The organism is Pseudanabaena sp. FACHB-1998 (assembly GCF_014696355.1).
Classification (GTDB): Bacteria; Cyanobacteriota; Cyanobacteriia; order Pseudanabaenales; family Pseudanabaenaceae; genus Pseudanabaena.
The window spans coordinates 1-57671 of record NZ_JACJQA010000016.1 but is presented as its reverse complement, the minus strand read 5'-3'; the positions used below and the strand labels follow the sequence as shown (position 1 = coordinate 57671).

General features: G+C 42.0%; 57 protein-coding genes, 1 tRNA gene, 1 pseudogene and 1 riboswitch (1 of these 60 running past the window's edge). Of the genes and pseudogenes, 36 read left to right on the top strand and 23 right to left on the bottom strand.

Annotated features, from left to right (window positions below; all coding sequences use genetic code 11):
• From H6F42_RS06755 to H6F42_RS06730, 6 genes are all read left to right on the top strand, one after another.
• On the top strand, positions 1 to 426 hold the final stretch of the coding sequence (locus H6F42_RS06755) for a glycosyltransferase (RefSeq protein WP_277873819.1). The gene continues 603 nt to the left of window position 1, outside the view; the window shows 426 of its 1029 coding nt (coding positions 604–1029); its start codon lies off the left edge, out of view; its stop codon occupies positions 424 to 426.
• A complete protein-coding gene (locus H6F42_RS06750; RefSeq protein ID WP_190398595.1) occupies positions 414 to 1637 on the top strand; it encodes a glycosyltransferase in 1224 nt (407 codons plus the stop codon). The genes H6F42_RS06755 and H6F42_RS06750 overlap by 13 nt, the downstream gene beginning before the upstream one ends.
• A 26-nt stretch (positions 1638 to 1663) precedes the next feature.
• Complete coding sequence (locus tag H6F42_RS06745) at positions 1664 to 2650, top strand: hypothetical protein (RefSeq protein WP_190398594.1); 987 nt, start codon at positions 1664 to 1666, stop codon at positions 2648 to 2650.
• Positions 2651 to 2758: 108 nt separating this feature from the next.
• Positions 2759 to 3493 (top strand): FkbM family methyltransferase, encoded by a 735-nt coding sequence (locus H6F42_RS06740; protein ID WP_190398593.1) that lies wholly within the window; start codon positions 2759 to 2761, stop codon positions 3491 to 3493.
• A gap of 118 nt (positions 3494 to 3611) precedes the next feature.
• On the top strand, positions 3612 to 4250 hold the full coding sequence (locus H6F42_RS06735; protein WP_190398592.1) for a GIY-YIG nuclease family protein: 639 nt from the start codon (positions 3612 to 3614) through the stop codon (positions 4248 to 4250).
• A 108-nt stretch (positions 4251 to 4358) separates the two neighbouring features.
• Entirely contained in the window at positions 4359 to 4568 is a 210-nt protein-coding gene (locus tag H6F42_RS06730; protein WP_190398591.1) for a hypothetical protein, read from the top strand.
• Between the two features lie 6 nt (positions 4569 to 4574).
• Here the strand turns inward: H6F42_RS06730 and H6F42_RS06725 are convergent, their stop codons facing one another.
• A complete protein-coding gene (locus tag H6F42_RS06725; RefSeq protein ID WP_190398590.1) occupies positions 4575 to 5762 on the bottom strand; it encodes a glycosyltransferase family 4 protein in 1188 nt (395 codons plus the stop codon).
• Positions 5763 to 6026: 264 nt separating this feature from the next.
• Between H6F42_RS06725 and H6F42_RS06720 the strand changes: the two genes are divergently transcribed.
• From H6F42_RS06720 to H6F42_RS06710, 3 genes are all read left to right on the top strand, one after another.
• A complete protein-coding gene (locus tag H6F42_RS06720; RefSeq protein ID WP_190398589.1) occupies positions 6027 to 7187 on the top strand; it encodes a hypothetical protein in 1161 nt (386 codons plus the stop codon).
• A gap of 63 nt (positions 7188 to 7250) precedes the next feature.
• A complete protein-coding gene (locus H6F42_RS06715) occupies positions 7251 to 7538 on the top strand; it encodes a DUF3288 family protein (protein ID WP_190398588.1) in 288 nt (95 codons plus the stop codon).
• Positions 7539 to 8010: 472 nt separating this feature from the next.
• A complete protein-coding gene (locus H6F42_RS06710; RefSeq protein ID WP_190398587.1) occupies positions 8011 to 10926 on the top strand; it encodes a response regulator in 2916 nt (971 codons plus the stop codon).
• Between the two features lie 33 nt (positions 10927 to 10959).
• On the opposite strand, the gene H6F42_RS06705 is transcribed toward H6F42_RS06710, so the two are convergent.
• Both H6F42_RS06705 and H6F42_RS06700 read right to left on the bottom strand, forming a co-directional pair.
• On the bottom strand, positions 10960 to 12282 hold the full coding sequence (locus H6F42_RS06705) for a folylpolyglutamate synthase/dihydrofolate synthase family protein (protein ID WP_190398586.1): 1323 nt from the start codon (positions 12280 to 12282) through the stop codon (positions 10960 to 10962).
• Complete coding sequence (locus H6F42_RS06700) at positions 12263 to 12619, bottom strand: ethyl tert-butyl ether degradation protein EthD (protein ID WP_190398585.1); 357 nt, start codon at positions 12617 to 12619, stop codon at positions 12263 to 12265. The genes H6F42_RS06705 and H6F42_RS06700 overlap by 20 nt, the downstream gene beginning before the upstream one ends.
• Positions 12620 to 12828: 209 nt before the next feature.
• On the opposite strand from H6F42_RS06700, the gene H6F42_RS06695 reads away from it, so the two are divergent.
• Positions 12829 to 13596: a cobalt-precorrin-6A reductase gene (locus H6F42_RS06695; protein ID WP_190398584.1), complete on the top strand. Its 768-nt coding sequence runs from the start codon at positions 12829 to 12831 to the stop codon at positions 13594 to 13596.
• A 74-nt stretch (positions 13597 to 13670) separates the two neighbouring features.
• On the opposite strand, the gene cbiE is transcribed toward H6F42_RS06695, so the two are convergent.
• Positions 13671 to 14891: a precorrin-6y C5,15-methyltransferase (decarboxylating) subunit CbiE gene (cbiE, locus tag H6F42_RS06690; protein WP_190398583.1), complete on the bottom strand. Its 1221-nt coding sequence runs from the start codon at positions 14889 to 14891 to the stop codon at positions 13671 to 13673.
• Positions 14892 to 15010: 119 nt separating this feature from the next.
• Positions 15011 to 15176, top strand: a riboswitch (cobalamin riboswitch).
• Between the two features lie 22 nt (positions 15177 to 15198).
• Here cbiE and H6F42_RS06685 point away from each other — a divergent pair.
• The 5 genes from H6F42_RS06685 to cobI all read left to right on the top strand — a co-directional run bounded on the left by H6F42_RS06685 (position 15199) and on the right by cobI (position 19949).
• Entirely contained in the window at positions 15199 to 15873 is a 675-nt protein-coding gene (locus H6F42_RS06685) for a HupE/UreJ family protein (protein WP_190398582.1), read from the top strand.
• 88 nt (positions 15874 to 15961) lie between these two features.
• A complete protein-coding gene (cobW, locus tag H6F42_RS06680; protein ID WP_190398581.1) occupies positions 15962 to 17002 on the top strand; it encodes a cobalamin biosynthesis protein CobW in 1041 nt (346 codons plus the stop codon).
• A 57-nt stretch (positions 17003 to 17059) separates the two neighbouring features.
• Positions 17060 to 18529 (top strand): precorrin-3B synthase, encoded by a 1470-nt coding sequence (gene cobG, locus H6F42_RS06675; protein ID WP_190398580.1) that lies wholly within the window; start codon positions 17060 to 17062, stop codon positions 18527 to 18529.
• Positions 18522 to 19151, top strand: a complete 630-nt coding sequence (locus tag H6F42_RS06670) for a precorrin-8X methylmutase (protein WP_190398579.1) — start codon at positions 18522 to 18524, stop codon at positions 19149 to 19151. The genes cobG and H6F42_RS06670 overlap by 8 nt, the downstream gene beginning before the upstream one ends.
• 69 nt (positions 19152 to 19220) lie before the next feature.
• Positions 19221 to 19949, top strand: a complete 729-nt coding sequence (cobI, locus tag H6F42_RS06665) for a precorrin-2 C(20)-methyltransferase (protein WP_190398578.1) — start codon at positions 19221 to 19223, stop codon at positions 19947 to 19949.
• Between the two features lie 27 nt (positions 19950 to 19976).
• Here cobI and H6F42_RS06660 read toward each other — a convergent pair whose 3' ends face one another.
• A complete protein-coding gene (locus H6F42_RS06660) occupies positions 19977 to 20525 on the bottom strand; it encodes a PadR family transcriptional regulator (protein WP_190398577.1) in 549 nt (182 codons plus the stop codon).
• 100 nt (positions 20526 to 20625) lie between these two features.
• Between H6F42_RS06660 and H6F42_RS06655 the strand changes: the two genes are divergently transcribed.
• Together H6F42_RS06655 and H6F42_RS06650 are read left to right on the top strand one after the other, a co-directional pair.
• The gene (locus H6F42_RS06655; RefSeq protein WP_190398576.1) at positions 20626 to 20766 is read left to right on the top strand and encodes a hypothetical protein; all 141 of its coding nucleotides are present in this window, start codon (positions 20626 to 20628) and stop codon (positions 20764 to 20766) included.
• 13 nt (positions 20767 to 20779) lie between these two features.
• Positions 20780 to 22213, top strand: a complete 1434-nt coding sequence (locus tag H6F42_RS06650) for a carotenoid oxygenase family protein (RefSeq protein WP_190398575.1) — start codon at positions 20780 to 20782, stop codon at positions 22211 to 22213.
• A gap of 33 nt (positions 22214 to 22246) precedes the next feature.
• Here the strand turns inward: H6F42_RS06650 and H6F42_RS06645 are convergent, their stop codons facing one another.
• The 3 genes from H6F42_RS06645 to H6F42_RS06635 form a co-directional block, all read right to left on the bottom strand.
• Entirely contained in the window at positions 22247 to 23530 is a 1284-nt protein-coding gene (locus H6F42_RS06645; RefSeq protein ID WP_190398574.1) for a sugar ABC transporter substrate-binding protein, read from the bottom strand.
• Between the two features lie 235 nt (positions 23531 to 23765).
• Positions 23766 to 24239 carry a hypothetical protein gene (locus tag H6F42_RS06640; protein WP_190398573.1) on the bottom strand — a complete coding sequence of 158 codons (474 nt, stop codon included), beginning with the start codon at positions 24237 to 24239 and terminating at the stop codon, positions 23766 to 23768.
• Positions 24240 to 24625: 386 nt separating this feature from the next.
• Positions 24626 to 25717 (bottom strand): metallophosphoesterase, encoded by a 1092-nt coding sequence (locus H6F42_RS06635; protein ID WP_190398572.1) that lies wholly within the window; start codon positions 25715 to 25717, stop codon positions 24626 to 24628.
• Positions 25718 to 26045: 328 nt separating this feature from the next.
• On the opposite strand from H6F42_RS06635, the gene H6F42_RS06630 reads away from it, so the two are divergent.
• Positions 26046 to 26825, top strand: coding sequence for a formylglycine-generating enzyme family protein (locus H6F42_RS06630; RefSeq protein WP_190398571.1), 780 nt, complete (start codon positions 26046 to 26048; stop codon positions 26823 to 26825).
• A gap of 39 nt (positions 26826 to 26864) precedes the next feature.
• On the opposite strand, the gene H6F42_RS06625 is transcribed toward H6F42_RS06630, so the two are convergent.
• Complete coding sequence (locus tag H6F42_RS06625; RefSeq protein ID WP_190398570.1) at positions 26865 to 27422, bottom strand: dCMP deaminase family protein; 558 nt, start codon at positions 27420 to 27422, stop codon at positions 26865 to 26867.
• A gap of 110 nt (positions 27423 to 27532) precedes the next feature.
• Positions 27533 to 27614, bottom strand: a tRNA-Leu gene (locus tag H6F42_RS06620).
• A gap of 205 nt (positions 27615 to 27819) precedes the next feature.
• On the opposite strand from H6F42_RS06620, the gene H6F42_RS06615 reads away from it, so the two are divergent.
• Positions 27820 to 28461, top strand: coding sequence for a peroxiredoxin (locus H6F42_RS06615; protein ID WP_190398569.1), 642 nt, complete (start codon positions 27820 to 27822; stop codon positions 28459 to 28461).
• A 119-nt stretch (positions 28462 to 28580) separates the two neighbouring features.
• Here H6F42_RS06615 and H6F42_RS06610 read toward each other — a convergent pair whose 3' ends face one another.
• Entirely contained in the window at positions 28581 to 28892 is a 312-nt protein-coding gene (locus H6F42_RS06610; RefSeq protein WP_190398568.1) for an NIL domain-containing protein, read from the bottom strand.
• A gap of 128 nt (positions 28893 to 29020) precedes the next feature.
• Between H6F42_RS06610 and H6F42_RS06605 the strand changes: the two genes are divergently transcribed.
• From H6F42_RS06605 to H6F42_RS06590, 4 genes are all read left to right on the top strand, one after another.
• The gene (locus tag H6F42_RS06605; RefSeq protein WP_190398567.1) at positions 29021 to 29356 is read left to right on the top strand and encodes an MGMT family protein; all 336 of its coding nucleotides are present in this window, start codon (positions 29021 to 29023) and stop codon (positions 29354 to 29356) included.
• 200 nt (positions 29357 to 29556) lie between these two features.
• Positions 29557 to 30429: a formyltetrahydrofolate deformylase gene (purU, locus tag H6F42_RS06600; protein WP_190398566.1), complete on the top strand. Its 873-nt coding sequence runs from the start codon at positions 29557 to 29559 to the stop codon at positions 30427 to 30429.
• Positions 30430 to 30580: 151 nt separating this feature from the next.
• Positions 30581 to 30928 (top strand): photosystem II reaction center protein Psb28, encoded by a 348-nt coding sequence (psb28, locus tag H6F42_RS06595; RefSeq protein WP_190398565.1) that lies wholly within the window; start codon positions 30581 to 30583, stop codon positions 30926 to 30928.
• Between the two features lie 92 nt (positions 30929 to 31020).
• A complete protein-coding gene (locus H6F42_RS06590) occupies positions 31021 to 31536 on the top strand; it encodes a MogA/MoaB family molybdenum cofactor biosynthesis protein (RefSeq protein WP_190398564.1) in 516 nt (171 codons plus the stop codon).
• A 229-nt stretch (positions 31537 to 31765) separates the two neighbouring features.
• Here the strand turns inward: H6F42_RS06590 and H6F42_RS06585 are convergent, their stop codons facing one another.
• A complete protein-coding gene (locus H6F42_RS06585; RefSeq protein WP_190398563.1) occupies positions 31766 to 32563 on the bottom strand; it encodes an MOSC N-terminal beta barrel domain-containing protein in 798 nt (265 codons plus the stop codon).
• 247 nt (positions 32564 to 32810) lie between these two features.
• On the opposite strand from H6F42_RS06585, the gene H6F42_RS06580 reads away from it, so the two are divergent.
• Complete coding sequence (locus tag H6F42_RS06580) at positions 32811 to 33911, top strand: hypothetical protein (RefSeq protein ID WP_190398562.1); 1101 nt, start codon at positions 32811 to 32813, stop codon at positions 33909 to 33911.
• A gap of 86 nt (positions 33912 to 33997) precedes the next feature.
• Entirely contained in the window at positions 33998 to 35395 is a 1398-nt protein-coding gene (gene murF, locus H6F42_RS06575; RefSeq protein ID WP_190398561.1) for a UDP-N-acetylmuramoyl-tripeptide--D-alanyl-D-alanine ligase, read from the top strand.
• An 83-nt stretch (positions 35396 to 35478) separates the two neighbouring features.
• Here the strand turns inward: murF and H6F42_RS06570 are convergent, their stop codons facing one another.
• Entirely contained in the window at positions 35479 to 36561 is a 1083-nt protein-coding gene (locus H6F42_RS06570; RefSeq protein ID WP_190398560.1) for a hybrid sensor histidine kinase/response regulator, read from the bottom strand.
• Between the two features lie 467 nt (positions 36562 to 37028).
• Between H6F42_RS06570 and H6F42_RS06565 the strand changes: the two genes are divergently transcribed.
• Positions 37029 to 38207, top strand: coding sequence for an alpha/beta hydrolase (locus H6F42_RS06565; protein WP_190398559.1), 1179 nt, complete (start codon positions 37029 to 37031; stop codon positions 38205 to 38207).
• A gap of 4 nt (positions 38208 to 38211) precedes the next feature.
• Here the strand turns inward: H6F42_RS06565 and trxB are convergent.
• Positions 38212 to 39144, bottom strand: a pseudogene (gene trxB / locus H6F42_RS06560) (thioredoxin-disulfide reductase); the annotation flags it as partial.
• Between the two features lie 820 nt (positions 39145 to 39964).
• Here trxB and H6F42_RS06555 point away from each other — a divergent pair.
• The 3 genes from H6F42_RS06555 (at position 39965) to H6F42_RS06545 (ending at position 42328) form a co-directional block, all read left to right on the top strand.
• Positions 39965 to 40225, top strand: coding sequence for a DUF370 domain-containing protein (locus tag H6F42_RS06555; RefSeq protein ID WP_009629073.1), 261 nt, complete (start codon positions 39965 to 39967; stop codon positions 40223 to 40225).
• Between the two features lie 137 nt (positions 40226 to 40362).
• A complete protein-coding gene (gene gmk / locus H6F42_RS06550; RefSeq protein ID WP_190398557.1) occupies positions 40363 to 40917 on the top strand; it encodes a guanylate kinase in 555 nt (184 codons plus the stop codon).
• Between the two features lie 97 nt (positions 40918 to 41014).
• Positions 41015 to 42328 carry a D-alanyl-D-alanine carboxypeptidase gene (locus tag H6F42_RS06545; protein WP_190398556.1) on the top strand — a complete coding sequence of 438 codons (1314 nt, stop codon included), beginning with the start codon at positions 41015 to 41017 and terminating at the stop codon, positions 42326 to 42328.
• A 21-nt stretch (positions 42329 to 42349) separates the two neighbouring features.
• Here H6F42_RS06545 and H6F42_RS06540 read toward each other — a convergent pair whose 3' ends face one another.
• The gene (locus H6F42_RS06540) at positions 42350 to 43432 is read right to left on the bottom strand and encodes a ring-opening amidohydrolase (protein WP_190398555.1); all 1083 of its coding nucleotides are present in this window, start codon (positions 43430 to 43432) and stop codon (positions 42350 to 42352) included.
• A gap of 111 nt (positions 43433 to 43543) precedes the next feature.
• Between H6F42_RS06540 and H6F42_RS06535 the strand changes: the two genes are divergently transcribed.
• From H6F42_RS06535 to H6F42_RS06525, 3 genes are read left to right on the top strand one after another with little or no spacing between them, the layout of a single operon-like run.
• Positions 43544 to 44164: a sigma-70 family RNA polymerase sigma factor gene (locus tag H6F42_RS06535; RefSeq protein ID WP_190398658.1), complete on the top strand. Its 621-nt coding sequence runs from the start codon at positions 43544 to 43546 to the stop codon at positions 44162 to 44164.
• Positions 44165 to 44174: 10 nt separating this feature from the next.
• The gene (locus tag H6F42_RS06530) at positions 44175 to 45785 is read left to right on the top strand and encodes a hypothetical protein (protein WP_190398554.1); all 1611 of its coding nucleotides are present in this window, start codon (positions 44175 to 44177) and stop codon (positions 45783 to 45785) included.
• 11 nt (positions 45786 to 45796) lie between these two features.
• Positions 45797 to 46147, top strand: coding sequence for a hypothetical protein (locus tag H6F42_RS06525; RefSeq protein ID WP_190398553.1), 351 nt, complete (start codon positions 45797 to 45799; stop codon positions 46145 to 46147).
• A 119-nt stretch (positions 46148 to 46266) separates the two neighbouring features.
• Here the strand turns inward: H6F42_RS06525 and H6F42_RS06520 are convergent, their stop codons facing one another.
• From H6F42_RS06520 to H6F42_RS06485, 8 genes are all read right to left on the bottom strand, one after another.
• Positions 46267 to 46494 carry a hypothetical protein gene (locus H6F42_RS06520; RefSeq protein WP_190398552.1) on the bottom strand — a complete coding sequence of 76 codons (228 nt, stop codon included), beginning with the start codon at positions 46492 to 46494 and terminating at the stop codon, positions 46267 to 46269.
• Positions 46495 to 46774: 280 nt separating this feature from the next.
• The gene (locus tag H6F42_RS06515; protein ID WP_190398551.1) at positions 46775 to 46993 is read right to left on the bottom strand and encodes a photosystem I reaction center subunit IV; all 219 of its coding nucleotides are present in this window, start codon (positions 46991 to 46993) and stop codon (positions 46775 to 46777) included.
• Positions 46994 to 47139: 146 nt separating this feature from the next.
• Positions 47140 to 48096: a 50S ribosomal protein L11 methyltransferase gene (locus tag H6F42_RS06510; RefSeq protein ID WP_190398550.1), complete on the bottom strand. Its 957-nt coding sequence runs from the start codon at positions 48094 to 48096 to the stop codon at positions 47140 to 47142.
• Positions 48097 to 48301: 205 nt separating this feature from the next.
• Entirely contained in the window at positions 48302 to 49315 is a 1014-nt protein-coding gene (locus H6F42_RS06505) for an agmatine deiminase family protein (protein WP_190398549.1), read from the bottom strand.
• 46 nt (positions 49316 to 49361) lie between these two features.
• Complete coding sequence (locus H6F42_RS06500) at positions 49362 to 50144, bottom strand: hypothetical protein (protein WP_190398548.1); 783 nt, start codon at positions 50142 to 50144, stop codon at positions 49362 to 49364.
• Positions 50131 to 51828, bottom strand: a complete 1698-nt coding sequence (locus tag H6F42_RS06495; protein ID WP_190398547.1) for an HD domain-containing phosphohydrolase — start codon at positions 51826 to 51828, stop codon at positions 50131 to 50133. The genes H6F42_RS06500 and H6F42_RS06495 overlap by 14 nt, the downstream gene beginning before the upstream one ends.
• A 61-nt stretch (positions 51829 to 51889) precedes the next feature.
• Positions 51890 to 52699: a PIN domain-containing protein gene (locus tag H6F42_RS06490; RefSeq protein WP_190398546.1), complete on the bottom strand. Its 810-nt coding sequence runs from the start codon at positions 52697 to 52699 to the stop codon at positions 51890 to 51892.
• Between the two features lie 72 nt (positions 52700 to 52771).
• Positions 52772 to 53416, bottom strand: coding sequence for a hypothetical protein (locus H6F42_RS06485; RefSeq protein WP_190398545.1), 645 nt, complete (start codon positions 53414 to 53416; stop codon positions 52772 to 52774).
• A 480-nt stretch (positions 53417 to 53896) separates the two neighbouring features.
• On the opposite strand from H6F42_RS06485, the gene ubiE reads away from it, so the two are divergent.
• From ubiE to mdh, 4 genes are all read left to right on the top strand, one after another.
• A complete protein-coding gene (ubiE, locus tag H6F42_RS06480; RefSeq protein WP_190398544.1) occupies positions 53897 to 54604 on the top strand; it encodes a bifunctional demethylmenaquinone methyltransferase/2-methoxy-6-polyprenyl-1,4-benzoquinol methylase UbiE in 708 nt (235 codons plus the stop codon).
• Between the two features lie 2 nt (positions 54605 to 54606).
• Positions 54607 to 55179 (top strand): Uma2 family endonuclease, encoded by a 573-nt coding sequence (locus H6F42_RS06475; RefSeq protein WP_190398543.1) that lies wholly within the window; start codon positions 54607 to 54609, stop codon positions 55177 to 55179.
• A gap of 108 nt (positions 55180 to 55287) precedes the next feature.
• The gene (gene rodA / locus H6F42_RS06470; RefSeq protein WP_190398542.1) at positions 55288 to 56544 is read left to right on the top strand and encodes a rod shape-determining protein RodA; all 1257 of its coding nucleotides are present in this window, start codon (positions 55288 to 55290) and stop codon (positions 56542 to 56544) included.
• A gap of 19 nt (positions 56545 to 56563) precedes the next feature.
• A complete protein-coding gene (mdh, locus tag H6F42_RS06465) occupies positions 56564 to 57514 on the top strand; it encodes a malate dehydrogenase (RefSeq protein ID WP_190398541.1) in 951 nt (316 codons plus the stop codon).
• The last annotated feature ends 157 nt before the right edge of the window (positions 57515 to 57671 follow it).

The window sequence follows — 57671 nt, the reverse complement described above, 5'->3', positions numbered from 1 at the left end:
TTAGTAACAAAAGTTTGTGCTAACTTTGCTGTAACATTACAAACATCCCGTCAAGAGAATCGTATTGCTTGGTCTCAAATGCAAGTTTTATTAGCAGCAAGTTATTTTAAAAATTTTACCTTTGAAGCTGAAAAAGCTAAAAAAGCTTGGTTAGAAGCTCGTTCCAAAAAAGCTAAATCAACATCTGTCTTATTCTTTGTAGTTTTAAATTGCCCTGATTGCTTATGGATATTAAAATATGCGACTTTGCCAGATTGGTTATTTTTTATTGCCCATAGTATAAAAAGACCATTCTTAGCTATTGAGAGTGCTAAAGCGATTAAATCTTATCCTTTGCTTTGGAGTTTCTTAGATAGACAAACAGCTCTTAGATTAAAAGAAACACAGATGAAAATAGTAATAGATACTGATGAATGTCTAGAATAGTTATTTTAATTGGAGGTCATCTTTGTAACGCTCCTCGTCCTTATAAAGAAGCTGAAGCTTTAGCTAAGAGTGGACATGATGTAACTATTGCTGGAATTTGGTTTGATCCGAATTTTATCGAACGCGATCGCCTACTCATTCTAAACAAAAAATGGAAATTTGAACCAATTGTTGATTTTCAACCAAATAATATAGTTAACAACTGGATGTTTCGTTTCCGATCGCGATTTGCTCGAGAAATATTCCGAAGATTTGGGATTTTTTCTCCTGATTTATTGGGCTATGGGGCTAAAGAAATGCTCAAGTATGCCAAGAAAGCTAAAGCAGATTTAACGATTGTTCACTCTGAAGGAGGACTTTGGGCTGGCAGCCATTTACTTGATAAAGGTTTTCGAGTAGGTGTAGATTTTGAAGATTGGTTCTCTGAAGATCTTTTAACTGATGCTAGAGCTGATCGTCCTATTAAACAATTAAAAATCTTAGAAAATAAGTTAATCAACGGATGTAGCTACTGCTTAACTACTTCTTCCGCTATGGCTAATAATTTAGCAAAAGCTTATCAATCAAACTTACCCACAGTAATTTACAATACTTTTCCTTGGGAAGAAAGAACACGAATAGATGGCAAGGTAGGCGATCGCAGAGATCCAAATTTACCTTCAATTCATTGGTTTTCTCAAACTATAGGAGCAGGTAGGGGTTTAGAGACATTATTTCAAGCCTTACCTTATGTTTGTTATCCAATAGAAATACATTTGCGTGGTAACTGTCCTAAAGATTATCGTCAAAAATTAAATCAACAAATTCCTAGTGAATGGATTGATCGCATATTTATTCACCCTACGGTTGCCAATAATGAATTACTATCTCGAATATCTGAACATGATATTGGATTAGCATTAGAAGTAAGTAATATATCAAGTAGAAATCTTACAATTACTAATAAGTTCTTTCAATATTTACAGGCTGGTCTAGCAATAATCGCTACTGATACAGATGGTCAAAGTGAGATAATTTCTGATAACTCTCAAATAGGAAAACTAGTTTTAAGTAATGACCCGATCGCTTTAGCCCAAGCTATCAATGATATGATTAGCGACCCAAATGAATTGCGTACTTATAAGCTATCATCGCTTCAGGCTGCTAGAGAAATTTTTTGCTGGGAAATTGAAGGTGAGAAGATTAGGCAACTTGTTAAGGAAATTTTATAATTAAAATAAAAGCAAACTAAAAATACATGAAATCCAGCCAAAAAGTTACCCTACAAATTAACTTAGCTCCAAGTGATTGGCTTCATGCTAAACACATATTACCGCATCAGCTAAAGCAACTAAGTAATCAAGTAGACGAAATACTTTTAACGCTGGACTTACATCGTAGTGCGGGAAGATTCGCTGTTGGCTGGGAAGATAATCTTCCGAGAATTAAGAATTTGATTGATGATATTTGTTTGAAATATTCTCACGCACATTTCAAAGAGGTTGATTACTCCGCTAACGCCAAAATTAATGTAAGTAATATGTTTTTTAAGGGACAAGATATTCCCCCTAAAGATTTTCGAGGAGGACCTTTTTATTCGTATTTCTTTGGATTGTATAGTGCTAGGTATGACTATGTATTCCATTTAGACTCAGATTTAATGTTTGGTGGGGGCAGTCAGACTTGGGTGCAAGAGGCGATCAAATTATTAAATGAAAGGCAAGATGTTTTAATATGTTCTCCTCTCCCCGGTCCCCCTACTCGTGATGGAACTTTGCGATCGCAAATAGCCTATCCTGAACCATATTATTCACCTGCTTTTAAGTTTGATACTTTAAGTACTAGACTGTTTCTGCTAGACAGAAATAGATTTATATCTCAAGTGCAGTATTTACCTGTTAAGTATGCCCATATCCAAGGAATATTTAAAGCTCTAGTGGAAGGGAATTATCCTTATAAACTTCCAGAAGAAGTTTTAACTGAGGCAATGCAGGAGAAAAATTTGTCAAGGATCGATTTTCTGGGAGCTTCACCTGGAATGTGGTCTTTACATCCTCCTTATCGCTCAAAAGAATTTTATGAAGCATTACCTCAACTTATTGAAAAAATTGAGACAGGATTGATGCCAGAATCCCAGCTAGGCGACCACGATGTTAATGATAGCTTAGTAGATTGGACTAGTGCTAGATTGAAGTTAAAGCAAAATCGTTGGTGGAAACGCTTAGTCAATCGCTGGAAAAAGTAAAAATATAAATAATGTCATAGCTTGAGTCTTAAAATTAAAGTAGTTAAGTATGATCTGTACATCCTGTAACTCTTACATCAATTTCAAAACAAATATCATAGAGCTAATATGTCTAGATTAACTTATAACCCTTGGTCTATAAGATCCTCAGTTAGATCTTATCTTGCCCATAGACTTGGCGTTCCTGAAATACCTGTTGCTTTAAATCGTCTTTCTAAATTAGGTTTTCAACCGCAACATATTTTTGATGTGGGAGCCTACGAAGGAGAATTTGCTCAATGTTGTTTAAAGATATGGCCGCAGTCTAAAATAAGCTGTTTTGAGGCTCTTGAGCATAAAGTTGCTCATTTACAGAAATTTGCATCGAAAAACCCAGCTATTCAAATTTTTTCTGGATTGTTAGGAGCGGAAATACGGGATAATGTCGCATTTAATGAATCTGAGACAGCTTCTTCTGTATTTGTGGAGAATATACCTCAGAATTTTCCAGTTTCGTTTCATTCAATGCGAACTGTAGATCAGATAGTCAAAGAAAACTTTGCAGGTCTTAGTCCTGATTTACTAAAACTAGATGTTCAAGGGTATGAATTAGAGGTTCTTAAAGGAGCTGAGAATTCTTTGGCTGGAATTAAGGTTATTTTGGCTGAGGTGAGTTTATTAGATATTCATAAAGATACTCCTTTATTAGCTGATATTGTTGCTTGGCTGAGTGACCGAGGTTGGGTAACCTATGACATATGTGGATTTATTAGGCGACCTTTGGATAAGGCTCTGTGGCAAATTGACATGATATTTGTTCCAGTTAATAGTCCTCTAAGAACAGATAAACGTTGGACTCATTAAATGCGTATTGCATTATGTATTTGATTACTACCTAAATAGAGTTGTAAAAAGCCTATCTTGGAAGCTTTTTACAACTCTATTTAGGCTGAGTAAATCCTAAAATTGAAACTTCAAATAAATGACCGATCGCTATACTTCTTACAGCATTAACAAAGCTGGTGAATCAAATTCACTCAATTATGAACAGGTATCGCTTTTTGGGGAAGAAATTGAGCGAAGTAGACGGGTTTATGATAGTGGTGCTAGCTATGAAATGGGAAGTCGGTCATTAGGGGAGTGGAAACAAGCGATCGCCAAATATCAAGAAGCTGTCCTAAAGGCGATCCCTACTACACAGACTACACTTTTTGAAATGCCTACTAGTCACTGCGATCCTCACGTAATTAGTCCTTTCAGTTTACCCATTCAGCCTGCTGAATTCTATCGCTTACCTAGTGTAGATGGGGGAGATGCTTGTATATACTTTGTTATCGATTTAGTTTCGCCCGCACAGTCACCCGTGCTATTGTATATAGGGGAGACCTGTCGTTCCAGCAAAAGATGGAAAGGGATTCATGACTGTAAGCGATATCTTACAAATTATCGAGAGTTACATATAACCCACAATCAACCAATCCAAGTTGTCATGACCTTTTGGTGGGATGCTCCTTCTTCATCTCGCCCTCGACAGCAGCTCGAAAGGAGTTTGATCGAGAAATGGCGATCACCTTTTAACAAAGAGAACTGGAGTTTTTGGGGAACCCCATTTGTTAATTAGTAGTCAGTTTTTTAGTGGTTTGCAGCGCTTTGCGCTCAAGCCAAAACAAGAAATTTTTAAAGTTTCTTTTGGTTCGTTTGATCGAAAAATAATTCAAGTAACATCATTATGTCTTTGCCTAATCCAAAATCCGTGCATGATGTTAACGAAGCATGGTTTGCTCAATTTTTTGTTGGCAGCATGGTAGCAATAGCTTTTTTAACAGTGGTTCTTTCGTGTTTGCCTTCTCAGACAGGTTCTCGTCAGCCTTTACAAAATAAGGTTTCGATGATTCCTGTAGTACTTCAAAAAGCAATGGCAATTCAAGAAAACATTTAATTTCTTCTATTCTTTTAAGACTTTGGTAAATACAGCTTCCGTTTGGGATGCTAATTTGCCCCAAGCAAAGCGCTCTTTCAGTTCTGACTGAGCATTATCGACTAAAGTCTTGGCATATCCATGATTGCTGAGAATCTCAATTATGCCTTCTGCGAGAGAGGTGGAATCATTAACTTTAGTGACAATTCCTGTTACGCCATGTCTTACGACCTCGGGTAAACCGCCAGTGTTAGATACTACCAAGGGCATTTTTGCGGCAAAGCTTTCTAAAGCAACAATGCCAAATGGTTCGTAGAGACTAGGGAATACTGCACAGTTAGCGACTGTCTGAAATTTCCAGAAATCGGCATCAGCCATAAATCCTGTGAATAATACCTTGTGATAAATTCCTAAGTCCCACGCTTGACGTTGCAAAAGTATCGAATAGGCATCACCAGTGCCAATAATCACTAAGCGCACATTGTCTTTCATCGTAGCGATTACCTTAGGCATGGCATTCAGCAAAACATAGATGCCTTTTTCAAAGGTAATTCGTCCTACATAATAAATTATTGCTTCTTCGGGTTTAGCATATTGCGCTCGGAGGGCGTGGCGATCGAACTCTAGTTGATGGGCATCGACAATATTTTGCCAACGCTCAACGCTGATGCCGTTGTAAACGACATCAGTTTTTTCAGCAGGGCAGTACAAAGCGCGTTGTAGCTCATCTTGCATGTATTCTGAGCAAACGATAACGCGCTGAGATGCTTGAGTTAAGCGGATTTCTCGATGATGAATATATCGCTGGGTGTCATTGTGAATACCATTGCAACGACCATATTCGGTGGCATGAATCGTAGAAATGAGGGGAAGTTGAAATTCTGTGCTGATGGCGATCGCAGATTCTTCGACCAGCCAATCATGGGCGTGGATTAAGTCTATGGATTGTTCAGATAACAGCGATCGCGCAAATTTCAACATATTGGCATTCATTTGCACAATCCACTGAAAAAAATCATGGTTTTCGGGAACGGGTATGCGATGGACATGGATGCCATTAACTATGACCTCAAGCGGTTCATTGTCAACGGCAACGGTGATCAGATGAACTTCATGCCCGAGATTAACTACTTCGGGATATAGCTCTGCTACATGACGAGAAATCCCTCCTATGATGCGTGGCGGGAACTCCCAAGCTAGAGCAAGAATACGCATGATATTTCAGTAATATTTATTGAGATTTGGAGAGGTAAGTTATAAGGCTTAGTTAACTATAAAGCCAAAGTAGGTTAAGCAAAATGATGTAGTTGTTACAAAAATTGAGATGATAGACTGCTTTTTTTGGCTATTGCGATAAGATCATATTTCATAAATAGTTGTTATGTATCATAAATGACCGTCAGTAGATATGTTATTCTCCCTGCATAATTTGTGATACCTTACTTGGCAATCGTATGTGAATCGTGACAGGAGGCAGAAGTGACAGATAACAAACCCAAAGAGGTACTTGAAGGCGTTGTTAAGCAAGTTGGGCAAACTTGGACAAAGGTGCAGCCACAGTTGCAAGCGCTACTACTTAAGCTTGTTAAAAGTTTGCTCCCTGCTCTGCGTAACCTGCAAACTAAGCTAGATGTATCAAGTGTCGAGGCTAGTAGTGAACTTTCTAGTAACCCTACCTTAGATAAGGTGCTAAAGACTGGGCGTACTCTTTCTGCTAAGACGATCGCTACTTTGATTTCTGCTTTAACAAAACTTCAACAAAGCTTAGAAAATCAACCTGTAGCTCTAGATGAGTCTGGTGAACCAGTCGCTTTTCTAAATGCTTCTAATGAGCCGTCCTCGGAATTAGCCCAGCAGGTTAAACAAGAATTTGGGATCGCTTGGAAATTTGTTAAAGAGCAAGTTACACCTAAAATCTTGGCATTTTTACAGCTTTCTGTAGATAAACTCGATCCGATCGCCACTAATGTTTGGCAAAAGGCTTCGACTAAAGCGGCTTCTACCCCTTCTTTGGTGGAGTCGTGGGAAAAGCTTCAGGAGAATGATGCATGGAAAAAGACGGTAACGGCAACGGCTCCCATTTGGCGCTCAATTAGTGGGATTGCTTCGCAAGTACCTCTCTCTAGTGATGTACAGCGCATTTTAGAAAAGCGTGCAGGTACAGTTGCTTTAGTAACGTTGTTTTCACTATTTTTAATTCTCAAGCCTTCTCACGCCCATAGCCAAAACATTAAGAAGGTTGCCACCGCTCCAGTCCCCATTAGCAAGGTGGCTCAAAAGCAAGCTCCTAAGGCTCCGTCAGTTAAGGATTTGGTCAAGCCCGAACGCGGCGATGCGCCTTTGACCTCTGAACAAATTGAGATCGCCAAAATTCAGACTCAAGTGTCGGAAGTGGCTAAGCAATATGGCGAGACTTTGCTGGGTTCTGTGCAGACCAATTTTAAGCGCGGACGCTTGATTGTGGCGCTTAATGAGGGCTGGTATGAGCTAGAACCCACTCAACAAGCTCAACTGGTCAACGATCTGCAAAGTAGGTCGCGATCGCTCAATTTCAAGAAATTATTAGTTGCTGATAAGGCAAATCATTTGATTGCTCGTAGCCCTGTTACTGGCGATGAAGTGATTATTTTAAGAAAGTAAATTAGTAAATAATTAAGGGTGCGCGGCTTTGCCGCGCACCCTTAATTGTTTGTATAGAAAGTCATGGCAGAAATAAAAGATCAAAGACATCCGCAATATACGAAGGATCGCCAAATAGTAAATGAACTATTGACTCAAAATAATCCTAGTAACCGTGAATATGCGGAGCTAGGGCGTTTAATTGTGCGTTATAAAGGTTTCCTCGGCGCAAGAGATATTCAGTCTGATTTGCTTAAAATTGTGGCTAATTGGCAGCTTTCTGAAGAAGAATTGTTTGCTAAAACTAGAGCGATTCATGCGATCGGTAGGGTTTATTTAGTTCAAGATGAAGGGCAAGATGATTGGGCTTAAAGTCTTACTTATAGGGCTTTGCATTTAAATCCAAATTAATAACTTTTAAAAAGTGTTGTAAAGCAACACTTTTTAAAAGTTATTAATTTGTTTGATCAAAAATTGCTATAGCAAAGCAAGAGTTAGGTAGTACAAACCAAAACCAAAAAAGCGAGTGGCGGCGCTTCGCGCCGCCACTCGCTTTTTTGGTTTTATGTCCTAAGCAAAACTTGCTTTGCTATATAAATTTAGTTTATAAAGAATGATAATAAGTTCACAACTAATATAAACTTTAGCGGTTTTAGTTATTGTCTCTTATTGGTTAAAAATCAGACAAAATACAAGCTTAATTGACTTTAAAAGGGTAATATTTCATTATTCATATTTTAAGGTATTTAATTAATAAATTAATCCTTAATACTGATTGAATAAAGGCTGAAATTATGCCATTATTATTTTAATAAAGAATTGTTAAGGCGTTGTTAAATAATTAATGTTTAATTATTCAGAACCCGTAATTTCCCCTCATAACTTGTGTGAGGTTAATTTGCCTATCAAAATTCTAATTGTGGAAGAAAGCGCGAGTATTCGCGCTATTCATTGTGGTTATATAGGGGAAGAAAATCGTAATAGATATCAGATTTTAGAGGCTGACAACGGAGAAGAAGCCCTTAATTTATGGCGATCGCAAAGTCCTGATGTCTTAATAATTGATATCAATTTGCCTCATAACTACGGCATAAAAGTTTTAGAAAGTATTCAAAAAGAATCAAATAATCGCAGGTTGCCTGTAATTGTTTTAGCTAGTGATGAAGATGAAATTCTGGCTACAGAGGCGATTAAACTAGGGGTTTCAGACTATTTAAACAAAAATGTTAGTGCTGTTTTTTTACGCCAAAGTATTTATAACCTAGTCGAAAGACTGACTTTGGTGTGTAATTTACAACAGAGTGAAAGCAAATATCAGGCAATTTTTGATAATGCTCCCATTGGTATGGCAACTCTTAGCTTAACGGGACAGTTTTTAACTGTTAATCAATCCCTAAGCAAGATCTATGGCTATTCGGTGGAGGAATTATTACAAATGAATGCTGTTGATATAACTCATCCTGACTATATCGAATTAACCATTGCAAGCTTAAATAAATTAATCTCGGGGGAAATATCCAATACTCTAGTAGAAAAGCAATATCTGCATAAAAATGGTCAGGCGATCGATGCTATAAGTCGAGTAGGTTTAGTCCGAGACATTAATAACAATCCACTCCATTTTGTTGTCAGTGTTGAAAATATTACTGAACATAGACTTAATGAAGCAAAGTTGGCAAATGCCAAAGTTGCAGAAGCCTCTAATAAAGCGAAAAGTGAATTTCTCGCAGCGATGAGTCATGAAATTCGCACTCCCATGAATGCAGTCATTGGAATGACTGAAATCTTAAGTAATACCATTCTCTCAAATCAGCAAAAACAGATTGTTTCCATCATTCGCCAAGGTGGAGAAGTCCTGCTGTCTGTAATCAATAAAATTCTTGATTTTTCGCAAATAGAAGCGGGAAGTGTAGAAATAGAAGAGAAAGCTTTTGATTTATATCATTGCATTGAAGAAATTCTGGACTTGATGTCATCGGGAACGGTAGAGAAAAATCTAGAATTATCCCTCTTAATCGATTTAGATGTACCGCCGCAAATTATTGGGGACTCAACTTGTTTAAGGCAAATTTTAGTAAATCTGATTGGTAATGCGATTAAGTTTACCGAGTATGGACAAATTGATATTACTGTTAGTTCGGCGATCGTTGATCCTGAGCAAAATTTATGCCAATTAACATTTCAAGTAAAGGATACGGGCATTGGAATTGTGCCTGAATCAATTGGTCGATTATTTAAGTCTTTTAGTCAAGCTGATAGCTCGATCACCCGTCAATATGGTGGGACTGGTCTAGGTTTAGCCATCAGCAAGCAGCTTTGCAACCTGATGGGTGGCGATATTGATGTGGTCAGCGAAGCGGGCAAAGGTAGTACTTTTAGTTTTACGATTCAGGCTAAGGCGATCGCTATTCCTCCTATAGCCATCAACCCCGAACTAGCGGATAAAAGCATTCTCGTAATTAATAGCAACTGCCTTGTGCAGAAAATGATTCAAACCTATGGGCAAGCATGGGGAATGCAAGTCCAGTCTGCCTATTCAGAATTAGAAGGGCTGCAATATTTGGAAATCAAGGATTTTGATATAGTGTTAATTGATTATCATTTAAAATCCGTTCAAGAAAAAGATTTAGTCAGAAATATTAAAGAGATATTTCCTGATTTACTAATTGTTTTGTTGATTTCTGTAGCTGATGGTGATATTGCGGATGATCAAAATTTTGTTGGATACTTTAAAGGATATTTTGCAGGCTATTTAACCAAGCCAGTTACCCCATCGAAGCTATATAAAGTACTAACAAGTTTGACAAATAATTCATCTAGTCAAGAGTTAGTGGGAATCGAAAAGCCAGATAAATCTCAATTTGATAATGATTTTGCATTTTCTTATCCATTAAAAATCTTGATAGTTGAAGATAATATCGTCAATCAACAAATTATTTTATTAATGTTAGAAAAGCTAGGTTACAAGGGAGAAGCCGTTAGTAATGGTATAGATGCGGTAGCAGCCGTAACTAGACAATCCTATGATTTGATTTTTATGGATATTCAAATGCCAATGATGGACGGACTCACGGCTTGCCGACGAATTCGTAAGTTTTCGGATCGCAATCCTTGGATTATTGGTTTGTCTGCTAATGCTTTTCGCGAATCTCGTGAGGAGGCTCTAGCCGCAGGGATGAATGACTATCTCACCAAGCCTTTAAAAATTGAAGACTTACTCAATAATTTAAAGAAATTATCCCAAGAAGATCGATTTACTCAACAATTACTTTCAGCGGTATCTGAAAATAATTCATCAAGTAATATATCAACTATAGAAACAACCATAAGTTCTTTAAATCCTCAAATGAGTGATGACTTATCTGAGGATTCTTTTGATTACTCATTACCACCCGAAGTATATTTGTCGGGATTAGAAGTTATTAATATTTCTACTCTAAATGCTATAGAACAATGTATAGGCGAGTCTAATTTATTGGTTATTATTAGATCTTATTTACAGGAATCCAGAAAATCTATCACGCAAATGTTGACATCTTTGTATCAATTAGATATCGCCAAAATTAGATTTGAAAATCATTCATTGAGAGGTGGATGTGGAACCTTAGGTGCGGATAGATTAGTCGCAATTTGCAAGGAAATTCAACATTTCTGTAAATCCGAAAATTATGTTAATCGAATGCAGATTCTGGAAACTATGATTAAGCAATTAGAAATTGAATATGATAAATTAGTCGATTTCTTTAGGGAAAGATATTAAAAGATAAAGCTGTGCAAAGCAGAGATTTATCTTTTAATATTGGAAGCGATCGCGATATTTTTGAAAAAATTCTCCGACTAAATACAAAGAACCACAAAGAATCACCATATTAGGAATTTGATCGGGTAATTGCCTATCTTTAAAGGCAGCTTCTACTCCTTGATCTAAACTTGAATTAACAAAAGCAGAAATAGGAAGAATAGATTTGGCGATCGCGACTAATTCTTGAGGCGCAGTGGTGGCAGGGTTAGGAACTGGGACGGAAAACAATAAATCATCTGGGTGTAAAAGCGCCTTCAGGATTCCCGCTTGATCTTTAGTATTTAAGATACCAACGATCCAATGTTTACGATGATCAGGAAAGTTTTCATCGACAAATTGTCTTAGATATTCCGCCGCAGCGACATTATGCGCTCCATCAATTAGGATTTTATGGAGCTTGCCATCTATCTCAAATTCCAGCCACTGTAATCTTCCTGCCCACTGTGTATTTGCCATCCCTTGACGAATTGCTTTGTTAGTTACTAGCCAACCTTGATTTTGCAAAACTTGGATAGTGGCGATCGCGATCGCGGAATTCATGAGTTGGTGATTGCCGAGTAAGGGTAGAGAATAGTGCAGATCTTGCCAAACTGCGCCATAGCCATCATCTGAGCGCTTCGCAGGCTTTACCCAAGCGATAGGTGCGAGGGTTTCGTGAATTTTGGTTTGTAGGGCGGCGATCGCTTCATCATAGCCCGCGCGATCGTGATGGGCAATTACTACGGGACATTGGGGTTTAATGATGCCCGCTTTTTCTGAGGCGATCGCGCCCAGAGTGTTGCCTAATTGCTGACAATGATCCAACCCAAGGGACGTAATTACGGAAACTAACGGGCGATCGCATACATTCGTAGCATCCAATCGACCACCTAGCCCCGTTTCGATAATGGCAATATCCAAATTTTGTTGAGATTTCTGCTGGGCAAAATGCCACCACATCGCCGCCGTAATCACCTCAAATTGGGTTGGCGGAAATTCTGCATCAATTGCTAATTGAACTTGATGCAAAGCCGTCTGTAAATCTTCCGCACTAATCCATTGACCATTGATGGTAATGCGCTCGCGCCAATCTAGTAAATGAGGAGAGGTGTAGCGCCCAACTCGATAACCTGCTTCCTGCAAAATTGACAGCAAAAAAGCACAAACGGAACCTTTTCCATTTGTGCCAGCAACATGAATCACGGGAATTTTTTGGTGTGGCGATCCAAGAGATTTAAGTAATTGTTGAATTCTCTCTAGACCTAAGTGAATGCCAAATTTATCGAAACTTTCGAGAAATTCTTCAGGATTTAGATTAGTTAGCTTTGGAGACATGAACTTCTAAGGCGTAGATTTTGCCTTGGGCATCAACTTCGGCAATATGTCTGCCTTGCATCGCAAATAGTTCGCCACTATCGCGCTTGCCTGCGATCGCCCAAATAGCTTCTAGTCCATTTTCCGTCTTTCTGGTCGTCCAGACACGTTGCATCCCCGAATAAGATTGAAAGAATTGCCGATATAGCTTAGCGATCGCCTCTCTACCTATGACTTTCCGCGCCCCCGCAGGTTGAACTTCGGCTTGTTCGGCAAATAACTCTACTAATTGGTTAAATGCTTTTTCATCGTCACTGGCGCGATCCGAAAGTTGAAAATATTGGTCTAAAACTGTCATATTTAATTACCTCGATTGCTTTTAATTATGTTTAAAACTAAAAGCTTTGCTTTATATAGCTTTGTGTAGTCGGTAAAGCTTTATTAAGGCTTTACGCTACGCCGTATCAAAATGTGAACATATATTAAGCTTGATAGTTCTCCATAATCTTCACCCTAAAGGGGGGATTGCTATTATTTAGGCGGCGCGAAACGCCACTTAACCCAATCATGAAAAAAATCCTTAAAAAAGTCCTCATTTTAGGAGGTACTGGTGATGCGGTAAAACTTGCTGCTCAACTAGCGAATATCCCTCAAATAGAAGTAATTAGCTCCCTCGCAGGACGCACCAAAAAGCCTTCCGCTCTAGTCGGACAAGTGCGGATTGGCGGATTTGGTGGTGCGGAGGGATTAGCTAATTATTTGAAAGAGAACGCGATTGATTTTTTAATTGATGTCACTCATCCTTGCGCGGGACAGATTACGAATAATGGCGCGATCGCCTCTCAGCTTGCTCAAATCCCTCACCTCATGCTCGTTCGTACGCAATGGGAAAAACAATCTGGCGATAATTGGATCGAAGTGGAAACTGTAGAAGCTGCGGCTCAAGCAATTCCTGAATCGGTAAAGCGGGTATTTATTACGTCAGGAAGACAACAATTAGAGCCATTTTGGCAGCGATCGCAGACCTATCCAGATACTTGGTATTTGATGCGCTCCATCGATCCACCTGACATCGAACTTCCCAATAGCAAGGTATTGCTAGATCGCGGACCTTTTAATTTAGAGCAGGAACGAGAATTATTGGGTGAATATCAAATTGAAGCGATCGTTAGTAAAAATAGCGGTGGTGCTGCTACCTATGCCAAGATTATCGCCGCAAGGGAATTAGGAATTCCCATTGTGATGGTGCAACGTCCTGCGATGCCTGAAGGCGAAAAGGTAACAAGTATTGAAGAGGCGATCGCTTGGTTAAACTCCCGACTAAAAGCATTTTGAGAATGTTGCTTTGCAACATTCTCAAAATGCTTTTATTACCAGAATTTTTTTAAAAGTGTTGCGAATCAACACTTTTAAAATGGTTTTATTACTTGCCATTGCGTGACAGGACGCATCGGTTTCCAGCCGAGAAAAGAACCGATCGCTTCAGCACGACTAATCGAAATTTGCGTAAGCGTACCGCCATATTTTTGCTGCCATTGAAATAATTTCTGCTCGCCCTCAAGGGTGACTACATTGGCAACTAAACGCCCCTGCGATCGCAAATTTTCCCAGCAAGTCTCGAACAAATCTAGGACAGTCGCACCACCACCGATAAAAATCGCGTCAGGTGTGGGTAAACCTTGCAGACCTTCAGGAGCTTTGCCTTCGATAATTCTGAGGTTCGGAGTACCAAGGGCGATCGCATTTTCAGCGATGAAATGGGTGCGGGACTTTTCGATGGCGATCGCTTGGCAACGGGGATGACTTCGCATCCATTCAATGCCAATCGAGCCGCAACCAGCCCCGACATCCCAAAGTAATTCGCCAGCATTGGGGGCAAGGGCTGATAGGGTAATCGCTCTAACCTCGCGCTTAGTTAATTGTCCATCATGGCAAAAAGCATCATCGGGCAGACCTACCATCCGCGATAAAATTTTGGCTTCAGGATTGGGAATACATTCCACAGCGATCGCGTTAAGATCCGCAAATTCAGGAAAGTTTTGATATTGATTGGCAACAGCAGAAATAATGCGTTCTTTAGTTCCATTAAGATGTTCTAAAACAGTAATTTTGCTATTGCTGAAATGGCGATCGCACAAAATCTTTGCCACAATCTGAGGCGTTTCTTCTCCTGCGCTTAGAATCAGAAGTTTAGCGTTTGGATAAATATAAGATTGTAAAATCGAAGCGGGACGACCGCATAAACTCAAGGTTTCCACTTCGTTTAATGACCAACCTAACCGAGCACAAATTAAGCTAAAAGTAGAAGGTGAAGGAATAATTGATATCTCTTCAATGGGAATTCTTTTTAATAAAGTTGTGCCAATCCCAAACCAAAGCGGATCACCACTGGCTAGGACACATACTGGGTTACCGCGCAAATTAATAATTTGTTGAATAGTTGACTCAATGGGCGATGCCCAAACTATGCGCGATCGCTGATCTTCTAGCAATTCGGGCAACATCGCTAAATGGCGATCGCCGCCTACTAATATTTCAGCATGATCAATTAGCGATCGGGCGGCTAAGCTTAGCCCCACTAAACCATCTTCACCAATACCAATAATCTTTAGCCATTTTTCACTGGTCATCGGCACAATTTGTAAATCTATTAAGTATTTTTTCTCAAGGCAGTCAAATTATTGTAAAGTCAAAGACTGTTCTAGTTTTAACGGGGAACAGCCGTTAACAAATGTAAGTGTCTCTATGACTTGATTCTGAGTTTTTTAGCTCAAAATTTTTTTCAAAGATACAAAATTGCAAATGGGGAAAGTTTGGTGAAAGTCCAACGCTGTACCGCAACTGTTAGAGCCTTTAAAAAAAACTAAACTTAAGTGCTTAAAGTCAGGATGCCCGCTAGAACTAGTTTAATTTGTCCATATCTGCGAGTTACAGAGTATGAATTTATCTAAAATTTTTGCCTCAGTTCAATCTAAAGCATTAGCGATCGCCTTTGCTTTTAGTTTTTTGTTATTTGCCAGCCCCGCATCAGCACACCACGCAATGGGTGGCGGAATGCCCAGCAACTTTTTTGAAGGTTTCCTATCAGGTTTGGCGCACCCTGTAATCGGCGTTGATCACCTTGCCTTTATCGTTACTGTTGGTTTATTTGCCGCGATTAAGCCCCAAGGCATTTTCATTCCCCTATCCTTCGTTTTGTCGGCAATGCTCGGTACGGGAATTCACTTGCTAGGTGTATCGCTACCAGTAGTTGAACTGATTGTTTCAGGCTCGATTTTGCTATTTGGGGTTTTGTTGGCAATGAAGAACAGCCCCAACCTATTAGTCATGGTTGCGCTGTCGGCAGTAGCGGGGCTATTTCATGGTTACGCCTACGGCGAAGCAATTTTTGGCGCACAAACTACCGCTTTAGTTGCTTATTTAGTTGGCTTCACCACGATTCAGTTAGTGATTTCGAGTGCTGCATTCTTTATTGGTCAGAAAGTCCTCAAGGGTGATTTTTCGCAAGTATCGCCTAATCTTAAATCAGCTGGTTTAGTAATTTGCGGAATTGGTGCTGCATTTTTGGCTTCAAATATTTCTGCTTTGATTCTCCCTGTGCCTAAGGGTTAAATCATTTTTCAAAGTAGGGGCAATTCATGAATTGCCCCTACTTTGAAATTTTTACAACATGGGCTTTTAAAATTTTTCAGAGAGAATTATGGCAGCGAAAATACCTGTAACTGTGATTACTGGCTTTTTAGGTAGTGGTAAAACTACCCTCATTCGAGAGCAGTTACAAAACAATCAAGGTCGGCGCATTGCTGTACTAGTGAATGAATTTGGCGAGATCGGCATTGATGGCGACTTGCTGCGTTCTTGTCGGGTGTGCGATGAAGATGGCACAGAGGTTACACCCAATATTGTGGAATTAACCAATGGCTGTCTTTGCTGCACGGTGCAAGAGGAATTTTTGCCGACAATGCAAGAACTTCTAAAAAGACGCGATCGCATTGATTGCATTCTCATCGAAACCTCTGGCTTAGCCTTACCCAAACCCTTAATCCAAGCCTTCCGTTGGCAAGAAATTCGCAATGGGGCGACGGTTGACGGTGTGATTGCCGTTGTTGATTGCGAGGCAGTTGCTAGCGGCAAATTGGTAGGTGATCTTGATGCTTTAAATGCTCAGCGTCAACTCGATCCCAATCTCGATCATGAAACTCCCATTGAAGAACTATTCGAAGATCAGTTAGCCTGTGCGGATTTGGTTTTATTAACTAAAACTGATTTGGTGGATGTTGACGCTCAAAACAAAGTCCATTCATGGCTTAAGCAGGAATTGCGCGAGGGCGTTAAGGTGATTGCTTGCGATGAAGGTAAAATTAGCTCTGAGATTTTGTTGGGCTTTAATGCTGCGGTTGAAGATAATTTAGATTCGCGTCCTAGTCATCATGACACTGAAGAAGAACATGAGCATGACGATAATATTAATTCGATTAATATCGTTACCGATCGCGCTTTTGAGCCGACTCAGTTACTCACATCGCTGAAACAAGCGATCTCCGATCAAGAAATCTATCGCATCAAGGGCTTTGTCAATGTCCCGAATAAACCGATGCGAATGGTGTTACAAGGCGTAGGCGATCGCCTTGAGACTTCCTATGATCGCCTATGGGCTAGTGATGAAACGCGCCAAACCCGTTTGGTATTTATCGGTCAAGCTTTAGAGCGATCGCAAATTGAAGCGGCGCTAAGTTTATAGACATTGCGAAGGCGCAACGCGCCTTCGCAATGTGATTATTTTTTGGAATATTCTCAATTGCAATCTACTACAGCTATTTGTCCCAGTCTCTTTAATGCCACCACTGCCCAAGACGGCATTCTTTCGCGTATCCGTTTACCTGCGGGATTGATTACTTCTACTCAGTGCGAAGTTCTCACACAAGTCGTTAATAAATTTGGTAATGGCGAAATTCAAATTACTAACCGAGCGAATCTGCAAATCCGCACTAGTCAAGCTTTACCTGAAGAAGTGCTGCTAGATTTTCAAGACTATGGACTTGCCTCTAGCACCCAAAGCACAGACGGTCTGAGGAATCTGATGGCTAGTCCTAGTGCAGGGATTGATGTCCACGCAAAACTCAATACAATTCCATTGGTTAAAGCATGGAATTTCTATCTGTTGCAGCATCCCGAATTGGCGATTCTCTCAAATAAATTTAGTGTTTGCTTTGATGGTGGTGAAGCAATTAGGGTTAGCGATCGCCCTAATGATATTTGTTTAGTAGCGGTTGAAGTTGATCAAGAGATTTATTTTGATTTGCATTTAGGATTAGGCGATCGCGGTGATTCGCCAGTATCTGTAAATGTGTTAATCTCTCAAAACCAAGTCTTAGAAGTTCTGGCGGCGCTAACAGAAGTTTATCGACAATATACGCAGCAACAGCTAAATCAAAAAATATATTTGCGATCGCGTCCTCCAAGGTTAAGAGACTTAATTCATGATTGGGGCATGGAGAAGTATCTTGCTCTGGTTGTAGAGAAATTAGGTTACACATTAAAACCCTCACCCCTAGCCCCTCTCCCATTAGGGGAGAGGGGAACAAGATCGTTGGAGGCTTGTGAGCATTTAGGGATTCATCCTCAAAAACAATCGGGGCTTTTCTATATTGGTGTGGTTGTTCCTTTAGGAAGATTAACTTCGCAGCAACTCGCAGGATTAGCAAGACTAGCTAAACAATCTGGTGGTGGGGCTTTGCGGTTAACCCCTTGGCAAAATCTGCTGATTACGGATATTGCGGAAGTTGATCTTGAGCAGGTAACGCAGGAGATCTTGAATTTAGGATTGTATATTTCAGCTAATCATCCCTATGCCGCGATCGCAGCTTGTTCAGGATATAAAGGATGTAAGTCAGCCTTTACGGATACTCAAGCCGATGCCAAGGCGATCGCCTCGCACTTAGAGAAATGTATTCAATTGGATTATCCAATTAATTTGCATTTTTCAGGTTGTGATAAATCCTGCGCTCAGCACCATGCCAGCGACATTGCTCTAGTAGGAAAAGATTCCGAAAGTTATCAAATTTATGTTGGTGATTATGTGGGTGATGGTGAAATTAATTTTGGGAGAGAACTCTATGCAGAATATGCGGCTCATGAACTACCCCACTTAATGGAACGCTTGATCAATATCTATCAAACTCAGCGCCAAAATCCTGATCAGAGTTTTCGAGAATTTGTGAATCAATGCGACCTGCAAGAATTAAGGGAAGTGATCAGCCATGCTTGATTACATTCGTGATGGTAATGAAATCTATCACAAATCCTTTGCTACGATTCGCGCTGAGGCGAATTTAGCGATCTTGCCACAGGATTTAGAAGTGGTTGCTGTGCGGCTCATTCATTCCTGTGGGATGACCGATATAGTTAACGATCTCGCCTATTCTGAAGATGTGGTCAAAATTGGGAGAGAAGCGCTTAAAAATGGTGCAAACATTCTCTGTGACGCGCAGATGGTGGCAAATGGTGTGACTCGTAAACGCTTACCAGCAAATAATGCCGTAATTTGCACTCTCAATGAGCCTGAAGTTCCTGACCTTGCCAAACAAATCGGCAATACGAGATCGGCGGCGGCGATGGAATTGTGGCGATCGCATATTGCGGGATCGATTGTGGCGATCGGTAATGCGCCCACAGCACTATTTCGACTCTTAGAATTGCTTGATGATGGTTTTCCGAAGCCAGCCGTTATACTAGGATTCCCTGTTGGTTTTGTCGGTGCGATCGAGTCAAAAGCAGCTTTAGCGGAAAATAGTCGTGGTATCCCCTTTTTGACCATTCACGGTCGGCGCGGGGGAAGTGCGATGTGCGCCGCAGCCTTGAATGCCTTAGCGATGGAGAATGAGCTATAAACCCAGAAATTAATGTAGGCGACGCAAAGCGCCGCCTACATTAATTTCTATATTATTAAGAAAAATTTAATGGAAAACATCATCGAAATAAAAGCAAAAGCAAAAGGAAATTTATATGGGCTAGGGCTTGGACCTGGAGATCCAGAGCTATTGACGATCAAGGCGCATCGTATCTTAACCTCAGTTCCCGTGATCGCCTACCCAACGATGGAAAGCGGCAAAGTCTTTGCTAGGGCGATCGTTGCTGATTATATTCGTCCTGACCAGATCGAAGTGCCAATGCCGCTTCCCTTTAGCGTAGAAAGATCTTCACAGCCCTATTACGATATTGGCGCAGAGAAAATTGCTGAACATTTAGAAGCAGGGCGCGATGTTGCCGTACTTTGCGAAGGCGATCCCATGCTTTACGGTTCCTTCATGTATATTTTTAAGCGTTTATCCGATCGCTTTCATACCGAAGTGATCCCCGGAATATCTTCCACCTTTGCCAGTGCCGCGATGTTGGGTGCGCCGCTCACTTTCCGCAATGATGTGTTGAGCATTATGCCTGCAACTTTGGAAGCGAATATTTTACGCGATCGCCTCGCAGTTGCTGATGCTGCTGTAATTATTAAACTTGGTAGACATTTCGCCAAACTGAAGGCTGTTTTAGAAGAATTAAACCTCTTTGAACGTGCTTTATACATCGAACGAGCAACTTTGCCCAATCAAGTGATTAAGCCGATCACCGAAGTTGATCCCGATCAGGTTCCCTATTGGGCGATCGTGATGATTCCTAGCCAAACTAATCCTCAATAAAGAAGTGGTCGCTGAGCGACCACTTCTTTATTTTTGCTCTTGCCAAGTCTTTAATATCGATAAAGCCTCATCACACCAATCAATCCAGCCCTTTTCAAAATTAATTCCTCGGCGCAAAGTTAAATACGCAAAGCGCGATTCCATACCGCATTTTTCAGGCTGACTAAAAAAGTTTTGCTCGATCGCTTGATAGATCTCCAGTTGTTGCTGATGCAGTTGACGATGATCTTTGATTTTTTGCGCGATCGCATTTTCAGGTATTAAATAACCCGCATAAATTTTAAGTAAAAACTCATCTTTCACAGATGCAACATCACTGGATTGCAGTAGCCATGTTTTTAAATGCGACAAACCTAAATCGGTTACTGAGAAGATTTTTTTGTCTGGTCGTCCCGCTTGGGCGATCGCTTCAGCATTGATCCAATTTTGCTGCTCTAGTTTAGTTAGCTCTCGATAAATCTGCTGGTGTGTAGCTTGCCAGAAAAAACCTACCGAGCCATCAAATTGTTTGGCTAGGTCATAGCCGCTTTTAGGTTCTTGAATCAGTGAAACCAATAGAGCGTAAGCAAGAGACATATTTTGTAATTTTAAGTGTTGACATATGCACTTAGTTGAGTATACATTGTTTAGTATATTCAACTAAGTGCATATGCAAAACACCTAAAATTACAAATCTATGACCATCATCGATCCGAGCCAAGTTCCAAACCGTAAAGGTTCTAACTATCCCGATCGCTTTAAATCAGTAGTGGCAGGACGCGAAAAAAAGCGGCTCGGTGAAGCGGTGGGATTCCCTATTCTTCTTAGAACCTATTAAATCAGAGAAAATCATGACTACAACTATTGACAAACAAGCCACACAACCATCTTGGGGGAAGGCGATCGCAAAACCAGCTAGTGAATTCCCTCTCACTCAACTTTCAACGATTTCTGGTAAGATTCCCGAAAATCTCAAAGGTTCTCTCTATCGCAATGGACCAGCCAGACTAGAACGTGGCGGAATGCAAGTAGGACATTGGTTTGATGGCGATGGTGCAATTTTGGCTGTCCACTTTGCCGAAGGTCAAGCCCGTGCCACCTATCGCTATGTCCAAACTGAAAGATATATAGAAGAAGAGAAAGCCGATAAATTGATCTATGGCAATTATGGCATGACCGCTACAGGATCATGGTGGCAGCGTTTCGGCAAGTCCTCGAAGAATGTCGCCAACACTTCCGTAATTGCTCTGCCCGATAAACTACTGGCTCTTTGGGAAGGTGGCTTGCCCCATGCGCTGAACCTAGAGACTTTAGAAACCTATGGCTTAGAAAATCTGGAAGGCTTGGAAAATCACCTTCCCTATTCTGCTCATCCAAAACGCGATCCTCAGACTGGCGAGATTTTTAATTTTGGTATTTCCTATGGCAAAAATGCGACCTTAAATCTTTATCGCAGCGATCGCTATGGCAATCTGATCAAGAAGAATCAGACAACTTTGGCAGGGCTGCCAATGATCCATGATTTTGTCCTCGCAGGAGATTATTTGATTTTCTGTGTACCACCTCTGCGGATGAATCCACTGCCTGTGCTACTAAATTTAAAGAGCTACAGCGATTCATTAGCTTGGAAGCCTGAAGAGGGAACGGAGATTTTGGTATTTGATCGCCATAGTCTGGAATTAGTCAGTCGCAATGTTGCCGAACCTTGGTTTCAATGGCATTTTGGCAATGGTTATAGCGATCGCGATGGTAACTTGATCTTTGACTTAGTACGCTATCCAGACTTTGCCACCAACCAATATCTCAAAGAAGTCGCTTCAGGTAAAACCCAAACCTATGCAAAGGGAAAGCTTTGGCAAATGTGCCTCAATCCCCAAACAGGTGAATTTCTGGAAGCTTCGCAATTAGTTGATCGGGGTTCTGAATTTCCTATCGTTCCGCCTTCCCAAGTTGGACAAAACTCCCGCTATACCTATCTGGCAATTCATCGCCCTGATGCGGTGATTAATCACGATCTATTTGGGGCGATCGCCCGTTATGACAAGCAAACAGATACATTGACCGAAGCCGATCTGGGTACAAATCGCTATCCAATGGAGCCATTATTTGCGTCTAATCCCGTCAATCCTGATTCTGGCTGGGTGATAACCGTTGTGTTTGATGGCGATCGCGAATCTTCAGAAGTATGGGTATTTGACAGCGATCGCCTAGATTCCGAGCCAGTCTGTCGTCTTGGTTTACCAAGCGTCGTGCCAATGGGCTTTCATGGCACATGGAAAGGCTAAACCCAGAAGAGGTGCTAATCGCCTCTTCTGATCTTATAGCGAATTCCAACGCTCGGCAGCACTGGCGATCGCTTTATCACTAGGCTTCTCTTTGAGCATCGCTAACTGTAATTCTTCGTAAATAATTTTACGCAGTTTTTCAATATCCTTCGCAGGCGGAATTAATACTTCTGATTGAGGTAATTGCGAAGCACTAATTACTCTAGCGCGATCTAGCAAGGGCGCATCTTTAGCGGCTTCAGTGAAATAGCGATCGCTCGAACTTTTAATTGTCGAAGGCAAGAGATTCTCCACCTTTGTAAAAGCCAATTGATTCTCCGCATTAGTCAAATACAGCGCAAACTTGACCGCTAAAGCTTGATTAGTTGAGTTCGTCGGTACAGCTATATTCATTACGGCGGCGCTCTTTTTGCCCGTTGAACCAGTGATTTGTGCGCCAACATCAGTCACTTTGGCAATTTCTGGGGCATTTTGAGCAACGGTTTGCAAAAACTGGGGGCCAGTGAGCAAAATGGCTAATTCTCCTGCTTGATAAAGCTCCACTGCTTTACGATGTCCTTCGGTGAGAATTTCGCGAGGAATTAATTGCTTTTCAAATAAATTTACCCAATAGTCAAAAGCAGCTTTACCATTTGCATCATTAAAAGCAGCTTTGCCATTACTGTCTAGCAACTTCATTCCCATTTGTACCATCGACTCAAGGACTTGCCCCCCATCCATAGTTAATAGAAAAGCATATTTTCCTGTTTTCGCTTTAATCTGTTCTGAAACTTTAGTTAGTTCTTCAAAGGTTTTGGGAGGCTTGGCTGGATCTAATCCCGCTTTCTCAAACAAAGCCCGATTATAAATGGTGATATCAGTAGCCACATACCAAGGCAATCCAAACGTACTGTTATCGAGTTGATTGGCTTTCCAAATATTAGGAAAATAACTAGCTTTGTCTGCTTCGGAAATTGTACCCATATCTAATAAGGCTTTTTTCTCAGCCAATTTAGAAGCAAACTGAGGATTGAGATTAACCACATCAGGGGCAGTTTTAGCAGCAACCGAGCTTAAAATCTTAGTTTCCATTTCTCCCCAAGGAATATCTACCCATTCCACTTCTGCTGTGGGGTTTTCCTTCACAAAAGCGGTGATTAAGTCAGTCATATATTTATCGAACTGCGGCTTTAGTTGCATAGTCCAAAAAACAATTTTGCTTTTGCCTGATGGATTAGCTGTTTGTGTGGTTTGCGCCCCACAGGCTCCCAATAGAAATAATGTGGAAAGTCCAATAAATTTACGACGATTAATAGTTCTTGCAAGGTTAGGTGTCATAGGGAGATATAAGCTTTTACAGGAGCGAGATTCTGGGCGAAAATCAAACAAAATATACTATACCATTAGCTAGTTTTATTCTTGATGATGCACCTGCTAACACCAAAGCACAAAATGGCTACGCCATTTTGTGCTTTTACAACTATTGTATTAGGGCGTACCCCCCCGAAGAGAATGGCGGCGTGGAGCGTCGCTATTCTCTTTTGGCATTGCTACTGGCAAATCCCGTATAGATTTAATTAGTTGGGCTAGGGGTTGGTGTGGGAGTAACTGCCTGTGCAGTTGGCTTCGGAGATGCAGTTGGTGTAACTACCTGTGGTGGTGGCGCGGGAGCAGCGACGGGAGGTTGGGTAATTGTTACAGGAAGGTTAACTTCAACTTTGGGATTAGGTTGAGGCGTAGCGGGGCTAACTTCTCTGATGGTTGTATTATTTCGTTCGATTACCGTTGACTTATTCTCTTTCACCGTATCCTTGACAGGAGGAACTGACACAGGTGTAGGAGTTGAGCGATTATTTGCTAAATAGGCGATCGCCCCCGCTCCAAAAACTGCTAAAGAAAGTAACACAATCACGACCAAACCATTAACATTGTTGTCATTAGTTACTCTGGTTGTGCGTTGTTCAGAAATCCTACTTTCATTTATAGAGTTATTTGGCTGTGATGTTACTTTTTTTGATGTAACTTCTCTATCAATTTCTTCAGACATTAGGTTCAATCCTCTTGGGCTTATTAGTTTTTCAACTCAGGACTGGCGCAGCATTGACATTTGATGCGTTAGTCCCATAAATGCAAAGTAAGAAAATTTGATTTTCTCAACTTGAAATATGATTGATATTTTTTGCATCTTGTCAGATAAGAGATTGATTATTTGAATGAATTGATTGATAACGCTACAAAATGTAATATTTCCTGTCTAATGATTAAGTAGTTAGGCATAATTAAATATAAAACCCAAATAAGCTGATTCGCCCGCTTTGCGGGCGAATCAGCTTATTTGGGTTTTACGCATAGGCAGCTCCCGCCTAATTAAGGGCTGTTTTGGGGATGAGAGGAGGCGCTTTGCACCTCCTCTCATCCTTTTGGGCTTTGGTATTAATGGTTCTGTTTTAGTACAAGTGTGACATTATTGTCGGTAGGCGGAATATCGCTAAAGGATTCAAAATATTTTTTGGCAACTTTGGGGAAATTAGGAAATTCAAATTTAGCATCACCATCAGCTATGTAAGCCCAAAAATAGCGCAGCTCTGGGGTCATATTTTCAGCCACATCTAAAGGCAAATTAAGCGGTGGATGGGTAAGTAATTTAATTACAAAGGGATGCGATCGATCGCCCATCCATTCGCGCGAGAAATGTAACAAATCGGATTGTTCAGGAATTGATTTAACGCGAAAAGATTCTATTTCTAAGCGATCGCCCGATGCGTCGGACATGTAATTAAGGACACGATAGGGATGAGGATAGCTAACCAGAGAGCCTGTAGTGATGTCATAAAAATCGTAGCGATCGCTATAGGCAATATCCTGAACATGGAGATGTCCTGTAAATACAAGTTTGACCTGAGCTTTATGTAATATTTCACATAAACTTTTGGTGTTATCCAGCATATAGCGCTTACCCAAGGCGTTACTTGCCTGATCGTGCATATGCTCCAGCACATTATGATGAATCATGACTAAGTTCAATTCATAATCTTGGCGATCGAGAACCTTTTGCAACCAATCTAATTGCTCATCATCTATCCATCCAATCTGTTGCCCATCCTCATCAAATTGATTAGAATTCAATCCAATTAAGCGGACATTAGGGAGGACTTCATGCTCATAGTAAAGCTTGTGCGGCTCGCTGACACCCTGATTAAAACCAAATTTAGTATAGTGGGGAGTGAATTTATCAAAGGTTTCCACCTTTGGAACATCATGATTTCCTGCAATCACATAGACGGGATAGGGTAATTTTTCTAGCCGACTAGATAGCCATTGATGGTTTTCTGGCTCTCCGTGTTGAGTAAGGTCGCCTGGTAAAAGTAAAAAATCTAAATCTAGGTGAGCTAGTTGGGATAGCACTTCTTCAAAGGCAGGAATGCTATATTCGACTAAATGAAATCGCGATGGATGATGCCAAATCGTATGGGGTAATGCGATATGCAAATCGGAGGCGATCGCAAATTTAAACTTAAGTCCCACCTAGATCTAATCCCTAAATAATTACCACTTGATTATAGTTTGCTGAAGATAAAGCTGCAAATGAGCATAGGCAAAATTACAGCAAGTTCCGATCCATCGAACCGCAAGAGATTTTTGGAAAAGCTTACTTTGCAAGCCTTTCCAAAAATCTCTTGATTTGGGTTTGAGCGCAAAGTGCTTTAAGAAGTCACCAGCTTGGCTGACATATTATTCAAGAGTGGCTCACGCTGCGCGTGAGCCGTAGCTTCGGTTTTTTATAGAGATTTGCGTCCAGCTACTTATATAATTTAGATCAATCTAAAAATTAGATACTTTAGGGGGTTTTATTATGGATCAAACTAATAGACAAATAATCTCCGAGTACTTAGGGGGCGATAACTTTTTGGAGATGGTTTCTATCCCAGAAGGTAAATTTATGATGGGAACTTCCTATAAAGAGGAAGGCTATTCCAACGAAAGACCACCACAGCAAGTTGAGGTATCTTCTTTTTATTTAGGGAAATATCCCGTTACCCAAAGACAATGGCAAGCGATCGCTAAGTTACCCGAAATTGGACACCAACTTAATCCTGATATTTCTCATTTCAAAAATGAAGTTGCTCCTGTAGAGAATGTCTCATGGATTGATGCCGTAGAATTTTGTAAGCGTCTTCGCAAAATAACAGGAAGAAAATATCGCTTACCTAGCGAATCTGAATGGGAATATGCTTGTCTTGGCGGAAAATCTAGTCGCTATGCTTTTGGGGAAGAGATTAGCTCAGATTTTGCCAATTACGATAGTCGATTGCAACATAACTCTGAAGCTTCTGTTAAATATCGTGGACAAACTACCCCTGTAGGAATTTTTCCTGCTAATGATTTTGGTCTATACGATATGCATGGGAATGTTTGGGAATGGTGCGCCGACCCTTGGCATGAGGACTATCGTGGTAGACCAGCCATTTCTTCCATTTGGGAATTTGGAGGCGATATGCAATATCGCGTTTTGAGGGGCGGATCGTGGAAACATGATGCTTGGGAATGTCGAGCCGCCAATCGCCGCAAAGATCCCTTTGTCAATTGGTACAACTATTATGGCTTTCGCGTAGCTTTAAGCGACCTCGCTTAAAACAAATAAAGGTGGCGCTTTGCGCCACCTTTATTTGTTTTAAGAAAACAGACGTAATTCAGAGGTAGGAGAGCTTAGAAATAAATTGGCTTTTTGAAGAACTGAAGGGGAGATCTGAATCTGTTTAAGCATAACTAAACCCTCAGCGACAAAGGATTGACATAGAGCCGCATTATTTCCCTTATTAAAACTAGTTTCATAATAGACTTCGCGAATACCTGCGGAGACAACTAGTTTCAAGCAGGAAATACATGGCTCTAAGGTGACATAAATACTCGCGCCATCAGTTGAAATACCATGCTTAGCGGCCTGCGCGATCGCATTGGCTTCCGCATGAACCGCCCGCGATGGAAAATCCTTACTAGCGTCGCAACTACTTAAATTTGGATAGCAATAACCTTGAGTGGTGCAATGGACTGAGCCTGATGGCGAGCCATTGTAGCCAGTAGCTAACACTTGCTTGTCTTTGACGATTACGGCTCCCACGGGAAAGGCAAGGCAAGTCGATCGCAGAGCCGCTAGTTTAGTGAGGAGCATAAAATACTCGTCCCATGTGGGACGTTGTTGATATACCGCATTGTCAATTAGTTCAGACAAGAGTTACTCAGAAACGATAGATAACAATAAATTATCACCTTACGGTAGGTCTAAATAGGTAAGGATGGGTGGCGCAAAGCGCCACCCATCCTTACCTATTTAGAATTTAATGCGGAACGGGGGACTTGAACCCCCAAGTCTTTCAACACATGTACCTGAAACATGCGCGTCTACCAATTCCGCCAGTTCCGCGATTGGTATTTTGAAGTTGCAGATATTAAGTTTCCTGTAAAGGCAGCATAATGTCAATCGTTAACTCTAGTTAACTTTTTGTCAATTTACGATGGATAATGCCATAATCTACAGTAAAGCGATGGGAATACCGCCCTATATGGCTAGCGGTTTTTCCTTTGATCTTGTATCTTAGATCTGTAACAAAGAAGACTGAATTAAAACTATGACACTGCGTTTAGGCGATACCGTACCCGATTTTACTCAAGACTCCACCGAAGGCACAATTAATTTTCATGAGTGGATCGGCGATAGCTGGGCGATTTTATTCTCTCACCCCAAAGACTTCACACCTGTTTGCACCACTGAATTAGGCACTGTCGCTAAACTCAAACCAGAATTTGAAAAGCGCAACATCAAGCCGATCGCTTTAAGCGTTGATGGTGTTGAATCTCACAAAGGATGGGTCGGTGATATTGAAGAAACTCAAAATGCAACCTTAAACTATCCCATCCTTGCTGATGAAGACAAAAAAGTTTCTGAGTTGTATGACATGATTCACCCCAACTCAGCTACAGGCAATACTTTGACCGTACGCTCAGTATTTATTATTGATTCCAACAAAAAGCTACGCCTTAGCTTGACCTACCCTGCTAGTACTGGTCGTAACTTTGATGAAATCTTGCGTGTAATTGATTCCTTGCAGTTGACTGATAACTACAGTGTTGCCACACCTGCTAACTGGAAAGATGGCGATGATTGCGTAATCGTACCTTCAGTATCTAACGAAGAAGCTAAGACCAAGTTTCCTAAAGGTTTTAATCCTGTAAAGCCCTATTTGCGTTTGACTCCTCAACCTAATAAGTAGGTATTGTTGTACCTCCCGCTAAGCGGGAGGTACAAGCAAAAAAACAACAGAAAGTTCAGACGCGGAGCGTCGCAACTCTCTAAAAAATAAAAAAGGCTTGCTTAGCAAGCCTTTTTTATTTACCAGCTTTCGTCTTCGACAGCCGTTTTATCCCAAATTTCTAAATCTAGTTCTTCTAAATAAATAATGCCACTTTGAATTTGTTGTGTTGTTCCTGTCAGTTCTAAAGTGAACCAGCCATCATCTTCAGGATTTTCACCAAGAAGAGCAGCAATAATAGTTACAGTTAAGCCGTGTTCACAGGATAGACGAGAGATAATTGGCTCGCCATAGCAACTTCTTGGCACACGCATCGCAATGCGTGTAGTCGTACGTCGCTTTTCCTCGATATTCACGTTAGCTCTGGAATCGATGCATTCCGCCGCTAGCATTAAAGTTTCTCCAGTGGAAATGTCTTAGTATTTTGACATTACTATAGTAGCTAAATTTTTAAGGAACGGGAAGTGATTTCGGTCACTAATTCTGTAGAAGCTACAAATCTACACTATCGTCAACAGCTATGAGTAGTAAGTATTCAAATTACGATCGCATTTATGAAATTGTCCGTCAGATTCCGTCGGGTCAAGTTGCCACCTATGGTCAGATCGCAGAACTTGCTAATCTAGCGGGTAAAGCAAGGGTGGTGGGGTATGCCCTTTACCGTGTGGATATACAAAAGATGGATATTCCTTGGCATCGAGTGGTAAATGCTAAGGGTGAAGTTTCGCTGTCGCCTTTGCGCTTTGGAACCGACTACTTACAGCGATCGCTACTGGAGGCGGAGGGCCTCAAGTTTAGTGAGGTAGGCAAAATAGATTTACGAAAATATCTATGGAAGCCTCAGAATTTATCTTAATGGTTGTCATAAACCTATAAGTATCTAGCTAGTCTTGATAGAAACCCAGATAAAAGAGCCACTCGCTATGCGAGTGATTCTTTTATCTGGGTTTAGTTTTCTCAGATGGCGATCGCTCTAATCGCTATAAAATGTAAGGCAATAGAGAGAAAATTTGAGGATTTTTGAAGATTGTGCTGCGATCTTCAAAGCTAGAAGTTATGACGACTGCGACATTACTGGTTTCTTGCCCAGATCAAAAAGGCTTAGTTGCCAAGATATCAGACTGGGTATTTTCTCATGGTGGCAATATTATCCATGCTGATCAACATACGGATGCCACAGCAGGACTATTTCTCATGCGGGTTGAGTGGGACTTAGAGACATTTGACTTAGAGCGATCGGAGATTGCCCCAACTTTTGATAAGTTAGCAACCGACCTAGGCGCTAAATGGAATATTCACTTTTCTGATTACGTGCGCCGCATCGCCATTTTTGTATCGAAGCAAGATCATTGTTTATATGACTTAATCTTGAGGCAGCGATCGCAGGAATTATCAGCCGTCATCCCTGTGGTAATTAGCAATCATCCTGATTTAGAAAAGGTCGCCCATAATTTTGGCATTAATTACCATTACCTTCCCATCACTGCCGAAAATAAGCTCGAACAAGAAAAACAGCAATTAGCTTTGCTCAAGCAATACCAAATTGACTTGGTAGTTCTCGCTAAATATATGCAGGTTTTAAGCCCTAATTTTTTAGCCCAATTTTCACAGGTGATTAATATTCATCATTCCTTTTTACCAGCTTTTGCGGGAGCCAACCCCTATCATCGAGCCTATAAACGCGGAGTGAAAATTATTGGGGCAACGGCTCACTATGTTACCGATGAACTAGATGAGGGTCCAATTATTGAACAGGATGTAATTCGGGTATCGCATCGCGACTCAGTGACCGACCTAATTCGCAAGGGCAAAGATTTAGAGCGGATTGTTTTGGCAAGAGGCGTAAGGCAACACCTCCAAAATCGCGTACTGGTTTATGGACAGACGGCTAGTTCAGGTTTAGGTTTACGCACTGTCGTATTTGACTAAGGACATCCGCTTACTAAGCTTTGCAGAGGCTTTAGCTGCGGAAATCCAAAAATTGTTTTCATAATCAGAATCGCTATGTTTATGCGCTACTAATTTTGAGTTATGTTAATACAACGTTACTTTTAATAAGTTTTATACAAGGTTTTAAAAAATGTCAGCAAAAATACAGTTATCACTCGGAATCGATGAAGAAGCTTCGGATGTCAAAATTACTCGCTCTAAAGATGGAGATACCAGTGTTGCTGTGTTTTTCTTCGAGACTCCCAATTGCATGACTGGCGAAAAAGCCTCGACCAATGAAATTTTGGGAATGTACATGATTGATGAAGAAGGCGAGATGGTGACACGCAATGTCAACGCTAAATTTATCAATGGCAAATCGGCTGGAATTGAAGCTATTCATAAAATCAATGGTCAATCCGAGTGGGAACGCTTTCTCCGTTTTATGAATCGCTATGCGGAAGCGAATGGAATGAGTTTAAATAAAGCCGAGGGCTAGAACCAAATTTTTAGGGTCGCAGCGAAGCAGTGACCCTAAAAATCTGGTTAGCATCTTACTGTAAGGCTCTTAAGTAATAAGATTGACAAAAAATGAAACCTTCTCAAAATCCTTGTCCAGATCCTCCTTCCTATCAAGTCCACTGTGCGGTGATTACCGTCAGTGATACGCGCACACCTGAGACTGATAAGAGTGGCAACTTCATTAAACAATCCATGAGTAATGCTGGTCATCTCATCGATTATTATGCCTTGGTCAAGGATGAACCTGACGAGATTCGGGAGCAGATGCAGAAAATATCCGCGATCGCCGATATTGACGCGATTATTCTCAATGGTGGTACTGGCATTGCCCCACGCGATACGACCTATGATGCGATCGCCGCTTTGCTCGAAAAAACCTTGCCGGGATTTGGGGAAATGTTTCGTTATTTGAGTTGGCAAGAGGTTGGCTCTAGGGCGATCGCTTCGCGTTCTGAGGCAGGGGTTTATAAGGGGAAATTAGTCTTTTCTTTACCTGGATCGAGTAATGCGGTGAAGTTAGCGATCGAGCAGTTAATTTTGCCCGAAATTATTCACCTTGTGCGTCAATTAAAGGGATTGCACTAACATCTCTTTTGTCGATTAAATCTCCAATATAGCAAAGCAAGAGTTAGCTAGTACAAACCAAAACCCAAAAAGCGAGTTGCGGCGCGAAGCGCCGCAACTCGCTTTTTGGGTTTTATGTCCTAAGAAACCCTTACATTGCTATAACAAAAGAAAACATTGCGAAGCAATGTTTTTTTGTTATTGGAGATGGTGCGCTAATTTGGGCTTGGGTGTGAATGGGAAGGAAGTATCATTCCAGAGAAATGGAATCTCCTAATTTAAGAACTTTACCTGACTCAGTCAAAGGAATCTGAGTATTTAAAGCCAGACGGTAAAAATGATTGAAGCGCGATCGCTCTATATTGACGGGCAAAGTAGCTTCACGCTGGCGCATAAATATCTTTTGGAAATCTGGATAAACTTCGCCTGTGAAGGGATCGCGAGTCGGTACGGGGCAACGCTGACAAGGATTTGTTCCTAAAAATTGAACTTGACCAATCTTAAAGGGAACCGTTTTTCCAGATATGGTAATTAATTGATCTTCCCAAAAAGGTTCAGTATCCGCAATTTCTAAATTAGTCCGAAAGCGTTGCTGTAACTGTTCCATACGAAGCTGTGGTGAAGTATACCAACTTTGCACAGTGCGTAAAGTTGCTTCCGAAACAATCGTTGCGCCCCAAGATTCAGGATCGTCAGGAAAGCCATTACTGGGGTTTTGGCGTATTTCTACGGGCTTCTCAAAAAAATCGCTGAGCCAGTGCGAGAGAGAATCCCTATCTTGATCCAAATGAAAAGTGGTGATATTTCGAGAATTTGCTTCAAGATCTTGAATACAGAGACTAACTAAGCGATTGGGTAAATCGTAGGTGGATCTAATTAAATGGATTTTGGGATTACGTTTTGCATTGATATATAGTCCTTTTTGATCAAAAAGGGCAAACTCGCGATCGCCTTTTAGCGCTCCGCCAGAGGTGATTTCTACTTCATTAACGGCGATCGCATCCAGAGATTTGATGGGGAAAATCCAAATTTTACTTAACTTCGCCATAATTTTATTCTGGAAATAAGCTAATTACAGCCTGTTTAAGCTTTGTTTAGTCCTGATAAATCTTAAAAAAGCTTACAAAGCAAGCTTTTTTAAGATTTATCGGGGTTTTAAGAAAGCGCAAAGAGCTGGATTATATTTCTCTACTTCTGAAGGAATACTAATATTTCTTTAAACTAATCTTAACTAATTGGGGCGGAGCCAATATAATGTAACTAATTTAACAAACTTTTTTAACGTTGAAATTCATATGATTGAACAAATGCTTACGGATAGCCTAAAAAAAGATTTTGATAGCGTTACTAGTCCATCAGTTCCAACCTTAGCAAATATTTGGGCAAAAAAGTATATTCAAAATCTGCAAGTTGATTCTCCTAAGCAGGAAATTAAATCTAATAATTTGGCAGAAATTTTGTCTTCGGAGCGACGTAAAGCAACGGCGGCAAGTTTGTTACAGGCTCTCCGATTTTCTAGCGCTCAAGCTTGGGCTAAAACTGAGAATCTATTGATGGGGCAGTTACAGGCTCATGGGATCTGTCCTGACCTAATCGATCCTTGGCAAATTGCAACCGATTCCCGATTTCTTTTAGAACATGCTCTCCAGATTTATACAGAAGATGCGGCTACACGGTCTGTCCAAATAGAATTTTTCAGTAATGGTCGGAATGTTCAACTGGAGGGACTTACTCAGTTGCCATCTATTGGTCAACTGTCTGTAGCGATCGCCCAAAATGTGGGCAAGATTCGCCAAAAATATACATCCGTCGATCCGCGTGTAATTGGCTTTGTGAGTATGCAGTTCCACTACAGTGGACAGATTTTGCTAAATTCTCTACCACCCTTAGAGCAATTGGTGGTGACTTCCTACCTTAAAGTAATTGATGATCATCTTTATATGCCCTTGCAAAGATGCTATGAAGCGGCTGGTCACTACGAATACCACGCTCCTGAGTTAGAAGCGGTGCGTCACTTGTTGACCCTGAGCAGTGAAATTGCAAGACAAATTTCTTTAAAAACTTTGACTATGTATGCCGATTATCAATGCTATAGCGGCGTTTTAAGTTCGCCCCAAATTCGGATATCCAGCTTACGAGACATTGAAATGTTTCAGGTTTATCTCTGCCTTTGCGTTCTCGAAAAAAGTGTTTCGGCAATCCAGCAAGAGCTATTTCCGCTTTGTGTGATGCTTTACCCCCCTCTCAAAGTTAGTTGGGAATTAGTCCGCACTTTGCTGAGGTTACTCTCTCAAGAAATGCATATCTATCTTGACGCGCAGCAGGTAGAAGTATTTGTACCCTATATCACCGCTTTAAGTGAAATGTTTGGTGATGATGTGTTGCCTGAAGCCTGATAATAATAAAGATATTGATTTAGGGCGGCGCGAAGCGCCGCCCTAAACGATCAGTATAGAGTAGCTAAGAACAGAAAAAACCAAGCATGACCTGTATTTGTACGATTAGCCAAGCGATCGCCATTACATCGGCAACAGTTGCCAATATTGACGAAACCGCGCAAAACAACATAGAAATTAGGGGCGTTGTTTCCGATAGTCGCAAACTCAAAGCGGGTGAGCTATTTGTGGCTCTAACAGGCGAAAACTTTGACGGTCATGGCTTTGTGGCGACAGCGATCGCTAATGGAGCTGTTGCCGCCCTAGTTAGTCGAGACTGGTTTAAGTCCTTAGCTAGCTCATCGGAGATAAAGGGTTTGCCCCTATTGGCGGTGGATAACACACTTACCGCTTATCAAGATCTGGCAAGATGGTGGCGATCGCAGTTTTTGCGCCCAGTAGTCGCAGTCACAGGCTCCGTAGGCAAAACCACAACTAAAGAAATTATTGCCAGTATGTTGTCTTGCTATGTGTCACCCCATAAGCAGGTTCACAAAAGCCAAGCCAATCATAATAATGACATTGGTGTTGCCCAAACTCTCTTAGCGATCGACTCGGAACAGCATGACTTTGTGGTTGCGGAAATGGGTATGCGTGGCTTAGGAGAAATTGAGCGTCTCGCTCGGATTGCTCTGCCCACTGTGAGCGTAATTACAAATGTGGGAACGGCTCATATCGGTAGATTGGGTTCAAAAGAAGCGATCGCTCAAGCCAAATGTGAGCTTTTGGCAGAAACTCCGCCCGATGCTATTGCTGTGCTTAATGCCAATAATCCTCTATTGCTGGAAACTGCAAATCAGGTTTGGCATGGCAAAACCATCACCTATGGTCTGGGGATGGGCGATGTCAATGGCGAGTTAATTGATAACAAATTACAGGTTGAAGGGTTAACTTGGGAGTTACCCCTACCCGGTCGCCATAATGCCTTAAACTTTTTGGCTGGTTTAGCGGTACTTAGGGCGCTTAATCTTGATTGGGAACAGACAACTCAAGGTATCGGTCATCTCGATCTTCCCTTTGGACGGGCGCAGTTATACCAACTGCCCAAAGATGTATTGATTCTCGACGAAACCTATAATGCTTCTCCTGAAGGAATGTTAGCGGCTTTGCGCCAATTGGCAGATATGCCAGCGAAGCGCCATTGGGCGGTGCTAGGAACCATGAAGGAGTTGGGTGATATGTCAGCACAGTTGCATCAACAGGTCGGAGAAGCGATTAGTAAGCTGGGCATTGAGGGAGCCGTGATTTTAGCCGATGGAGAGGCGGATGCGATTTTAGCTGGGGCTAATGGCTCTTTAAAGTATGCGATCGCCTGTCAGTCCTATGATGACATTACCCAAACCCTGTTACAAAAAGTGGAAAGTGGCGATCGGATTCTCTTTAAAGCCTCTCGATCCGTCGGCATGGATCGAGTTGTCCAATCGTTCCGTCAAGCTTGGTTATAGAGAAGGGCGGCGCTTTACGCCGCTTTTATTTATTCTCAAGCTTAGTTATAGAAAGTGGCGGCGCAAAGCGCCGCCACTTTCTATTATGGAATTGTGATCGTAAAAATTGAACCATTCGGTTGATTATTCTCAGCCGCGATCGTTCCTCCATGAGCCTCGATCGCTAACTTGCAGAAAGCCAAACCCAGACCTAATTGAGAGGTGTTTTTGACAGGAGCGCCAATCTCATATTTCTCAAAAATAACAGACTTCATAGATTCATCAATTCCTCTACCCATATCCGCTACACTGATGGTAGCGCCGCCAGATTCTGGATAGGAAAGTATAACCTGAATTGAAGAATTGCTAGGGGAAAACTTAATCGCATTAGATAACAAATTATCCAGAATTCGACGAAAAATTGGCACATCGACCTTTACTTTGGGGCGTTCTTCATTAACTTCTGGTAAAGAGATACTTAGAGATAACTTCTTTTGGGCAGCAATAACTTCAAAATCAGTGATCAGCGATGAACATAATTGATGGAGATCAGTACTGGTATATTTGAGAACCATTTTCCCAGCTTCTAATTTTGCCATCATCAATAAGCTATCGATTAAGGATTGTAGCCTTTGACCTCCGCGAGTGATTCGTTCCAATTTCTCTGGCTTACGAATTTCAGGCATATTAGGATCGTTGAGTAGTTCCGCCGAAAGCAGGATGGTGGTGAGGGGTGTGCGTAAATCATGCACAATCATATTCACCATATCTTCTCGTGACTGCATTAGTGTTTCCAGTTCGTCGTACTGCTGCTTGATGCGAATCATCGACTTAATTCTGGCGCGTAATTCGACTCCATTCACGGGTTTGCTTAAAAAATCACTAGCACCTGCGGCTAAACACGCAACCATATCCTCTTTAGCCGTCAGCGCCGTAACCATAATAATGGGAATCATTTTCCAGCGCGGATTTTGGGTGATTTTCTTACATACATCTATCCCATTTAGCTCTGGCATCATCACATCTAGCAAAATGACATCAGGAAGTAGAGAGTCCAGCCTTTCTATAGCCTTAAGCCCACTAGATGCATAATTTAGCTGGTACTCATCATCATCTAAAAGAGCCTCAATTACATCAAAATTATTAGGTTCGTCATCAACGACTAGAATCGAAGGCTGCATTTTCATGGTGGATGTTAGGTCTTATGGGGATTTCTATATATAGCAATCCAATTTCATTTGTGAGAAAGGCAAAGGGCGTAAGCACCTTGTTATAAGATTCTATTTCTCATGACTCATTTAGAATTGCTCTAGGCTCATTAGCATTACCTAAGTCTTATCTAAAGGCAGAACAAATTAAATGGGTTTGTCTTAAACATAACTTGTTAAAGCTATATAAGTACTTTTTGCGGAAATTCTTATTAAATTTTAAAACAGTTTACTAATTATATAGCTGTTGCCTCAGAGCCCAGAAGACGAATTGCAGTGCGAAGCGCCGCAATTCGTCTTCTGGGTTCTGGCAAGTGACCAAAACTAAACACGACTCTGCCGTGTTTAGCTTTGGTATTAGACTTTGATTAGCATAAAAGAGGATGGGTAAAATTGCCGATTTACAGAGCTAAAATAATCATCATCAAATCATTCATCATCAAATTATGTTAAAGCCAATTCGGTTCTTTGCCACCAATCGCGATCTGGATAACCTTGGTCGAGATGTCAATCGCGATCAACGCATTAAGCTTCAGAAAGGTGGCTATCACTGGATAGACATGAAAAAATATATGGCGCATTATTTATCTACTACGGATTCAGAAGTGATGCCCTCTGAAGCGATCGTTCAGAACTCTCAGGAAACTGTATTTGATCAATTTCTTGCCAATCCTTCGCGATCGGTCAAACGGATTATCATTGGCATCCATGGTTTTAATGTGCCATTACACGGAGCCTTGACTTCCTTTTCCTTACTCGCTGACACTCTTAGTCTCGCCTTGGCAAAGCATGGTAAAAAATTAATTACAGAACCAATTCTGAATGAAGAGTATCAGCCCGATGAGAATGGGGAACCAAAAATTCACTCTAACTATGATCCTATTCTTGACGATCCTAATCAAGATTTAACCGCTTTTGTGGGCTTCTCTTGGCCCTCTAATGGCAGCATTTTAGACTATGCATCCGATCGCGCCGAGACTCTCCAAACTGCACCGATCTTGGGTAATCTAATTAGCTATATCCGTACTCAAAATCCCCAAGCTAAAATTCATATCATCGGTCATAGCATGGGCAATTATTTAGTCTGCAATATGTTGCGTGGACTCATTAATGAAACCTATAAGCCCGTTTTTGCAATTAATAATGAAGAGATTGATAAACAGTTAAAACGCACAGACAAGGGCGGTGCAAATGCTTATTTTGTCGATCGCTATTTGATGTTGGCTCCTGATGTGGAACGGCGAGAAGTCACTCAATGTGATGTCGATGGCATTCCCAATGGCAAATCCGACTACATTGGACCGTTCCATGCAGGACTAAAGCACCTCATTGAGGAAACTCATCTATTTTATTCCCGTTATGATAAGGCTCTCCAAGCCTCCAAAGTAGAAAAACAAATTTTCCATGAAGCCATTCAAAAGGGTAAGGAATTGTTTACAGGAAAGGATCTCCAAAAACGCTGGGAGGATAGCTTAGGACTGAATCCATTACCTGCCCTAGCCCCTAGCAATATGTATAGCCACAATGCCACCGTATTAACCAATCGAGAGATTGATCATGGTGATTATTTTGATGCTTTCGCGATCGCTGAAGAGATGGCAAAAATTATCATTGAAGCAGACTAGCAAGCTTTGCGGAAAGCCAACGCTCAGCTTCTAAAGCCGCCATACATCCTGTACCTGCGGCTGTAATGGCTTGGCGATATTCATGATCTTGGACATCTCCACAGGCATAAATGCCTTCGACATTGGTGGCTGTAGATTTTCCCTTGGTAATGATGTATCCATTTTCATCAAGGTCTATCTGTCCTACAAATAAATCCGTATTTGGTGTATGCCCGATCGCATAAAAAAGTCCACCCACAGCGAGATCACGTTCCTCATTAGTGATCGCATCACGAATCTTAATTCCTTGAACAATCTCTTCTCCATAAACATCAATGGGGAGCGAATGCCAATGCACCATAATTTTAGGATGACTCAAGAGCCGATCCTGCATTACCTTGCTGGCTCGGAGGCGATCGCTTCTTACTAAGACATGCACCTTTGAGCCATATCTAGTCAAGAAAATCGCTTCCTCGGCAGCCGTATCCCCACCACCAACTACGGCTAATTCTACGCCCCGAAAGATCGGAGCCGCGCCATCACAAACGGCACAGGCGGAAATTCCCCGATTCCAGTATTTGGTTTCGCTGGGCAAATTTAATCTTTTGGCGATCGCACCCGTAGCAATGATGACGCTATGGGCTTTCACGGTGTGTGATGTGGACTGGATCGTAAATGGGCGATCGCGAAAATCCACAGAAACGACATCTTCCATGATCAATTCCGCTCCACAATTTACAGACTGTTCTTTCATCTGCGCCATTAACTGACCTCCCATCACTCCAGAGGGAAATCCGGGAAAGTTCTCTACTTCCGTGGTCGTCATTAGCTGTCCTCCGGGAATACCACCCTTTTGAAAGCCTTCAAATACTAGTGGTTGTAAATTAGCGCGTCCCGCATAAATAGCTGCCGTATGACCTGCGGGACCTGAGCCAATAATCACCACATTTCTAATCAGTGAATCAGGATCATTTTGAGCAGAAGATGAAGACTCTGCTTGAGGGGAAAATGGAGTTGAAGATTTGGCGATCGCATCGGACATAATAATTTTACTTTTGAATTGGGAACTACCTTTAGAGTTAGCTATAGCAATCCTATTGGATTTATGAGAAAGGCAAGGGACTTAAGCCACTTATTATAAACGGCTGTTTCTGATAGCTCATTTAGGACTGCTATATTAAGTCTTCTTACTTAATTGTATAAGTCTTCTAATTAATAGATATTTGTACTTATATATAAAAATCTTTTAAAGAATTTTAGAAATTTATAGTAAGTAAATTTCTACGGATATATTTACCTGAAGTTGGTCTGTATCGTTATAAATACCTATGAATTAAAAGAAGAATAATAAAAATCTTTACAAAACAAATATTTTTACAATTTATCTAAGACCAGTAACTCCTTGCCCCAATTCTTTGGGTTATTGCTCTTTGAGTTTATAGTAAACAAATTGATTTGTTGAAGTTTTTAGACTACTTAGTATGAATGTGAACATTAGTTTGTATATTAATTGAAACAAAAATCTAAAATTAAAGATTTAAATGATTGGAGAAAGTGTACTACTTTGGAACCCACTCTCTCCAATCATCTAATCACACCAATGCAATAGCATTGTTAGATAGAAGCTTTAAAATCTCATATTGTCGGTAAATCTGTTAATATACGTGACAAAATATGTCTTAGTCATTCATTTCTATAGGATAATGCAATAATACCTACAAAAATTAAGCTAAACCACCTCTAAACAACCTCTAAATCGATTTTTGGTCGATAAAATTATGGATATTAAGCTCATCAATATCGGCTTTGGTAATATTGTTTCAGCAAACCGAGTTGTGGCGATTGTGAGTCCCGAATCTGCACCGATCAAGCGCATCATTAGTGATGCCCGTGAGCATGGTAAGTTGGTGGATGCTACCTACGGAAGGAGAACAAGGGCTGTAATTGTGACGGATTCCAGTCATGTGGTCTTATCCGCAATTCAACCTGAAACTGTTGCCAATCGCTTTGTGATTAGTAAAGAAGGCGCTACTGATTAACCTAATCTTTACCTAATGATTAATTATTAAAATCCTTGCTAAGCAAGGATTTTAATAATTAATCATTTAGGTTATAGACTAGGAGTAGATAGTGCTAGAAATTAATAGCCATAAACTTTATAGGGATTTACGAAACGTTGAGCGAAGGTAAACTAATTGTTGTTACGGGTCCCAGTGGCGTGGGAAAAGGCACATTATTGCAAAAGCTACTGGAACGCCATCCCGATCGCATTCTCTTTTCTATATCTGCGACTACGAGATCCCCGCGTTCTGGAGAAGAACATGGGAGAGAATATTTGTTTTGGAGCCGTGAGGAGTTTGAGGGGAAGCGTGATGCAGGGGAGTTTCTCGAATGGGCTGAATATGCGGGAAATTTCTATGGTACGCCCAAGCCACCTATTGATCAGGCGATCGCCTTAGGTCAAATTGTCCTCTTAGAAATTGAATTGGCTGGGGCGAGACAGGTTGCCCAGACTTTTCCGAGTGCAAAGCGAATTTTTATTGCGCCGCCTTCAATGGAAGTATTAGAAAATCGTCTGCGTCAACGTAGCACGGATAGTGAAGAACAAATTGTGAAGCGTTTACACCATGCCGAGTTGGAAGTAGCGGCTGCAAATGAATTTAATATCACCATTGTCAACGACAATTTAGAAATTGCTTTGCAACAACTCGAAAAAGCCATGTTTGAATAAATAGTTACAGCGCTTTGCGCTAAATTTCTCAGCTGTAAGGATGAACTGTGCGAATCACAGTTCATCCTTAACTTATAAATTTTTTGTGGGTTACTAAATGACTATGTGGAGCTTAGCTAGCGCCTTACTGTTATCGGTTTCAACGCAAGCCCTCGATGGTCGAGAGGTTGCCACCGTGCCGCGATCGCTCATGAGTTATGCAACTCGCCCAGTTTTAGCCGCCGAGTCAATCGCTGAGGCTACACCTGATCCCGTTGCGAAACAAGCGATCGCCACCATGCTCAGTGAGTTAAGCAAAGCGGGGCTAACTAATCCCGATCAGGGCGTGTGGATTCAATCCCACGATGGTGCGATCGCCTCGGGACGATTGGCAACCCGTCCCTTGCCCTCCGCCTCACTCACCAAAAGCGCTACGACCCTAGCGGCTTTGCAAATATGGGGATCTAATCATCGCTTTATTACCAATATCAGCACTACGGGCAAGTTGGTGGGTGATACCTTGAAAGGCGATTTGATTGTTGAGGGTGGCGGCGATCCATTTTTTGTGTGGGAAGAGGCGATCGCCTTGGGCAATAAACTCAATCAATTGGGGATCAAACGGATTCAAGGCAATCTGATCGTTACGGGCAGATTTGCAATGAACTTTGAAACAAATCTACAAGAAGCGGCGGCTTTCCTTCGCTTAGCTTTTGACAGTAATCGATGGGAAGGCGAAGTAGCTGAACAATACGCCAAGATGCCTGTGGGAACTCCTAAGCCCCAAGTAGTCGTTTTGGGCAATGCCCGAATAGTTCCTGATCTATCTAGCGCTAATATTTCCAGCAAACCCTTAATTCGCCACAGTTCCTTACCGCTTTGGCAAATCCTGAAGCGGATGAATACCTTTAGCAATAATGAAATGGCAGAAATGTTGGCTTCCCAATTGGGCGGTGGTAAACAAGTCGCCGCGATCGCCGCCAATGCTGCTGAAGTGCCGCTCTCGGAAATTAGGTTGATTAACGGCTCAGGCTTAGGACAAGCTAATCAAATATCGCCACGCGCAAGTGTGGCTATTCTTATGGCGGTGCATAATCGCGCCCAATTAGAAGGCTTAACCCTTGCCGATCTTTACCCGATGAGCGATTGTAATTGCGGCACGATTGAAGGTCGCAAAATGCCTAAGGGAGCGATCGTTAAAACTGGTACTTTGTCTGATGTGAGCGCCCTTGCGGGGATTGTCCAAACTCAGCAAAATGGGGCGATCTGGTTTGCGATCGTCAATCGTGGGGAAGGGGATATCGATGCTTTTCACCGATCGCAGGATCTCGTATTACAAACTTTGGTCAATAAGTGGGGGTTACCCAAAACTAAGTCCATTAGTTTTGCCGAAACTCCTTGGCGAGACAGCGATCGCAACGAAATTGTGAAGTAAAAAAATGGCAAAGCCATTTTTTTACTTGATCGCAGCGATCGCCGCAACTGGTCCACCACCTGAGGGACCTTGATGCTCACTACCACCTGACACATAAACCATCGGATCTTGCACAATCGAAGCAACTACGGCTCCGACTACAGCCCTCGCCATGCGGGTATGATTAATATCCGAGTCATCCATCATCGTGTGTCTGCGTCCCAAGATCGCCCCCGTCGGATCGGCTTCGGCTTTAGCAAATATATTTACTACTTGAGCGATCGGTTGCCCTGTGACGGCGATCGCCTGATGTATCGCCTGCACATCCAAAGCATGTTGCATCACACTATGACCGATTACAAAATCGCTGGTTGATTGAGGTGAATTGCCCATGACTAAAATTTCACAGTTGCGTAACTCTACCCCCGCCGATGTCGAGGCGATGCTCGAATACAAGTCATAATTCTGGCAAATGTCCTCAGCTTTGATATCTTCAAGGCGAATTTCATCTAAAGCAACGGCTACTCCTAAGGCTGAAGCTCCACGGGAATAGCCCATGGATTGATAACTACTTACGGCTTTACTTATTCCTGTACTGAGGCCTAACTGTTTCTCATCCGTCAATAACTGGCGATCGCGACTAGTAATCAGGGGACATTTAATCTGCACAAAATGTACATCCTTTTGAGCCAGCCCGGCAGCCGCGATCGCCTTGGTCACTGCCTCTGCCACCTCCTCGACCATTACGAGGGAGCCAATCTCCGCAGGACTAAAATCACGGGTATGGATTACGCCCAAAGTTAAGCCCATGCGTTTTGGTTGAGCGGGCTGTGAGTCTTGGCTAGTAAAAACCGTTAAATGAGGACTAAGCACGCCCTCCGTACCGCCAGACATCACATAGACGATCGCCGCAGCTTGCGCTTGCCCAATAATTTTACCTAAATAGGCTTGCAAACTCTGGACAGCAAAACCTCGCGTAAAGTCATTAACGCAACCATTCCCCTCAGTTTTGCCCATAATTGCCACAATATCATGGGGCGAAATCTTGCCCGTAGCGATCGCTGCATCGAGAGCAGAAATATCGTCAGGACTATTTTGAGGAAGTTTATGTACATCAACCTTCATAGAAATACTTCCTATTTAGTACGAACTACGGGTTGCATTATCATACTTTGCTGCTAGTATGTGTGCATCAAATTTGAAAACCTAAAAAGTGAGCTAGCAATAGCCGTGACCGTGCAGCTTCCCCCCCTTCCTGAAATTCATCATCCCAAGATTCAGGCGCTTTTCCAGAAAAGCGATCGCGAACTCGTGACGTTATTCCAACGTCATCCTGAAGAGGGTCAATACTTCGCCGCGATCTTTTGTCGCTATGGACAAGTGCTGTATACCCTGATTGGCACGGCAACGCGATCGCCAGTGCAGTCTGACTATTTATTTGTCAAAACTTGGGAATACATCTATCACGAAATGCGGGCGCTAGACTTGCGGGTAACTAATCCGCGTCTATCCTTGCAAAGTTGGCTGATTAATATTGCCGCCATGATGATTAATCGGGCGGAAGTACCACCCGTTGAAGAAATTCAATATTCACTTAAAGATACACCGCCCGTATTTTGGTGCTATCTTAACCAAGCCCTGAATCAAATGGCGGGTAACTTACGTCTGATTCTATTGCTATCTCAGACTTTTCAGTGGAGTCACACCCGCATCGCCGCCTATTTACACGCTGAAGGCGAAAACATCTCTGCTAGTGATGTTAAACAACTTCTAATTAGAGCCTATCGCGCCCTAGAAGATGCTCTGCCCGCCGATATCCGAGACATTTACCTAGCTCAACCCGCCGTTCTTGCCTGAGGTAAAGATTATGCAAACATTGAGTCCCACCATCTCCCCAACTATTTCTTCCAAAAAAGTCACTGAATCAGAGACTGAATATTTACCTGCGATCGCTCAGTCCTCAGTAATGCAAACTGCCTTGACTGGGCTGGATGCAAGCCTCAATGACGAGCTAGATCGCTACCGCCACTGGCAAGAAAATGGTCAAACCATTTCCTATCTCAATCCTTTTCGACCTCGCGCCATATCCACCCAATCAATTTGGACTTCGCCAAGTTTATCGGATGCGCTTTCACCGCTAACTCCTGTTACCGAAAGTTCTAACAGCGATCGCCGTACTATTCAAATGCCTGTAATGCCCCCATTGGGAGAGGCAAACTTAGCCCCATCTATTAATTTATCGGCAGCAGAATTACATAAATATAGTGGGCTACATAATAGTGGGCTACAGAGCGAGCTAAATAATGACGGGTTTAATAACGATGGGCTTAATGCTTTTGAGCGTTTAAGCGATCGTCATAATCCCAGTGATGCGTCCTACGCTCAGCCAATGAATGGCTATGCCAGTAATGGTCTGGGTATTAATGAGCCAATGATGGCAAAAGTACCTGCTCTTGATGACGATGAAACCTTACAGAGCTTTGCCAACGACTACGCAAATCAATACGAAGAGAACTATCAAGAGCAAGCTCATCAAAATGTATCCGTACCCCAAGCACCTCTAGAAAAAAGCGCTCTCCGTAGTTTGCTGAACCCCGTTGGCATCATCTCTCTACTACTGTTACTTTGCTCTAGTGCAGCGATCGGCTATTTACTAGTAGATCCTGCGGGGGTGATGAAGTTATTTAAGCCCGATCAAAAACCTAAATCTGCTCAAACCGAAAAAGTGGGTGAAGATTTAGGTAGTGATATTAATTTACAAAATCAGCAACAAGCCAAGGATTCATCCCTATCGTTTGTGCCTTTGGCGGGGGATAAAACCACTAATCTAACGACTGATAGCTTAAAAAATAGTAAAAATACTAAGGGATCTAATAACAAAAGTCTTTTTGCTAGCCCCTCGACTAAATCCTCTAATTCATCGAGCCTATTTGTGCCTAGTAGCAGTACTTTTGTGCCTACAGCACCATTGCGAACAGTCCCATCCACCTCGCTGCCTCCGTTAGCAGTTGCGCCACTGCCTCCAGCTTTAGCTCCTATTGAAAGAAGCTATAATCCCTCTCCTTCAAGGAATAGAAGCTATGAAGCTCCCGCTTCTAATAGCCCGACTAGGTCAAATAATTACAGTGAGCCACGGAACTCAACCCCACGTTCTTCTAGCTCCACGAGAACTTCGGCGGCTCCAAGTCCAACGTATGTTGCCCCCAGTGCCGCAACTAGTGCTGCACCATCTGCTCCACGTACCTCTGTTAAGTATGCCGCCCCTTTATCCTCTGCACCTGCATCTATACCTGTAGCTAGTAGCTATCGCGTAGTTGTGGAAAATAGCTATGCAGCAAGCGCTCAACAGGTTGAACGAGATGCGTTTGTTCGTCCTAGTGATGGTCAGGTGCAAGTAGGTTCTTATCGTGATGCAAATGCTGCTCAGCAACGGATTGAGCAATTACGCCGCCAAGGTATCCCTGCCCGTATTGAATAATACGCAAATATATGCAATTTTTCTTTGATGCGATCGCCTGTGGGCTATTGGCTGCGTTGACTTGGTTGGGACTGGTGTGGATGTCTCCTGAACGCCCTATCGAGTCAGGCATGGCATGGGTGCAGGGTGTAGGGACAGTTGCAGTTTCTAACACTTTTGTGTGGATTGTATTAGCGGGATTTAATTTGCGATTAATTCCTCTCTGGGCTTTCATATTTCTAGTAGTAAATGCCGCGATCGCCCATTTAGTATTTCCCCTCTTTGCAGGGATTAAAATTCCCAATATTTGGTCTTTAATCATCCACCCCCTAGCGATCGCAGGAATGTGCGTTTTATTAGGCGGAGCGGTTGGTTTTCTGTAGAATAAGCATCTGGGCGCAATTAAGCACAATTAAATATAAAAACAAAAAAACTATGGCGCACGCTGCGCGTGCGCCACAGTCATTAGATAAATAAAGGCGGCTCTGAGAGCCGCCTTTATTTATCTAATGGAAAAATTGAGGAATATTAGCATGATGCCAAAGGCTAACATTCCTACGGCAAAAACAGACAAAGCATTCGTAAACTGTTCCGAAAATTGCATCACCTCCGCAGCGATTACTTCGGGCGTTTTGTAGCGATCCGCCCACCAAAAATAGCTCAGCATGAAAGCGACTCCTAGCAACAAGGTTACAAATAGAGTAAAACCAATCAAAGGCGTATACACCATATATCCTCCAACTCCTCTATATATTTCTCTACAGTGACATAACCACTGGTAATTTAGCATCAGTCTAAGTAAGTGACCCTAGTTTTGAGAGTAGCGATCGCTACCAGTAAAGTCCATGGGTAAGTCCATGTAAGGTATGCAAGCCGTTGTGGTCAAAATAAGTTTTAAAAATCTTTGTAAAGCTCCTTAAAGATTCTTAAAATTTATTATTTAACCCAAAAGATGAGTGGCGGCGCTTCGCGCTGCCACTCATCTTTTGGGTTAAACGAAACTTATCTTTCTATAAAAGCTCTTGGGGGGCTTGATTAATTGGTGGGGCGATTTCTAGCAATTCATCTAGACTAAAGTTGGAAATGTTATCACCCGCAAGATTAACTCTATCAAATCGAACTACGATTGGGGTCTTTCTATTACTTTTATCTATATAGACTATTGTGCCAATCTCTTGAAACCAGTACGATTCGGGACGAAGAATACGTACTATAGAATCGCGTTGCATAAATTTTTCTTAGAAAGACTGCATTACCATCCTTATATTATGTCTCTAGTTGGAGTTCTACGATTCAAATAAAGATTCAAATTTTTGATGGTGAAAGCTTGCTATTAGGGGTAAGAGATTTGCGTCGCAAATCTCTTGCGTTTAATTTATTTCCGAAAAGCGATCGCTAGCCATTCATCAATTTGTTCGCGATCGCCCACCACTAATCCCGCCTCACCCATCGCAGAAATAAGATCTTCTTCGCGATCGCTGGTGTAGCCTGCGGTGATTAAGATTGCAGAGGTGTCTCTGCGTAAAGCTTGATAAAAATCATGGGCAAGGGAAATATGCACCCTTGCAAAAATATTTGCCACGATAAGATCAAACTCGCCATTAGCGGAGATCGCGGGGACATCATCGGCAACGGTGTCACCGCCCATCCAATGCCCCAATTCACTAGCGCTGCCAAGGCTCCCACAGGTGACCGTGACTTGATTGGTAACTTGATTTCGCTCCACTGCGTCTTGAGTAGCCTCAACCGCTAGGCGATCGTTATCAATGGCAAGCACCTTTGCTCCTAGCTTAGCCATGGCGACGCTGAGAATTCCTGAGCCTGAGCCAAGATCGAGGGTATGCATATTCGGTTGAATATGGCGTTCTAGAAAGCGCAAACTCAGGATCGTCGCAGGATGTAGTCCACTGCCAAAGGCGAGACTATTTTGCAGATAGAGCAAAATTTCCTGTGGGTTCTGGGTTTGATATTTAGGCAGATCCCTCGATTCACTTGAGAGAATAACAAAGCGATCGCCGATGCGTCGTATTAAAGAATTATTGAGGTTTGATCCGGCAGAGATTTCAGGCTTTTGATCAATGATAAAGGTTTGTAACTCACTGGTCATACCCGTGCGATGGAGGGGTGTCAAAATTTTAGCGATCGCTTCTATCCGTTGATGGATTTGGGCATTTTCTGCGAGATATATTTGAATGGTATATGTCCATTTGGGATCGCGATCGCGATATTCGCCAATATGCATATCTTCGGCGGCGATCGCATTTGCGAGTAATGTACAAACCCAATCTACAGCCTCGTTAGTAGTATCAAGGCTCAGTTCTATCCATGACATAGTAATTTTAATTTTTTATGTATTAAAGATTCGCACTTCGTGCAAATCTTTCTTCCTTTTTTATCTGAATTTTGATGTTACGTGAAAGCTTACAAGACCCTCACCCCTAGCCCCTCTCCCATTAAGGGAGAGGGAACAAGAAACTCGTCTTGCTCCCCCTCTCCCTTAATGGGAGAGGGGGCTGGGGGGTGAGGGCGATATTCATTTAAAGAGGTTGATGACAGGTAATGCAATGGAATGCTCCACCACCTAAGAGAATATGCTTTGCAGAAAGCCCGATCGCTTTACGTTTGGGAAACTGCTTAGCGATTTCTTGAACTGCAAGATCGTCATTGGGAGAGCCATAGATCGGAATAATCACACTATCATTGGAGATGTAAAAATTGAGATAACTCGCAGGCATAATTTCCCCTTCATCATCAAGAATAAGACTAGGCGAAGGAATCTTAACTACATCTAGCTTTCTTCCCTTAGCATCGGTCATTGCTTCCAATTGAGCCGCAATATCATTGAGAACGCGATAGTTAGGATCATCTTCAGACGTAGGTTGCATACACATAACCGTATGTGGTGCGATGAAGCGGGCGATCGTGTCAATATGCCCGTCGGTGTGGTCATTGAGCAAGCCTTCTTCAATCCACAAAACTTTTTCAAAACCTAAAGCCGTTTTTAAGCCTGTTTCAATAGCTTCTTGGTTCATCTGAGGATTACGGTTGGGATTAAGTAAGCATTGCCTAGTCGTTAGACAAGTTCCTTCTCCATCTACCTCGATCGCCCCGCCTTCAAGTACCCAATCAAATTTAAATGTGGGGATATCAATAGCCTTGAGAATATTGGCGGCTACGCGATCGTCATGTTCGAGCATATATTTGCCGCCCCATCCATTCCATTGAAAATGCGAAGCGCCCAAGTTCCCTTCCGCATTTTGCAGATAGATGGGTGTAATATCGCGCATCCAAATATCGCCAAAGGGAATTTGATGAAAGCGCACTGGCAAATCGCCGAGAAGTTCCTTTGCTAAAGCGGCAGTTTCTTCTAAGACGAGGATCTCTAGCTTTTCGGAAGTGGCGATCGCCTTAGCAAGGGCAACAAATTCGGCTTGGACAATATCCAAATATTCTAACCAGAGGTCGCGATGGCTGGGGAATGCTAGCCAACAAGCACGATGAGGTTGCCATTCGGCTGGCTGAGCGTAGCCCAAGGTTTTGGGAGTTTCCATGACTTTGCAGTATTTAGCGACGAAAAGGTATTAATCATCCATAATTTTAGAAGAAATCGTCATTAGCTGAGCTAGATTGTCTATGGGGTGTGGGTAGAGACTTTAAATGGCTCAGAAATTGTAATAGCTCATCATTAGTTAATTGTTGGCGTGATTTCTTATCAAAGGTGCGGACTAAATAGTCTCGACCTTGAGTTTTCGTCCAACTTAAGCGCTGCATTTCCACATCTATTTTAGAAATCGCGTCAGATAGATCCACAGGTTCCGCCGATAGTTGAGGGGCTGAAGGCTTAGGATCGGTTACCACAGGCTCGCTGTAGGGAGTAGGAGGTTCGATTTCTGGCTCAGCCCCATAGTGAAAATTCGGTTCAGGCGCATACTCCCCTGCATATTCGATCGCTGGTTCGGATTGAATAGTATGGGTTGTATGGGTCATTGCGGGTCTTTCACTATGTCCAGCGCTCAAATTAGCCACAGGATTAAAGTTTGCGGAAGGGAGAGAGTTAACCGCTGAAGTTTCTCGCGAAACCTGAGTTAAAATCGGCGATCGCCCACCATAGCTACCATAGCTACTATCAAAACTATTATCAAAAGAAATACCTGCGATCGTTAAAGCTCTCTTGATAGCTCGATCTTCAGCAATTTCTAAATCACTATCAACAGCCGTAGCCGTCCCCATGATGTCGTCACCTTGAGAAACGATCGCCCTAAATGCATGGAGACCATCTATTTTTGGAAGCATCTCGGTCTGGATGCGTCCCTGTGGATATTGAGAGCGAAACTGAGCAAACATAAATAAATACAAAATCAAGGTTTTAAGTAGTGCCAAAGAAATAAGCAAACGGTGGAGTATAGCCTGGGATATCATTTTCGTCTACTTCATCAATCTGCTTGGCATCGAGATACTCATGGGCATAGCGCAAGTAAACCTTTTCACTGACGAATAAATCAAAAAGATCGGGATCAATATGACTATCTAGCTTCATCTTTCCAAGGATACGCAAACATTCCGTAAGAGTTTTGCCATTTTTGTAAGGGCGATCGTTGGCACTGAGAGCCTCAAAAATATCAGCAATACCCATCATGCGGGCGGGAAGAGACATTTGTTCGCGAGTGAGTCCCCTTGGATAACCTTTGCCGTCCATCCGTTCATGGTGACCACCTGCATATTCTGGTACACGGCGCAGATTGCGGGGATATGGTAACTGTTCCAACATTTCAATCGTAACCACAATATGATCGTTGATCACCTTACGCTCTTCTGCGGTCAATGTTCCTCTAGCAATACTCAGGTTATACACTTCATTTTCGCTCAGAAAAGTAGTTTCTACCTTACTTTTCTCTTTGCCGTCATTATCTTTTTCATGACTAACCCAATTGTGAGGATATTCTGCTATTTTTCTTAATCTTTGTTTGTATTCATCGCTCATGAATTCACCGCCAATATTACAGATGCGGAGAAAATCTTGATCGCTAGAATATTGGACGAGTTTCTGTTGAAATTCGTTCTCTAAATCGGGAATTATTGACAGATTTCCAGATTCGATCGCCGCAATTTTTTGGTTAAGAAAATTAATTTCTGCATCCCGTTTGAGGACTTCAAAGCGAGTATTGATCCCATGAATACGATCAAAAATCGTTTCTAACTTAGTCGCCTTATCGATGACATGGACAGGCGTTGTCACCTTCCCACAATCATGCAGCAAACCTGCAATTTTAAGTTCGTAGCGCTCATCCTCATCGAGATCAAATTCTTTAAAAATTCCATAGTCAGCTTTACAAGCGGCATCCGCAATCATCATCGTCAAGGTAGGGACGCGGCGACAATGCTTGCCGTTGTAGGGAGATTTTTTGTCGATCGCCTCCGAAATTAGATTAATAAAAGATTCAAATAGTTCTCGAAATTGACCAATTAATTTGTTATTAGTTAAAGCGATCGCCGCTTGTGAGGCGAGGGACTCGGCGATGCGCTGAGCGACCTTAGAAAATTCCGTGATTTTGCCAGTTTTGGGATCTTTGGCATTAATTAATTGCAATACCCCAATTAACTCGTTCTCGTGATTGAGCATGGGCAAGGTTAAAAAAGATTGCGATCGATAACCTGTTTTGGTATCAAAAGCCCTAGTACCTGCAAAGTCAAAGCCTTCAGCAATGTAGGCATCAGGGATATTAATCGTCTTTTTGTAGAGCGCTGCATGGGCGGCGACCATAGTGGTGTTGGGGTTACCTACTCGGTCATATAACGGTAAAGCAGGAAAAGGAATCGGTTCCTCTGGCTTAGAAACTAAAAGAGTTCCAAGGGAATCATTCATCATAATTTCAAACTGAAGATACTTCTTATCTTCAGTTGCCAGATAAAGTGTCCCAGCATCAGCATTAAGAATGGTTTTTGCGCCTTTCAAAATCATCTCTAACAATTTTGGCGTGTTCTTCTCAACCGAAAGCGCAATACCAATTTCGTTAAGTTTTTCAATTAGTTCAAATGATTCTGATTTAGTATCGCCAATTTCCATAATTTGCCGCCCTGTTTTTCAACTATATCTATAATTTTCGGATTGTTTTATGAAGGGAGTTTTAAGTTTTATTGGGCTGAATTGGTTCAATGATTGTTTTAGGTAGAGGCGGTAAACCAGTTTTTTTCCAGAACTGTTGAAATTGTTGGGGCTGAACTAGCCGCCATCCAACCAATAAAACTGTAACTATAAATGTTGCGGTTATGCCAAATTTCATAAGACTTAGAGCGATTTGTCTATAGTTAAATTTAGGCTTTGCATTGGATGATGGGCTAGAGGTCTGGCTATCTCTATCTACGAGGTTAGATGGACTTGATGATTTTGCATTCAAATTTGCATTTAGCTCATAGGCTAACTCCGTATTATCTGGGTCATTACCTTCTTGAGTGACTAATTTTTGAACAATTGGCGGCAGTTTATTGGTTTTAGCCCATTGTCGAGCGATCGCTGAAGGTATTGCACAGAGATTTTGGCAATTCAATTGGCTAATGCGATCGCGTAATAATATCTCATCAGCGATCAAAATGACTCGTTGATGTGGATAGGCTTTAGCAATCCCAATTGCACTTTTAGCAATGGTTAGATTTAATTTTGCCTTACGGCTTAGGTTTTGGCTAGTCTTTAAAACTAAGTCAGGATGTCTACCAACAATGGGGGTGATTTGCCAATTTAATTGGGACTGGATATTTTGAAATTGTCTTGCTACTGACTCATTTCCTTCGGCTTTTCCTTCAGCGATATTCTTGATCTCTTTCGCAACTATTTCTGGTAACCAACAATTACCTAGCTTCGCGATCTCCTTCCAAGTATGGATATCCGTTTGCAAAATAGCACTAGTTTCGAGAATTAGCAGATGAGGATTAACGGTCATGGTAGTACGAGTTTATATAGTAATTTTTTAGAGAAAATTGGTTTGCAAAGCTCTCCCAAAAATTACAGTCTTTTATTTTGACATACGTGAACCTTGCCAGTTACCGAAATTATTGGTGCTATCGCCTGTACCGTAGCTACCATAAAATTCCTTGCAACCTTCATTAAAAATCAGAATCCCTTTGCCTTGCTGTTTTGTCTGTGAATTATTTGGTCGATCGCCATTTTCTTGCCAATCAAAGGTAATCACATTGTTTCGCAATTTTCCTGTGAATTCCCCATTGATTCGACCACGCTCAAAGTTAGTATATTCATACTTGGCGGATACTTGATCCCCAGACTTTTCCTCTAGAGAGATCTTGCCAAAGGGGGTTTGCCAATCACCTGTTAATTTAGCTCTGCAAGCCAGATTGCTGTCTGGAGTTGACTCAGGTGCAGTTAAATACTGTAAGCCGAAGATGGCGACGACAACTACACCACCGATCCCCAAAGCAAACAATAACCAACCTGCTGAGGCTTCCCAAAGATTTGACCATCGCTCTATGGCTGTATTTGTCGATATATTTGTCGCTGTATTTGGCGAATCCTGTTTAGAGTTAACGGCGACTTCCTGAGATCCATCATCAGACTCATCCTGAGGTGCTGAAGAAGATACATCTTGATCTTCTGGCGGCAATGGTTGCGATCGCTTGCTTCGACTAGACCAAAGTTTTTGCATAGTTAGGCAAATGTTTTGCTACCAATATCTCTAGTATGACATTGTCGCATGATGCCAAAGCTGACGCTTATTGATTCAGTCAGCGATTGTGCGTAATAATTTATTCAAAGCAACAAAGTTAAATAGCGGTATTTCTTACTGCATCTCACTTTCTGGGTTTATGATCATTTCTATAAGTTTTATAGCGCTTTGCGTCCAAAACCCAAACCAAGGAATTTTAAATGCTTGTGCAAAATAAATTGCCAAAACCTGTAAAGTTACGCCCCTACGGGGCGCAGCTTTACAGGTCTAGCAACAGCTAGAAAAGTGTTACTTCGCAGCACTTTTCTAGCTGTTGCTAGACCTGTTAGGACACAAAACCAGAAGACGAGTTGCGGCGATTCGTGCCGCAACTCGCTTCTTGGGTTTTGATTTGTTCTAATGCAAGTGACCGCAGCTATATAAAATTTCTTGTGGTTCGTATAACAATTAGGTAACAAAATGTCTCAACCTTCGGAAACTGATATCCAACAGATTTTCGATCGCATTGCTCCCGTTTACGATCGCTTTAACGACCTGCTGAGCTTAGGTCAGCATCGAGTTTGGAAAAAAATGTCTCTGCTGTGGTGTGAACCTAAACAGGGAGAAACATGGCTCGATCTTTGTTGTGGATCTGGTGACATGACGGCGTTGTTAGCGCAGAAAGTTGCACCGACTGGACAGGTGATTGGTTTGGACTTTTCTAAGGAGCTTTTGGCGATCGCCGCCATCAAATCTCAATGCTACTTACCTAAAATTCAAAAGTGCCTTACATGGCAAGAGGGCAATGTTTTAAGTTTGCCCTTTGCCGAAAATAGCTTTGATGGCGCAACTCTCGCCTATGGTTTACGTAATGTATCGAATATTCCTCGTTGCTTAGCCGAATTACATCGGGTGCTAAAAACTGGCGCTAGAGCCGCAATTTTAGACTTTCACCGTCCGAGCGATCGCTTGATGCAAGCTTTTCAAAGTTTTTATCTTGATCAAATCGTTGTCCCCCTCGCCGATCGCTTTTCGATGACCGAAGAATATGCCTATATCGCGCCCAGTTTGGCAAGATTTCCCATCGGTGCAGAACAGGTAAACCTCGCTAAGGCTTCAGGTTTTAGTCAAGCAACCCACTATGCGATCGCCAATGGCATGATGGGAGTATTAGTACTGCAAAAATAACAATGGTAAAAATTGTCAACAAGCCAGTCACTTTAGCTAAGTTTCTGCAACAGCCAGAAGTCAAGCCTGCTTGTGAATATATTGCTGGTCAGATTATCCAGAAACCTATGCCCAAAGGAAAACACAGCACTTTACAAGGTGAGCTTGTATCTACCATAAATGGTACTTTGAAATTACAAAATATCGCTTGGGCTTTTCCAGAATTACGCTGCACCTTTGGCGATCGCTCCATTGTTCCTGATATCGCTATTTTTGTATGGGATCGGATTCCTAGTGATGATGATGGAGAAATATCAAATACTTTTGCGATCGCCCCAGATTGGGCTATAGAAATTTTGTCACCCGATCAAAGCCATACAAGAGTCACCAAAAATATCTTGCATTGCCTAAAACATGGCACCCAAATGGGCTGGCTCCTCTATCCCCACGAAAAGACTGTATTGGTTTATCGCCCTAAACAAGAAATCGAAGTGTTTGATGACCCAGAGGCTTTGATTCCAGTACCAATATTTGCTCAAGAAATCCAGATTACAGTTAGAGAATTATTTGCTTGCTTGCATAAAAAAGTACAGTGAAATTTTTGAAGGGGGCGCTTCGCGCCCCCTTCAAAAATTTCACTGGGTTTAGGTTGATTGCTATGATTAGGTGAGTAATGCACAACTCAAAATTCTAGTAAGGAATTTATGATCGTAAAAGGTTTAGAACTGCCAAATTGGGAAAATATCAAGCGCGAGTGGCGGGATGCCGATGCATTACTGTTGGTATTTCCAATTTTATTGACGATTTTAGGTGGTATTGCCATCTACAGTTCCGACTTTAGTACTAGACGCACTGAATGGTGGCAACATTGGGTAACGGGTGTAGTGGGCTTAATTGCGATGTTTTCGATCGCCCGCTTCCATTATGATCGCCTCTTACGATTGCATTGGGTTACCTATGCAATCACAAATATTTCTTTGGTTTTAGTACTAGCGATCGGCACAACGGCTCTGGGAGCGGAGCGCTGGATCACCATCGGCGGATTTAACATTCAGCCGTCAGAATTTGCCAAGGTGGGCATCATCATCTCTCTGGCGGCGGTAATGCATGATCGCCCAATTCAAAATCCTATTGATGCCTTTAAAGTTGCTTGGGTAACTTTGCCGCCTTGGATCTTAATTTTTTTGCAGCCTAATTTAGGGACAGCCCTAGTATTTGCCGCCATTACGATTGGAATGTTGTACTGGGCTGGGGCAAGCTTGGGGTGGTTATTACTAATTTTTTCGCCCATTGTTTCCGCCGTATTGTTCTCTTTGTATTTACCCGCATGGATTGTCTGGGTAATCCTGATGGGAGTGGCGGCTTGGGTTTCTCTACCTTGGTTTCGCATTATTAGTACGGTGATTGCGATAGTGGTCAATTTAGTATCGGGTCAGGCAGGAGTCTTGCTCTGGAATATTCTTCACGATTATCAAAAAAGACGCTTACTCCTATTCATTGATCCCAACCAAGATCCACTGGGAGCAGGCTATCACGTCATTCAATCCCGAATTGCGATCGGTGCGGGTAAGCTCTGGGGACAGGGCTGGCTTAAGGGTACGCAAACCCAGTTAAATTTTATTCCTGAGCAACATACTGATTTTATTTTTTCCGCGATCGGCGAAGAATTTGGCTTTATTGGTTGTATATGTGTGTTGTTGCTGTTTGTGGGAATTTGCTGGCGCTTATTGGTCATTGCCGTAAATGCGAGGGATAACTTTGGTTCTCTCTTAGCCATTGGCGTTTTTGCCTTTGTGCTTTTTCAAACTTTTGTCAATATCGGCATGAATATTAATGTCGCTCCCGTGACAGGCATTCCGCTTCCTTGGCTTAGTTATGGACGCTCAGCTTTAATTGCCAATTTCATGGCGATCGGCTTAGTAGAATCCGTAGCCGCCCATCGACGTACCATCAAGTTTTAACTAGTTTTTAGTCAGTTTTATGTTCACATCAATCCAAGATCGAGCTTATCAATCCCCTAAAGTTACTATTGTTGGCACGGGTCAAGTAGGCGGCACATTAGCGTTGCGGATAGTGGAAAACAATCTCGCCAATGTGGTCTTGGTGGATATTGTGGAAGATAAGCCCCAAGGACTTGCCCTCGATTTGATGCAAGCCAGTGCGATCGCCAATCACGATCGCCAAATTATTGGAACTAATGACTATAGCGACACAAAGGATTCCGACATTATTGTTTTGACCGCAGGCTTGCCTCGCAAAGAAGGCATGAGTCGGAATGACTTATTGCGGATGAATGGGGCGATCGTGCAGGATATAGTCTCCAAAATCATCCCCTTGTCTCCTAACACGATATTGATCGTGGTGACAAATCCCCTAGACGTGATGACCTATCTGGCTTGGAAAGTGAGTAATTTACCAGCCCATCGGGTCATTGGGATGGCGGGAATTCTCGATGCGGCAAGATTTCAAACCTTTATTGCTATGGCTTTAGGTATTTCTACATCAGATGTTCAGGCGATGGTATTAGGAGGACATGGGGATCTGATGGTTCCTTTGCCGCGATTTTCGACGATAAATGGCGTACCCATTACGGATTTATTACCTGAAGAAGCGATCGCCAGTTTAGTGGAAAGAACACGTAATGGAGGTGCAGAAATTGTCAAATTACTAAAAAATGGAAGTGCCTATTTTGCACCATCCGCCGCCGCCTATTTAATGGTTGAGTCTATTCTGGGCGATCGCCACCGCATTGTGACTGCTGCCGCCTATCTTACGGGGGAATACGATTTGACGGATATATATATGGGTGTGCCAGTCCAGTTAGGGAGGCAAGGAATTGAGAAGATTATCAAGTTGCAATTAAATGAAAAAGAACTTGCGACTTTACATGCTTCGGCTAATTCCATCAGAGAAAATATCAATTTACTTTAGGGATATATCTAAAATCTCATAAAGAAGTGCGGCGCTTTGCGCCGCACTTCTTTATGAGATTTTAGTTTTATATTTATCCGAATATCGCCCAGCTATAGCAATGTAAGTTTTGCTTAGGACATAAAACCCAAAAATCGAGTTGCGGCGCTTCGCGCCG

Bases quoted from the DNA above. Each gene is read 5' to 3' on its own strand.
- H6F42_RS06585 (WP_190398563.1), bottom strand. From the start codon at position 32,563: ATGGCGAAGTTAAGTAAAATTTGGATTTTCCCCATCAAATCTCTGGAT.
- H6F42_RS06715 (WP_190398588.1), top strand. From the start codon at position 7,251: ATGGCAGAAATAAAAGATCAAAGACATCCGCAATATACGAAGGATCGC.
- H6F42_RS06475 (WP_190398543.1), top strand. From the start codon at position 54,607: ATGGTAAAAATTGTCAACAAGCCAGTCACTTTAGCTAAGTTTCTGCAA.
- H6F42_RS06525 (WP_190398553.1), top strand. From the start codon at position 45,797: ATGCAATTTTTCTTTGATGCGATCGCCTGTGGGCTATTGGCTGCGTTG.
- H6F42_RS06570 (WP_190398560.1), bottom strand. From the start codon at position 36,561: ATGAAAATGCAGCCTTCGATTCTAGTCGTTGATGACGAACCTAATAAT.
- cobW (WP_190398581.1), top strand. From the start codon at position 15,962: ATGGCAGCGAAAATACCTGTAACTGTGATTACTGGCTTTTTAGGTAGT.
- H6F42_RS06740 (WP_190398593.1), top strand. From the start codon at position 2,759: ATGTCTAGATTAACTTATAACCCTTGGTCTATAAGATCCTCAGTTAGA.
- H6F42_RS06510 (WP_190398550.1), bottom strand. From the start codon at position 48,096: ATGTCATGGATAGAACTGAGCCTTGATACTACTAACGAGGCTGTAGAT.
- H6F42_RS06685 (WP_190398582.1), top strand. From the start codon at position 15,199: ATGAATTTATCTAAAATTTTTGCCTCAGTTCAATCTAAAGCATTAGCG.
- H6F42_RS06645 (WP_190398574.1), bottom strand. From the start codon at position 23,530: ATGACACCTAACCTTGCAAGAACTATTAATCGTCGTAAATTTATTGGA.
- psb28 (WP_190398565.1), top strand. From the start codon at position 30,581: ATGTCAGCAAAAATACAGTTATCACTCGGAATCGATGAAGAAGCTTCG.
- H6F42_RS06515 (WP_190398551.1), bottom strand. From the start codon at position 46,993: ATGCAACGCGATTCTATAGTACGTATTCTTCGTCCCGAATCGTACTGG.
- purU (WP_190398566.1), top strand. From the start codon at position 29,557: ATGACGACTGCGACATTACTGGTTTCTTGCCCAGATCAAAAAGGCTTA.
- H6F42_RS06735 (WP_190398592.1), top strand. From the start codon at position 3,612: ATGACCGATCGCTATACTTCTTACAGCATTAACAAAGCTGGTGAATCA.
- H6F42_RS06660 (WP_190398577.1), bottom strand. From the start codon at position 20,525: ATGTCTCTTGCTTACGCTCTATTGGTTTCACTGATTCAAGAACCTAAA.
- H6F42_RS06485 (WP_190398545.1), bottom strand. From the start codon at position 53,416: ATGCAAAAACTTTGGTCTAGTCGAAGCAAGCGATCGCAACCATTGCCG.
- H6F42_RS06610 (WP_190398568.1), bottom strand. From the start codon at position 28,892: ATGCTAGCGGCGGAATGCATCGATTCCAGAGCTAACGTGAATATCGAG.
- H6F42_RS06520 (WP_190398552.1), bottom strand. From the start codon at position 46,494: ATGGTGTATACGCCTTTGATTGGTTTTACTCTATTTGTAACCTTGTTG.
- H6F42_RS06640 (WP_190398573.1), bottom strand. From the start codon at position 24,239: ATGTCTGAAGAAATTGATAGAGAAGTTACATCAAAAAAAGTAACATCA.
- H6F42_RS06545 (WP_190398556.1), top strand. From the start codon at position 41,015: ATGACTATGTGGAGCTTAGCTAGCGCCTTACTGTTATCGGTTTCAACG.
- H6F42_RS06590 (WP_190398564.1), top strand. From the start codon at position 31,021: ATGAAACCTTCTCAAAATCCTTGTCCAGATCCTCCTTCCTATCAAGTC.
- cbiE (WP_190398583.1), bottom strand. From the start codon at position 14,891: ATGACCAGTGAAAAATGGCTAAAGATTATTGGTATTGGTGAAGATGGT.
- mdh (WP_190398541.1), top strand. From the start codon at position 56,564: ATGTTCACATCAATCCAAGATCGAGCTTATCAATCCCCTAAAGTTACT.
- H6F42_RS06490 (WP_190398546.1), bottom strand. From the start codon at position 52,699: ATGACCGTTAATCCTCATCTGCTAATTCTCGAAACTAGTGCTATTTTG.
- H6F42_RS06650 (WP_190398575.1), top strand. From the start codon at position 20,780: ATGACTACAACTATTGACAAACAAGCCACACAACCATCTTGGGGGAAG.
- H6F42_RS06670 (WP_190398579.1), top strand. From the start codon at position 18,522: ATGCTTGATTACATTCGTGATGGTAATGAAATCTATCACAAATCCTTT.
- H6F42_RS06540 (WP_190398555.1), bottom strand. From the start codon at position 43,432: ATGAAGGTTGATGTACATAAACTTCCTCAAAATAGTCCTGACGATATT.
- H6F42_RS06555 (WP_009629073.1), top strand. From the start codon at position 39,965: ATGGATATTAAGCTCATCAATATCGGCTTTGGTAATATTGTTTCAGCA.
- H6F42_RS06505 (WP_190398549.1), bottom strand. From the start codon at position 49,315: ATGGAAACTCCCAAAACCTTGGGCTACGCTCAGCCAGCCGAATGGCAA.
- cobI (WP_190398578.1), top strand. From the start codon at position 19,221: ATGGAAAACATCATCGAAATAAAAGCAAAAGCAAAAGGAAATTTATAT.
- H6F42_RS06530 (WP_190398554.1), top strand. From the start codon at position 44,175: ATGCAAACATTGAGTCCCACCATCTCCCCAACTATTTCTTCCAAAAAA.
- ubiE (WP_190398544.1), top strand. From the start codon at position 53,897: ATGTCTCAACCTTCGGAAACTGATATCCAACAGATTTTCGATCGCATT.
- rodA (WP_190398542.1), top strand. From the start codon at position 55,288: ATGATCGTAAAAGGTTTAGAACTGCCAAATTGGGAAAATATCAAGCGC.
- H6F42_RS06580 (WP_190398562.1), top strand. From the start codon at position 32,811: ATGATTGAACAAATGCTTACGGATAGCCTAAAAAAAGATTTTGATAGC.
- H6F42_RS06700 (WP_190398585.1), bottom strand. From the start codon at position 12,619: ATGACAGTTTTAGACCAATATTTTCAACTTTCGGATCGCGCCAGTGAC.
- H6F42_RS06655 (WP_190398576.1), top strand. From the start codon at position 20,626: ATGACCATCATCGATCCGAGCCAAGTTCCAAACCGTAAAGGTTCTAAC.
- H6F42_RS06630 (WP_190398571.1), top strand. From the start codon at position 26,046: ATGGATCAAACTAATAGACAAATAATCTCCGAGTACTTAGGGGGCGAT.
- H6F42_RS06695 (WP_190398584.1), top strand. From the start codon at position 12,829: ATGAAAAAAATCCTTAAAAAAGTCCTCATTTTAGGAGGTACTGGTGAT.
- H6F42_RS06605 (WP_190398567.1), top strand. From the start codon at position 29,021: ATGAGTAGTAAGTATTCAAATTACGATCGCATTTATGAAATTGTCCGT.
- H6F42_RS06615 (WP_190398569.1), top strand. From the start codon at position 27,820: ATGACACTGCGTTTAGGCGATACCGTACCCGATTTTACTCAAGACTCC.
- H6F42_RS06565 (WP_190398559.1), top strand. From the start codon at position 37,029: ATGTTAAAGCCAATTCGGTTCTTTGCCACCAATCGCGATCTGGATAAC.
- H6F42_RS06745 (WP_190398594.1), top strand. From the start codon at position 1,664: ATGAAATCCAGCCAAAAAGTTACCCTACAAATTAACTTAGCTCCAAGT.
- H6F42_RS06495 (WP_190398547.1), bottom strand. From the start codon at position 51,828: ATGGAAATTGGCGATACTAAATCAGAATCATTTGAACTAATTGAAAAA.
- H6F42_RS06750 (WP_190398595.1), top strand. From the start codon at position 414: ATGTCTAGAATAGTTATTTTAATTGGAGGTCATCTTTGTAACGCTCCT.
- H6F42_RS06705 (WP_190398586.1), bottom strand. From the start codon at position 12,282: ATGTCTCCAAAGCTAACTAATCTAAATCCTGAAGAATTTCTCGAAAGT.
- H6F42_RS06730 (WP_190398591.1), top strand. From the start codon at position 4,359: ATGTCTTTGCCTAATCCAAAATCCGTGCATGATGTTAACGAAGCATGG.
- murF (WP_190398561.1), top strand. From the start codon at position 33,998: ATGACCTGTATTTGTACGATTAGCCAAGCGATCGCCATTACATCGGCA.
- H6F42_RS06710 (WP_190398587.1), top strand. From the start codon at position 8,011: ATGTTTAATTATTCAGAACCCGTAATTTCCCCTCATAACTTGTGTGAG.
- H6F42_RS06725 (WP_190398590.1), bottom strand. From the start codon at position 5,762: ATGCGTATTCTTGCTCTAGCTTGGGAGTTCCCGCCACGCATCATAGGA.